This window comes from Nocardia sp. NPDC051463, assembly GCF_040681975.1.
GTDB lineage: Bacteria > Actinomycetota > Actinomycetes > Mycobacteriales > Mycobacteriaceae > Nocardia.
Map to the genome: position 1 here is coordinate 110804 of NZ_JBFBAB010000007.1, position 56064 is coordinate 166867.

Here is a 56064-nt window from a genome sequence, read left to right on the forward strand (position 1 = left end):
CCAGTTCCCGTTCGTAGGCGTGGAAGGTGTCGACGAACAGCCTGCGTTGCTCGGGGGTCAGCGGCCCGAGGACTGCTCGCCATGCCCGAGCGCTGCCGCCGAGCCAGTCATTGACCGACTTCTCGTGCGCCGCCGCGATACCCACGATGGTGCGGCGGCGGTCGGCGGCGTCGGTGCGTCGTTCCAGCACACCCTGACGGCTGAGGTCGCCGACCATCAGGCTGACCGTCGTCGGTGCCACCTCCAGGCGCGCCGCGAGATCGTTGACGGTCATCGGCCCCTCGAAGACCAGGTTCGCCAGCAAGGACAGATGCCGCGGCGCGAGTGAGAACGATTGCAGCTCTTCGGGAATGTGCATCTTCTTCGCGCGGCCCACGACCCGCGGCATGAGCAGCAGCAGGCTGCGGATGCCCTCTTCCACCGCGATACCCGTGGCGTCGTGCGCGCGCTCGCCCGCGGCGCTGCGCCCATCGGTTGACATCCCGGATACCTCCAAATAATCTTTGACTGCAAAATTACTTTGCTCGCAAAGCAAAATCTATTGTCTCCGGCAAAGGCTATTACCGGCGGCCGCCGATCCGTGGCGGCAGCCCGGAAGGACCAGGACATGACCGACTCACAGCCGAACTCCGCCGCCGACTTCAACGCGGCGATCATCAACGAGTTCCGGGCCAGCGCGGGCAAGGTCGGCGGTATGTTCGCGGGCGCGCCGCTCGTGCTGCTGACGACGATCGGTGCGAAAAGCGGGCGCAGCCACACCACTCCTCTCGTGTATCACCGACACGACGATCACCTCCTGGTGTTCGGCTCGAACGGCGGGTCCGACAGCCATCCTGCGTGGTTGTTCAACGTGCGGAACAACCCCGAGGTGACAGTGGAGATCGGCGCATCCGGCAGCGTCGAGACCTTTCAGGCGACCGCGGTCGTGCTGAGCGGTCCCGAGCGGGATCGTCGCTATGCCGAACAGGCCTCCCGCGACCCGGCCTTCGCGGCGTATCAAGCGGGAACCCAGCGGGTCATTCCGGTGGTCGCCCTGCGCAAGGCTCGGCGGCCATCGGTCGGTCGACGCACCGTTGTCCTCGGTGCGGCGATCCTTGCCGGGGGTGTCGGAGTCCTCGCGACGCGTGGCTTCGCCGAGAAAACGACGCACGCCACGGCTGCGGCGACCGCCACGGCGCGGACAACGGCGATCGGCGATCATCTCCGGCAGGTGCATGCGCAGCTGAGGCGTGACCTCGGTGCGGTGCGCGCCGAGTTGGCGGCGCAGGTGGGCGATTCGGTGACGCTGCCGAGTCTGCCGCGCGATTTGCGCGCCCATTGTGTCGGTTTCTGTAGCGCGCTACATGAACACCACACCTCCGAAGATGGTGTCTTCCCGGTCCTCGCGAAGCAGTTTCCGCAATTGTCGCCCGTCTTGGCCCAGCTACAGCGTGAGCACGGTGAGGTCGCTCGGGTGATCGCCGAGTTGCAGCAGGTGCTCGACCGTGGCGACACGGCCGATCCGGCTCATATACGAACCGAATTCGACAGGCTCGCAAGCGAATTGGAGGCGCACTTCGTCTACGAGGAGAGCACGATCGTCGATGCGCTGAATGCCATGGACACCTCCGCGCTGCCGCCGCGTCCTGGCACCGACCGGCCCGGCGGCCGCTGAACACACGAACACATCGCGAATATCGTCCTGCCCACAGCGTGGCAGAAAAGAGAAACCCCCGTCGATCGTGATCGACGGGGGTTTTTCGGTGGCAGATGTAGGATTCGAACCTACGTAGGCTTTCACCGACAGATTTACAGTCTGCTCCCATTGGCCGCTCGGGCAATCTGCCTTTGCGCTTCTCGGCGCGCAGAGCAGCTTACAACGAACCCCGACCCCTTATGCAAACCGGCTGGCCAACGGCCGTGCGACGCGACTACGGTCGTGCTTCCGGGTAAAACTGACGATGACCGGGAGCACCCGGCGTGCGTCAGCACCGTAGGACCGTCACCGAACAGGAGCGCAGTGTGGCCGATTCGTCTTTCGATGTCGTCAGCAAGGTCGACCGTCAGGAGGTCGACAACGCTTTGCATCAGGCGGAGAAGGAGCTGACCACCCGTTACGACTTCCGGGGCACGGGCGCGACGATCGAGTGGTCCGGCGAGGACAAGATCGTGCTGACGGCCGAGGCGGAGGAGCGGGTCAAGGCTGCGCTCGATGTATTCAAGGAAAAGCTGATCCGTCGCGACATCTCCCTCAAGGCGTTCGACGCGGGCGACCCCATCGCCTCCGGCAAGATCCACAAGATCACCGGAACGCTGGTGCAGGGCATCGACTCCGAGCATGCGAAGAAGATCACCAAAAAGATCCGCGACGAGGGCCCGAAGGGCGTGAAGGCGCAGATCCAGGGCGACGAGCTCCGGGTGAGCAGCAAGAAGCGCGACGACCTGCAGGCGGTCATCGCACTGCTGAAGGGCGATGACTTCGGTATCGCGCTGCAGTTCGTCAACTACCGGTAGCGCGGTCGGCGGCCTCTTCAGGTCGCCGCAAAACCGCTCTGACCACTCGGTTTGGAAGTGCGACCGGTGAGTGTGTAATCTCGTTCAAGACTTCGCCGCGCCGGGGTTGCGATATAAAATCTTGGTGCGGAAGTAGTCATGCCCCCTTAGCTCAGTCGGCAGAGCGTTTCCATGGTAAGGAAAAGGTCAACGGTTCGATTCCGTTAGGGGGCTCGCCGGATTGCCGGTGGTGACCGACTCGGCATCTCCTAGGTTGGGCGCGGCACCAGGCAATGCGACCCCGTGGCGGTGTAGCTCAGTCGGTAGAGCAAACGACTCATAATCGTTGTGTCGCCGGTTCAAGTCCGGCCATCGCTACCAAAACCGATCAGACCATCTGGTTGACCCGAAAGAAGGAATGTCGTGGCCGCGAAGTCCACCGATGTCCGGCCAAAGATCACCTTGGCCTGCGAGCAGTGCAAGCACCGCAACTACATCACCAAGAAGAACCGGCGCAATGACCCCGATCGGCTGGAACTGAAGAAGTTCTGCCCGAACTGTGGCACGCACCGGGGACACAAAGAATCCCGTTAGTCCGCCACGCGTGCCGCTGCCGCGTGGATTGATTCCGGGAGATCGAATCCCGGTTGCTCGGGCTGTGACAAATGCGAGGGCCGGACAAATGTCCGGCCCTGACGCATTTTCACGGTGCGGGTGCGGCGGTCGAACGCTCCGCCGACTCCGGCACCGGGGTCAGATAGGTACAGTCCTCCCGTGACAATCAACACCGGTACAGACGAAGCGATCGCCATGGACGAGACTTTCGATCCTGCGGCACACGCGGCCTCCATGGTGGGTCACCACTACCGCGTCGACGACTACTACGAGGTCGGCCGCGAGAAGGTCCGTGAGTACGCTCGCGCCGTGCAGGATTATCACCCGCTGCACTGGGAAGAGGACATCGCGCAGGAGTACGGCTACGACGGCCTGCTCGCCCCGCTGACCTTCATCTCTCTTGTCGGCATTCTGGCGCAGCGCAAGCTCTTCGAGCAGATCGTCACAGGCTATGACCTGAGCCAGATCATGCAGACCGATCAGATTCTGGAATTCCACCGGCCGATCAAGGTCGGCGACCAGCTGACCTGCGATGTTTTCCTGCATTCGTTCCGGCAGGCATTCGGTGGCGACATCATCGTGACGAAGAACATCGTCACCGATCAGAATGACCAGCTGGTCCTCACCACCTACACCACCCTGATCGGGCGCAGTGGCGGTGACATCGATCCGAATCTGCAGGGCGCGGTGCGCAACGTGCTGATGCACGGCATCGGTGAGGATGCTCCGGAGCACCACTCGCGTACGCCGGCCGAGGATGCACCGACGCTCGCGCCGGTGGCCACGATTCCCGATAATGCGCCGAGTAAGCACGCGCTCGTTTTCGACGAGGTGTCCGCGGGCGACGAGTTGCCGCCACGTACCGTCCGGCTGACCCGCGGCGACCTGGTGAACTACGCGGGCGTCTCCGGTGACGCGAACCCGATCCATTGGAGCGACGAGGTCGTCAAGCTCGTCGGCCTGGACAACGTGGTCGCGCACGGCATGCTGACCATGGGCCTCGGTGGCGGTTTCGTCACCTCGTGGCTCGGTGATCCCGGTGCGGTCAAGGAGTACAACGTCCGCTTCACCAGTCCGGTCTACGTCGGCTCCGACGATCCTGCCGAGATCGAGTACACCGGGAAGGTGAAGTCGGTGGATCCGGAGACGCGGACCGCGGTCATCGCCATCGTGGCGAAGTCGGTCGGTCGCAAGATCTTCGGCCGCGCTACCGCAACGGTGCAGTTGGCGTGAGCGGTCATGGTCCGGAGCTGGACCCAGCCTGACCTGGTCGGCTGACCCTGATTGGCAAATGGCGCGGACGGTAACGTACACTCAGGTTTCTGGGGTCACCAGCCGTTGCGCGCTGCTCTGTAGGGCTGGTTCCAGGCGGTCCGGAGGATCGCCGACGGGGCCGGCAACTGCTGGAGCGGCGCGCGTGTTGTGTGACACCAGAACTGCACAACTGAATACCGAACAGTGGTTGGACAGCCAACACGGTCCAACCAAAGGGGCGTAGCTCAACTGGCAGAGCAGCGGTCTCCAAAACCGCAGGTTGCAGGTTCAAGTCCTGTCGCCCCTGCCCTGGATGCCAGCGACGAAAGGATCGACGTGAGCGACGAGCGGGATACTCGCCACGGCGCGCATGCGGCCGACGATGGCGATGACACCGCCGCAGTGAGTCGGCCGAGCGGCAAGCGGTCCGCCCGGCGGACCCGCAACGCGTCCGATTCGGGCACGGTCGCCACTATCGAGCGGCCGTCGCTGAGCAAGGCAGCCAAGAAGACCGATCGGGCCGAGCGTAAGACGGGTAATCCGTTCAAGCGCTTGATCAAGTTCCTCCGCGAAGTTGTCGCGGAACTGCGCAAGGTGATCTGGCCCAATCGGAAGCAGATGGTCACCTATACGAGCGTTGTTCTGGTGTTCGTGATTTTCATGGTCGCGTTCATCAGCGGGTTGGATCTGGCGTTCATCAAGGGTGTCAACTGGCTGTTCGGCTAGCCGAACGTCGCAGGCGACCGCTCGCAGGTCGCTGGAAACGATCGGTCGAAGCCGGTAGCCGATCCCGGGGCGGACACGGGCGGAGCGATTCCGTCGGGCGCCCGGCCCCGGCACGCAGAGGATGTACGTGACGACACAGGAAGCGAGTGCCCCAGTGAGCACCCCGGAGAACGACACAACCGACGAGTTCCCGGTCGACGATGTGGTGGTCGAGACCACCGACTCCGTCGAGGAATCCGCCGCCGACGAAGCGTCCGTGGTCGAGGAATCCGAGTCCGCTGACGAGCCCGCCGCCGAAGCCACCCCCATCGATGCCGAGCCCGCGGACCCCGTCGCCGAGATGAAGGCCGCGTTGCGGCGCGCCCCTGGCGACTGGTACGTCATCCACTCCTACGCGGGCTACGAGAACAAGGTCAAGGCCAACCTCGAGACCCGTGTGCAGAACCTGGACCTGGAGGAGTACATCTTCCAGGTCGAGGTGCCGACCGAAGAGGTCACCGAGATCAAGAACGGCCAGCGCAAGCACGTCAACCGCAAGGTGCTGCCCGGCTACATCCTGGTCCGGATGGAACTCAACGACGAGTCGTGGGGCGCGGTGCGCAACACTCCCGGTGTCACCGGATTCGTCGGCGCGACCTCGCGCCCGTCGCCGCTTTCGATCAACGACGTGGTCAAGTTCCTGGTCCCGGCCGCGCAGCAGCAGAAGAAGCCCGCTGCCGCCGCTGCCGCGAGCGCCGAGGGTGGCGCCGCCGATATCGTCGCCAAGCCGACCATCGAGGTCGACTTCGAGGTCGGCGAGTCGGTGACCGTGATGGACGGCCCGTTCGCGACGCTGCCCGCCAGCATCTCCGAGGTCAACGCCGAGCAGCAGAAGCTCAAGGTGCTCGTGTCGATCTTCGGCCGCGAGACTCCGGTCGAGCTGGCGTTCACTCAGGTCGCGAAGATCTAAGACCCGTTGAGACAGCGGCCGAGTCGAACGACCCGAGCCGAGGATCACAACACCAGGACTTGCAAAGAGCAAGGAAAACAGACCCGAGGAAAGAAAGATGCCCCCCAAGAAGAAGAAGCTCGCCGGGATCATCAAGCTTCAGATCCAGGCCGGCCAGGCGAACCCCGCCCCCCCGGTGGGCCCCGCGCTCGGTCAGCACGGCGTCAACATCATGGAGTTCTGCAAGGCGTACAACGCCGCGACCGAGTCGCAGCGTGGCAACGTCATTCCGGTCGAGATCTCGGTGTACGAGGACCGGTCGTTCGACTTCAAGCTGAAGACTCCGCCCGCTGCCCGGCTGCTGCTCAAGGCCGCCGGTATCCAGAAGGGTTCGGCCGAGCCGCACAAGACCAAGGTCGCGAAGATCACCATGGACCAGGTCCGGGAGATCGCCAAGACCAAGGCGGAAGATCTGAACGCGACTGATATCGATCAGGCGGCGAAGATCATCGCGGGTACTGCGCGCTCGATGGGTATCACCGTCGAGGGCTGAGCGCAGCGAAGCCCGCAGTTCAACACAGCGGGCTGATCTTCAGCTCCTCCACCCAGGTGGGAGGGCCGGCCAGGCCCGATAACCACTTCTGAACCAGACCAAGGACAGAGAATCATGGCAAAACGAAGCAAGGCGTATCTCGCCGCGGCCGAGAAGGTCGATCGCGATCAGCTGTACTCCCCGCTCGCCGCTGCGCGGCTGGCCAAGGAGACCGCCACCACCAAGACCGACGCGACCGTCGAGGTTGCGGTTCGTCTCGGTGTGGATCCCCGTAAGGCCGACCAAATGGTCCGCGGCACGGTCAACCTGCCGCACGGCACCGGTAAGACCGCCCGCGTCATCGTGTTCGCGGCCGGCGAGAAGGCCGCCGAGGCCGAGGCCGCCGGTGCGGACGCCGTTGGCGCCGAGGATCTGATCGAGCGGATCCAGGGCGGCTGGCTCGATTTCGACGCCGCGATCGCCACCCCGGACCAGATGGCGAAGGTCGGCCGGATCGCGCGTGTCCTCGGACCGCGTGGCCTGATGCCGAACCCGAAGACGGGCACGGTCACCAACGATGTGACCAAGGCCGTCAACGACATCAAGGGCGGCAAGATCAACTTCCGGGTCGACAAGCAGGCCAACCTGCACTTCGTCATCGGTAAGGCGTCCTTCGACGACGCCAAGCTGGTGGAGAACTACGGCGCCGCGCTGGACGAGATCCTGCGTGCCAAGCCGTCGACCGCCAAGGGCCGCTACGTCAAGAAGGTGACGGTGTCGACGAACACCGGACCGGGCATCCCGGTGGACCCGAACCGCACCCGCAACCTCCTCGACGAGGATGCGTAAGTAGCACCAGGCAGCAACCGCAACGGCGGGAACGCGAATCGCGTTCCCGCCGTTGCGCGTTTCCTGCGGAGTGCGCGGCCGGACTAATCCACACACGACGGTCGTTGCTTCTCTGGTGACCGTTGTTCTGTTGATTTCCGGAAGCACGCGTCGTGCTTCGACCAATTCCGCCGCGCTGCGCACTGTGCAAGCGATCGCTCCGAAGAGCGTGGAGACCACCTGGTACGACGGTCTGACCGACCTGCCCGCGTTCAGCCCCGATGATGACGGCACGGGTTACCCCGCCGTTGTCGCCCTCCGCGAACAGCTTTCGCGCGCCGATGCGGTGCTGCTGTGTACCCCCGAATACGCGGGCACGCTGCCGGGCAGCTTCAAGAACCTGCTGGACTGGACTGTTGGCACCGGCGATCTCTACGAGAAGCCGACGGCCTTTTTGAATGTGGCCGCACCGGGTCGCGGCGAAGGAGCCGCGGCAACCCTGGTGACTGTGCTGGGCTATATCGGCGCGGTCGTCGACCCGGGTACTTGCGCCAGGCTTCCGGTAGCGCGTGATGCTGTCGGCCAGGACGGCCTCGTCGGTACCGCCGAATTCCGGGCGGGCGCACGCGAAGCGCTCGATCGGCTGATCGAGCAGGCGGTGCGCGCGTCGGTCTGACGCCGATGGTCGGGCACGCCCCGCCGTCCCGGCGCGGGCCGGAACAGCGGGGCCGTCCGCTGCGGTGAATGAGTTGCCTAGTCGGACGTATCTTCTTGATTTCCTGCCGTTTTCCGCCACCCCAGCAGCACCGAATCACCCTCTTGCACGCCCCACGGCAGGAAGATCGCGACGATCACCGCGCACACGATCACCGCGCCGGCCGCCACCAGGGATGCCGCGTGCGAACCTTGCAGCGCCGCGGTCTTCATCGCCGTGATCAGGTTCTCGCGCTGTGCTTCGAAGAATGGGGCCAACTCCCGTTTGCGCATCTCGAGTACGCTGAGTGGGCTCGCCTGCACCAGACTCCGCTCGTTGGCGTCCATCATTCCGGCGGGCACCCGGTCGATGAGCGGCGCGACGCGAGTGGTGTAGTACGAGGCCACGATCGAACCGAGCACCGCGACGCCGAGGGTGCCGCCGATCTCGCGGGTGGTGTCATTGACCGCCGAGCCTGCGCCTGCCTCGTCGAGCGGTAGCGACGACATGATGGATTCGGTCGCCGGCCCCTGCACGATGGCGAGGCCGAGCGCCATCGACACCATGGACGGCAGTACATCGGTGAGATAGGGGCTCTCGACACCCACCTGGCCACCGAGGTAGAGGCCGAGGCCGGTGAGCAGCAGGCCGAACACGATGACGGGCGTGGGGCCGAGCCGTTGTGCGAGCAAGGTCGCGATCGGTGCTCCGATCGCGACCGAGAATGCGAACGGCAGTGAGGCGATACCGAATTCGAGCGGTGTGTATTCGCGCACGCCTTGGAAGTATTGCGTGATGAGGAACAGGAATCCGAACATCGAGAAGTAGCCGATCGCAATCGACAAGGCGGGCAGCGAGAATCGCCGATTGCGCAGCAGTGTCATATCGAGAATCGGTGCGCCGGCGCGCAGTTCCCAGATAACGAACGCGGCAAGCAGCGCGACGCCGAGTGTGCCGGTGCCGAGCGTGGTCACCGATGTCCAGCCGAAGCGCGGTGCCTCGATGATGGACCAGACCAGCAGCGTGATGCCCGCGATGGACAAACCGATTCCTGCTGGATCCAGCCGCCCTCCCTGCGAGGAGCGCGATTCGGGCACCCAGATCAGCGTCGCGGCCATGGCCAGCAGCGCCACGGGAACGTTGATCCAGAACACCGAATGCCACGAAAAGTGTTCCAGCAGCCAGCCTCCCGAGATGGGGCCGATGGCGATGGCGAATCCGGCCATGGCGGTCCACGCGGCGATGGCGAGGGCTCGCTCGTGACGATCGGTGAAGATATTGATAATGAGCGCGAGCGTCGCGGGGAAGACTGCCGCCGCGAACACGCCCATCGCGGCACGGGCGGTGATGACGCTGCCCATGGAATCCGATAGCGCGCCGCCGATCGACATGACGGCCACGCCGGCCAAGCCGATCATCATCACGCGGCGGCGGCCGTAGCGGTCGCCGAGGTTTCCGAAGGCGAGCAGTAGTCCGGCAAAGGTCAGTGTGTAGGCGTCGACGACCCATTGCAGTCCGCTGACGCCGGTCGCCAGCTCGACGCCGAGAGAGGGCAGGGCCACGTTGACGATGGTGTTGTCGAGTACGACCAGCAGTTCTGCCAGGCAGATCACGGCGAGTGCGGCGAAGCGGTGCGTGCGTCGTTCCAGCAGCACCGGTGGATCGACTATGGAGGTTGCCATAGCCCAGCAGTCAAGCAGTATCTGTCACCGTAAGTAACATCTTTTGGCGGCGATATCGACCACAACGCACTATGAATTGTGAGATGGCGCACAACAATTCGACGTCGAGAAGTGCTCGATTCCGCCCGGTGGGAGCCCGTTTTGGCAGATGGTGACCCTTGCAGGTACTCTGGTCGACAGTTATCGACGAGTTCGATCACTACCCAATCCGTTCTACCGAAGACCGTTGGTCGCCGTTCCCGTCTGGGATCGGTCGAAGGTCCGGCAATAGCCGGCGGCCCACGCAGGGAGATCTGAGGCTGGGAATTGGTCCGAGTATTACTCGGATCGGATCCTGTATTGCGCCCCGGAACGCTCTGCGTTCGGGGCGTTTGCTTTACCGCTGGCCCCTGGTGCTTGGTAGTTCGTATATACGAACCGACATCCAGAGAGGAGGCGAAGTATGGCAAAACCCGAGAAGGTCACTGCGGTCGAAGAGATCGCGGAGCAGTTCAGGAGCTCGACCGCCACCGTTGTCACGGAATACCGTGGTCTTTCGGTCGGCAAGCTCACCGATCTGCGTCGCGCGCTCGGCGCGGGCGCCACGTACTCCGTCGCCAAGAACACCCTGGTCAAGCGTGCGGCCGCGGAAGCGGGCGTCGAAGGCCTGGACGACTTGTTCGTCGGACCGACCGCCATCGCCTTCATTCAGGGCGAGCCGGTCGACGCAGCGAAGGCCATCAAGACCTTCGCCAAGGACAACAAGGCGCTCATCATCAAGGGCGGCTACATGGACGGCAATGCGCTGTCGGTAGCCGAGGTCGAGAAGATCGCCGACCTCGAGTCCCGTGAGGTGCTGCTGGCCAAGCTGGCAGGCGCCATGAAGGGCAACCTGGCGAAGGCCGCAGGTCTGTTCAACGCTCCCGCATCGCAGGTGGCTCGCCTTGCCGCCGCGCTCGTGGAGAAGAAGCAGGCCGAAGCCGGCGGCGAAACCGCTGCTGCTGAATAACCCCGCGGCGTGAGCGACGGGCCCGGAGGCGGAAGCGCCAGCGTAACCACGCAGGGCCCCGCGAACGCCGCACATTGAACACAGCGGGTGATTCGCGTGCGGCTCGCCCTCGTAGACACAACTACCGAAAGGAACAACATCATGGCCAACGTTGACGAACTGCTCGAGACCTTCGGCAACATGACCCTGCTCGAGCTGTCGGACTTCGTGAAGAAGTTCGAAGAGAAGTTCGAGGTCACCGCGGCTGCCCCCGTCGCCGTCGCCGCCGTTGGCGCTGCGCCGGTCGAGGCCGCTGAGGAGCAGGACGAGTTCGACGTCATCCTCGAGGGTGCGGGCGACAAGAAGATCCAGGTCATCAAGGTGGTCCGTGAGATCGTCTCCGGCCTGGGCCTGAAGGAAGCCAAGGACCTGGTCGAGGGCGCCCCGAAGCCGATCCTGGAGAAGGTCGCCAAGGACGCCGCCGAGGCTGCCAAGGCGAAGCTGGAAGAGGCCGGCGCCAAGGTCTCCGTCAAGTAATTCGCTCGTTTTCGAGCAATCCGCGAGCAGTCGCCTGCGACTACTTCGCCGAGCGGGCGGTCCCCATTGGGGGCCGCCCGTTTGCTTTGTCCGACGGCATGCGACCGCGGTGCGATTATCGAGAGCGTTTCGGGGTTACTCTTCAGTCAGGTTGGGGTGTGCCGCGTCTCGCCCATGGGTTACAGTGACCGAACCCACTGTGATGCGACACACCGCGACAGCCGAATTGCGTGGTACGCCGGTGGGCTGCTCGCTGAGAATTGTGGAGGTTGGCGTGGGCGTCGAGGTCAGGACCGAGGGTGTTACCAAGTCTTTCGGTTCCCAGCGAATTTGGCAGGACGTCTCACTGACGCTGCCTTCGGGCGAGGTCAGTGCGCTACTCGGTCCCTCGGGTACCGGTAAGTCCGTCTTTCTCAAGTCGCTGATCGGTTTGCTGCGCCCGGAGCGAGGCTCTATCTATATCGGCGGCACCGACATCACCACGTGCTCCAATAAGGAGCTCTACGAGATTCGCAAGCTCTTCGGTGTGCTGTTCCAGGACGGCGCGCTGTTCGGCTCGATGAATCTCTATGACAATGTCGCCTTCCCGTTGCGCGAGCACACCAAGAAGTCCGAGTCGGATATCCGCAAGGTCGTCATGGAGAAGCTGGAGCTGACCGGTCTGCTCGGGGCCGAGAACAAATTGCCCGGCGAGATCTCCGGCGGTATGCGCAAGCGCGCGGGCCTGGCTCGCGCCCTGGTGCTGGACCCGCAGATCATCCTCGTCGACGAGCCCGACTCCGGTCTCGACCCGGTCCGCACCTCGTACCTGAGCCAGCTGCTGCTCAACATCAACGCGCAGATCGACGCGACGATCCTGATCGTCACGCACAACATCAACCTGGCGCGCACGGTGCCGGACAACATCGGCATGTTGTTCCGCCGTCAGCTGGTGATGTTCGGCCCGCGCGAGGTGCTGCTCACCAGCGACGAGCCGGTGGTCAAGCAGTTTCTCAACGGCCGCATGATCGGCCCGATCGGTATGAGCGAGGAAAAGGACGAGGCGCAGATGGCGCGCGAGCAGGCGCTCGTCGACGCGGGCCATCACCACGGCGGCGCGGAAGAGGTCGAGGGCATCATTCCGCAGATGAAGGCCGAGCCCGGCATGCCGGTGCGACAGGCTGCGCTCCGTCGCAAGGAGCGGGTCCGCGAGATCATGCACACCCTGCCGCACCAGGCGCAGGTTGCGATTCGTGAGTCACTTGCGGAGAACGACGACACGCAGGTGCTCACCTATAACAACGGCGACCCAGCAGGTTATCAAGGCGGGACTTACGACACAACCGTGCGCCACAACACAACTAACGGGTAACATCTGCGATCGTGAACTCCACCCTGGCGCGATTGCGGACTCCGTTGGAGTCAGGGTTTGCCCAGGCCGGCAACATCTTTGCACTCTTTATCGACGTGCTGCGCAAGACGTTCAAGCGGCCTTTCCAGTTACGCGAATTCATCGAGCAGTCGTGGTTTATCGCGAGTGTTTCGATTTTGCCGAGCGCACTGGTGGCAATCCCGTTCGGCGCAGTTGTTGCGCTACAGACCGGCTCGCTGATCAAGCAGCTGGGAGCTGAATCTTTTACCGGCGCAACCAGCGTGCTCGCTACCGTGCAGCAGGCCGCCCCGGTCGTCACCGCGTTGATCATTGCGGGCGCGGCCGGGTCGGCGGTCGCCGCCGACCTCGGTTCGCGCACCATCCGTGAGGAGATCGACGCGCTCGAGGTGCTCGGCGTCGATCCGGTCCAGAAGCTGGTGGTGCCACGCGTCCTCGGCATGACCTTGGTGGCCGTGCTGCTCAACGGTCTGGTGTCGGTGGTAGGCATCGCGGGCGGCTACTTCTTCAATGTGCTGCTGCAGGGCGGTACGCCGGGTGCCTACCTGGCCTCGTTCTCCGCGCTGGCTCAGTTGCCGGACCTGTGGATCGGTGAGATCAAGGCGCTCGTGTTCGGAGTGCTCGCCGGCGTGATCGCCGCGTACAAGGGGTTGCATCCCAAAGGGGGCCCGAAAGGAGTCGGTGACGCGGTGAACCAATCGGTGGTGATCACGTTCCTGGTGTTGTTCTTCGTGAACCTGGTGCTGACCCTGGTGTACCTCCAGGTCGTCCCCGCCAAGGGCGCCTGACCCGTGGCCACTTCCTACCGCAGCCCGGCCCTGGCCAAGACTGCCCGTCGGGCGGGCGAAATCGTGCGTATGCCACTGAACATGGTCGATCGCGCCGGCGAGCAGATGTCGTTCTACTCCCGCGCCATCGCCTGGATTCCGCGGACCGCGGTGCATTACCGCAAGGAAGTCATGCGGCTGCTCGCCGAGGTGACTTTCGGTAGCGGCGCGCTCGCGGTGATCGGCGGCACCATCGGTGTCATCGTGTTCATGTCCGGTTCGGTCGGCGTCGTGGTCGGCTTGCAGGGCTTCAAGGCGCTCGACTCACTCGGCAGCTCCGTGCTGACCGGCTTTCTCACCGCCTATATCAACACCCGCGAGATCGCGCCGTTGGTGGCGGCGCTGGCGCTATCGGCAACGGTGGGTTGTGGTTTCACCGCCCAGCTCGGCGCGATGCGCATTTCCGAGGAAATCGACGCGCTCGAGGTGATGGCGGTGCCGGGTGTGCCGTTTTTGGTCTCCACGCGGGTGATTGCGGGATTCCTCGCGGTCATACCGCTGTACATTGTCGGCCTGCTCGGCACATTCCTGGCATCGCGAATGATCAGCATTTGGTTCAACGGGCAATCCAGCGGTTCCTACGACCACTATTTCGGCCTTTTCCTACCACCAGAGGACGTGTTGTATTCGTTCCTCAAGGTGCTGGTATTCGCGTTCGTGATCATCATGGTGCATTGCTATTACGGCTTCCATGCCACCGGCGGTCCCGCCGGCGTCGGTGTTGCGGTCGGCCGGGCGGTGCGTGCGGCGATCGTGCTCGTGAATGTGCTCGACTTCTTCTTGAGCCTGGCGATCTGGGGAACAACCACGACAGTGCGGGTCGCGGGATGAGCCGCATCCGTGGCGAGCGAAGCGAGGCTCGGTCATGAGTTCCGTTCAGGCCTGGCGGTCTACCGAAAAGGTACGGGTCCGGGTTCTCGGTATCGCGTTCTTCGTGATCTGCGCGCTGTTCCTGTGGACCACCGTCGCGATCTACAACAAGCAGTTCGTGAAGACTGTCGAGGTCAACCTGATCACCGACAGTGTCGGCAATGCGCTTACCCGCAATGCGGACGTCAAGGTTCGCGGCGTCAATGTCGGTGAAGTCCGTTCCAGCGAGTCCGAGGGCGGCAAGGTGACGCTGTTGCTGGCGCTGGATCCGGGCAAGGCCGGACAGATTCCGGTGAACGCGACGGCCAGGCTCCTACCCAAGACGTTGTTCGGAGAGCGGTATGTGGATCTGGTCATCCCGGACGATGCCAGCGCCCAGCATCTGACCAATGGCGTCACCCTGCACCAGGACACCAGCGGCAACGCGATCGAGATCAGCAAGTTGCTCGACGATCTGCTGCCGCTGCTGCAGGCGATCCCGCCGCAGGATCTGGCCGCCACCCTTGGCTCGCTGTCACAGGCGCTGTCGGGTCAAGGGCTTGCGCTCGGCGAGACGATCGAGAAGCTGGACAACATCTTCCGCGAGGTCAATGTGGTGATGCCGGATCTGCAGCAGGATCTTGCTAGCTTCGCCGACGTGGCCGCGACCTACTCCGATGCCGCGCCGCAGCTGATCGACGCGCTGAACAATCTGCGCACCACCAACGCGACCATTGTGCAGAGGCGTTCGCAGATCGACACGTTGATCGCCTCGCTGACCCCCACCGCGGCCACCACCGCCGACTTCTTCCTCGCCAACCATGACAACATCATCGATCTGGCTGCTGACTCCCGACCCGCACTCGAACTGTTGGCGACCTACTCGCCCACCTACGCGTGCGCACTGGCGAACTTCGCCAAGATGAAGCCGCGCATCGACCGGCTCTTCGGCAAAGGCACCGATCGGCCCGGCTCGCGAGTGACCATCGAACTGGTCAACACCCGCGGCAAGTACCTGCCCAACCAGGACGAGCCGCGCTGGCTGGACACCAGGGGGCCGTGGTGCGTTCCGGAGTATCCGCTCGGCGTCGACCCGGGGCAGTACACCGGCGGTTCCGCCAACGAGGGTTCTTATCAGGTGCCAAGCCGCAACCCCGGCGATCAGACCACCGGATACCTGGAGGCGCCGCAGTTCGGTGTCTACCCGGCAGGCAATGCGCCGACCGCGGCGAATTCGCCGCTGGAGCAGCAGACTCTCGGCGCGATCTACGGTGCGGCCAACGGTGTCTCGCCGGATCAGGTGCCCAGCTGGGTGACTCGGATCGGAGCGCCCGCATTCCGTGGAAGTGAGGTGAGCGTGCGATGAAACAGAAGCTGCGTGGCGTGGGATCGCCGCTGACCAAACTGATCATCTTCGTCATCGTCACCCTTTTCGCGACCGTGGTGCTCGGTCTGTCCATCGCGAACTACAGCGGTGGCGGTACCGAATTCAAGGCCAGGTTCGTCGATGTCACCTCGCTGAACCCGGGCGACGAGGTGCGCATCGCGGGTGTGCGAGTCGGCAAGGTCACCGACGTCTCGATCGTGGACAAGCGGCTGGCCGAGGTGAAATTCGAACTGGCCGACCGCAATTGGCTGCCCGCCTCCACCACGGCGACCATCCGCTACCGGAACCTGGTTGGCCAGCGCTATATCGCGCTCGAGCAGGGCGCGGGCGAGCAGGGCCGCAAGCTCAACAAGGGCGCGACGATTCCGCTGGAGCACACCCGTCCGGCATTGAATCTGACCACCCTGTTCAATGGCTTCCGCCCGCTGTTCCACACGCTCACCGCCGACGACGTGAACAAGCTGTCCTTCGAGATCATCCAGGTGTTCCAGGGCGAGCAGGGCACCATCAAAGATCTGGTGACCAGCACCGCGAGCCTGACGAACAAGATCGCGGACAAGGATGCCGTCATCGGGGAACTCGTGAAGAACCTGACTCTCGTGCTGGAAACGGTCAACCAGCGCGAGGACAACTTCGACCAGCTGATCGTCAATACCGAGGCGCTGGTGAGCGGGCTTGCCGCCGAGCGCGACACGATCGGTCGGTCGGTGACCTCGCTGGGCAATCTGGCCTCGGCAACCTCGGATCTGCTTGTCCCGACCCGGCCGTCGCTGCAGGGTTCGATCGCCGGGCTCAACCAGCTCACCGGCACCCTCAACGAACGCAAGGACGACGTGAACGAGGTGCTGCACAACCTCCCGATCAAGATGGAGAAGCTCGGTCGCGTGGGCAGCTACGGCTCGTGGTTCCAGTTCTATCTGTGCGGTATCGACATCGCCGTCGGGCCGGGTGTGTCGGATGCGCCGCAGCTCAACCTCCCGGCCGAGATGCCGACGATCAACCAGCCGCTCTACACCAACGCCGCGCCGCGCTGCCATGGGAAGGGCCGCTAGATGGACGACCGGATCCTGCTCGGTAAGCGCAGCCCCGCATTCATGGGTGTGCTCGGCCTCGTGATGGTGCTGCTGGTGACGATCTCCGCGTTCTTCCTGGACCGGCTGCCGATCATCGGCGCAGGCACCAAGTACACCGCCGAGTTCACCGAGGCGGCGGGCGTCAAGAAGGGCAATGAAGTCCGCATCGCCGGCGTCAAGGTCGGTGCGGTGTCGGATGTCCGACTGGCCGGTGACCGGGTGCTCATCGACTTCCGCACCAAGGACGCCTGGGTCGGCAACGAGACGACCGCCTCCATCCAGATCAAGACCGTGCTCGGGCAGAAGTACCTGGCGCTGGACCCGAAGGGCTCCAAGCCCGCCGATCCGAGCAAGCGAATCCCATTGTCGCGCACGCTTTCTCCGTACGACGTGGTGGATGCGTTCAGTGATGCGGCAAAGAACATCGACGACATCGACACCGCGCAGCTGGCCACCAGCATGCGGGTGCTGTCGGAGGCCTTCGCGACCACGCCGCCGGAGATCCGCGCCTCCATCGATGGTGTCGCGAGACTCTCGGAGACCCTCGGCAAGCGCGACCAGGAACTGAAGCGGATGTTCGCCGCGACCAAGCAGACCACCCAGGTACTCGCGGATCGCAACGCCGAATTCGAGCGGCTGCTCGCCTCGGGCGGGCAGTTGCTGACCGAGCTGAATGTTCGTCAGCAGTCGATCTCGCAGTTGCTCACCGGAGCAAAGACGGTGGCGGCCGAGCTCAGCGCGCTGGTGCACGACAACCAGAAGCAGATCGGCCCGGCGCTGACGAATCTGAAGGCGTCCATCGACCTGCTCAACGCCAACCAGCAGAACATCTCCAAGACATTGGAACTCGCGGGTCCGTTCTACGGCCTCTACGCCAATGTGCTCGGTACCGGTCGTTGGTTCGACGCGGTGATCGTCAACCTGGTTCCGCCGGGCCTGCCGGAGATTCCCGGTGATCGGCCGCCGGTGCGTTCTTTCGGCCCCCTGGAAGGTAACTGACATGGCGACGAGCTGGCGCGGTGAGCCGTTGACCGCACTGCGGTCCTCCAGTCGCGGCACCAAGGCGGCCATTGCCGTGGTGGTGGTCGCTGCCCTGTTGGCGGCGGGTGTGCTGTGGTGGTTGTTCGATCGGATGACCACCACCAAGATCACCGCCTACTTCGACCGATCGGTCGGCATCTACGAGGGTTCCGACGTGCGGGTGCTCGGGGTGCCGGTAGGACGGGTCGCCTCCGTCGAGCCGTTGGGTGATCAGGTCAGGGTCGTCATGGACGTCGACCGGAAATATGACGTGCCCGCCGACGCGAAGGCCGCGCAGATCACCCCCTCGGTGGTCTCCGACCGATTCATCCAGCTGACGCCGGTGTACACCGGCGGGCCGAAGATGGGCCGCACCGCGACCATTCCACGGGAGCGCACCGTCACCCCGGTGGAGGTCGACCAGCTGTACAAGAGCATCACCGAGCTGTCGGATGCGTTGGGCCCCAACGGCGCCAACGCCGAGGGCGCGGTGAACGAGTTGGTGCGCACGTCGGCGGCGAACCTGGCAGGCAACGGTGAGGCGCTCGCCAACAGCATCACGCAGCTCTCGCGGGCGGCGCGCTACCTGTCCGACGCGCGCGGGGACATCTTCGACACCGTCAAGAACCTGCAGAGCTTCGTGACCATGCTGGCCCAGAACGACTCGCAGGTGCGCCAATTCAACGCGCAGCTCGCGGACCTGTCCGGGTTCCTCGCCGGCGAACGGCAGAACCTCGGTGAAGCGTTGAATCTGCTGTCGATCGGCCTCGGTGATGTCGCCCGATTCATCGACGACAACCGCGACCTGATCGCCGACAACGCGCAGGCGCTCACCCAGCTCACCAAGACCCTCGCCGACAAGCGCGACGATCTCGCCGCCGCGCTTCCGGTGCTGCCGCTGGCGCTGAGCAATCTGATCAATGTGCACAACGGCGAGTCGGGCACGCTCGATATGCGCGCCAACTTCACCGATCTGCAGGATCCGTTCGGCGTGGTGTGCAAGATGCTCGACCTGGGCAAACTGATGCCGGGCGATCCGAAGTTCGAAGCCATCGGCAAGCAGATGCGTCCGCTGCTCGACCACTGCAAGGAGATCACCGATCAGATCACCGCCGGCGTGAAGACGCCGACGCTGATCCTGCCGTTCGGCATCCTCAGCGGCGAGAACGAGCAGCGCGCTCCGGTGCCGGGGACCGTGCCGGGCACCCCATCCGATCGGCTTCCGCCGTCGCAGGGAGGTGGCCGGTGATGAGCCGCAACATGATTCGCAAGGGCGCGGCGGCCGTGGCGGTGAGCGCGGTCGGCCTGTTGGTGGCCTCGTGCGCCTCCAACGGCATCTACAGCGTCCCGCTGCCGGGTGGCGCCGATGTCGGCGCGCACCCGATGCGCATCGACATCCAGTTCGACGATGTGCTCGACCTGGTGCCGCAGTCCGCGGTCAAGCTCGAAGGCGTGCCGGTGGGCCGGGTGGAGGAGATCGGCATCGGCAAGGACCAGTGGACCGCGAGCGTGCGGACCCTGGTGAACTCCTCGGTCGACCTGCCAGCCAACGCAAAGGCCGAGGTGAAGCAGACCAATCTGCTCGGTGAGAAATTCATCGAGCTGACCAGACCTACCGCGGATCCGGACCCGAAGAAGCTCACCGACGGTTCGGTGATCCCGGTTGCCAATACCCGGCACGCCACCGAAATCGAGCAGGTGCTCGGCGCGATGTCGTTGCTGCTCAACGGTGGTGGCGTCGCGCAGCTGCAGCCGATCGTCACCGAGCTGAACCGGACGCTGGGTGGCCGCGAGGACAAGGTGCGTTCGCTGCTCGACCAGGCGAACATGCTCATCACCGGACTGGACGTGCAGGTCGAGAACATCACCAGGGCCATCGACGGTCTCGCGACATTGAGCAGCCGGGTGGCCACTCAGACCGATCAGATCGGCAAGATCCTCGACGAGCTGCCCGAGGGCATCAAGATACTCGACGAGCAACGCCCGCAGCTGATTTCGATGCTGGCCCAGCTCGATCGGGTCGGCCAGGCCGGTTTCGAGGTGCTGGACCGCTCGAAGAACGATCTGATCACCGATCTGCGTGCACTGCGTCCGACACTGCAGGAGCTCGGCCGCGCGGCGCCGGATCTGGTGACGGCGCTGCCGCTGGTGCCGACCTACCCGTTCCCCGACTCCTCGCTGGAGGGCACCTTCGGTGGTCAGGTGAACACCTGGCTGTCGGTGGACCAGCAGATCGGCGTGACGCTGAGCAATCTCGGCGTCGGCAAGGGTGATCCGGTGTACATCCCACCGAAGACGGGTCCGACACCGGTGATCAACCCGACCAACCCGTACTACAACGGGAACGGTCCGCGGCCGGGCTGGCCCACGGTGTCGATCCTGCCGTTGCCGCCGAATATGGCGTTCGCGCCCGCGAACGGCGTTGCGCCGTCGACGAATCCGCTCGGTGCGATTCTCGACCAACTCGGTATGGGAGGTGGTCGGAGATGACCCGCCTTGTCCGTAATCAGCTGATTGTCTTCGTCGTGCTCGCGGTGGTGGGTGTGGTGCTCGTCAGCGCCAAGTACATCCGCCTCGACAACATGCTCGGCTTCGGTCTGTACACCGTGAAGGTGGAGACGGCGCACACCGGCGGCCTCTACAAGGGCGCCGAGGTGACCTACCGCGGCGTTCCTGTCGGCAGGGTCGGCGAGCTGGAGCTCTCCGACAAGGGCGTGGTGATGAATCTCGTCATCGACTCGAGCTCGCCGCACATCCCGGCCTCGGCCAAGGCCGTCGTCGCCAACCGTTCCGCCATCGGCGAGCAGTACCTGGATCTGCAGCCCGATTCCGATCGCGGTCCCTATCTGCGCGAGGGCTCGGTGATCACCTCGGCGACGACACCGGTATCGATCGAGGAACTGATCGGCAGTGTGGACTCGTTCACCAGCTCGGTCGACCTGGCCGCGCTGAACACCACCGTCACCGAGCTCGGCAAGGCGTTCAACGGCAAGGGTGACGACCTCCAGGTCTTCGTCGACTCGCTGAACAAATTCACCATGACGTTCAACGAGACATTGCCGCAGACGATTCAGCTGATCAAGGACGGCCGGATCGCGCTGGGCACCCAGGCCGAGCAGGACAGCGCCATCCGCCGATTCAGCGATGGCCTCGATCTGCTGACCGCTCAGCTGCGTGCCAGTGACCCCGATCTGCGCAGGCTGATCGGGACGGGAACCGACGCCAGTGACCAGATCGGCGCGCTGGTGAGCGAGAGTGGCTCCGCACTGACCGAGGACTTGGCGAACCTGCGCCAGGTGTTGCAATCCATCTCGCCGAAGTTCTACGCGCTGCGGCCGCTGCTGATCATGCTGCCGTCGCTGTCCATCGGCGCCTCCTCCACCGCTCCCGGCGACGGCACCAGCCACTTCGGTCTCGTCCTCGAAGCCAACAACCCACCGGCGTGCACGGTGGGCTACGAGGGGACGCAGCGGATCCTCGAGCAGATGAAGCGCGAGAACCCGGATTTCGATGACACGCGTGACGAGTTCCCGTTCAACCGGGATGCGAAATGCACTGTGCCGTTTGGTAATCCGACTGCGGTGCGCGGTGGCGCGCGGGCCGATCTCGCCGACCCGAGCATCGTGCAGCCATGGGATTCCAACCCGAAGACCGACCCGGAAAAACTGAACCTCAACCCGATCGCTGTTCAGATGGCCACCCTGTTGGGGGTCACGCCGAAGCGGTGACCAGGACCGACGCGGCGTCGCCGCAATAATTACTGACGTTAGGGTGTGCAGTCGTGAGTGAGCGCAGCGAGCGAACCATAGGCACAGCGCCACGGGGCACGACGCAACCGTGCGTCAGCGAGGTGCGGTCGTGAGCCCCGATCTTTCCAAGGAACAGCCGGAACCCACCGAGCCCGATTCCACGGAATCCGACGCCACGGCCGTCCCTACCGAGGCTGCCGTCGAGTCGCCGATCACTGACCCGTCCACCGAGGAGCGGGCGGTCGATTCCGGGTCCGCCGATAGCACGGCGGGCCGGCCGCCGTTCGTCGTCACCGTGGTGGCCGCGGGCGCTCTGGTGATCGCGCTGGTCGCCGCGGTCTGGTTCGGCGGGGGCTGGGTGCGTGCCGCGTTCTTCACCGACGGTCCGCGCACCGAGGCGCGTGATGCCGCGCTCACCGATGCCAGGCAGGCCGCGATCAACCTGATGTCGATCGACCCGGCCGATGTGGACGGCTCGATCGCGATGATCCAGTCCTCGATGACCGGCCAATTGCTCGACGAGGCGACCAAGGGGCAGCAACAGCTGCGGACGACGGCCTCGGAGTCCAAGACCAAGCTGGAGTCGAAGGTGCTCGGCGCCGCGCTGACCTCGTTGAACTCCGAGCGGGACCGGGCGTCGGCGCTGGTGGTGCTGCAGGTGACGCGCAGCGCGCCCGATACCGCGCCGGTCAGCTTCCGGCAGTCCTGGACGCTGAACATGATCAAGGAGGGCGAGGTCTGGAAGGCGGAGAAGGCGGAATCGCTCGGGCAGCCGGTGCCGCTGGACGCACCGAAACCGGGCAGCGCGCCCGGTGCGCCGCAAGTGCCCGGTGCCCCCGCACCCGCGCCCCCGACCAAGCCCGGCTCGTAGGAGGACCGATTCATGGCATCCAAACGACCCGTCAACCGCGTAACGCCCAGGAATCGGGCTGCCACCGACCGTGCGGTCGCAGGCGCGGGAGCGCGCGATCGGCGAGCCGCTGAGCCTGTCGCGCCGAAGCGCAGGCCGACCGGCAAGACCCGGGTCGCCGAGGAGCCGCGCACCGCGGGCACCCGCCGTCCGAGGGTCGCTGGCAACACCGAGACGGTCGAATCCGGCACGCCACCGCAGCGCGGCGTCGAGCAGCGGCCTGCTCGACGGCCACTGCGGCGCTCGAACACCGGCTGGGGCGTCGTCATCGCGGGTGTCCTCGCCACGGTGCTGCTCGCCGGTTTCGCGGTGTTGGCGGCCTTCCGTCCCGGCATCGACGATTCGAACCAGGCGTTCGTGCGGACCAAGGCCACCGAAGAAGTGACCGCGGCGGCGGAGCACGCGCTGCGCACCGTGTTCGCCTACGACGTGAAGCAGCTCGACGGCTACAAGGACGCGGTCCACCAGGTGGTCACCGGGCAGATGCTGACCGACTTCGACAAGTACGCCGACACCAATATCGCCGCCATCAAACAAGCCCAGACCAGCGCGGATGTCGATGCCAAGCCGATCGGAGTGACCTTGCTCACCGACGACAAGGCCGAGCTGCTCGTCAATATGGTCGTCAGCGCGAACAAGGACGGCGTCGCGCAGGAAAGCGCCTCCGGTCCGATCGTTTTGCGCATGCAGAAAAACGACGGACGTTGGCGCGCCAGCGACATCGTCGATCGCAATTGAGCAGCGCGACCTGGTGATCTTGTAGCGCGGCAGGCGATCTCGGTGCGCCCCTGGTCGGCGCTGCCACTTGACGAGTTTCGCCCGACCCGTCACGCTATTCACAACAGCGGCAGCTGTCACAGTGGCTCCAAGCGCCCCGTGGCTCCCGACGCAGCCAGCGATTCGGACACGGCGCGCCAGCCATATAGGTCACGGCGCGCCGCCACGCGGAGGCTCGGTCGAGTGGTACTTTGACACCTCGGCGTACATAGGTGTAGGTTTGGACGTTGCGCTGGCTGCCTCCTGTCCATACCTCGATTCGCACACGTGAGTTCCACCCTTCCGGTGTTACTTCTGTTGTCGCTTGTTCGGGTTTCGTTCGGGTTGTAACCAGCGGAATTCGTAGCAGACAAGCGACGGTCGCGGACCACCACGCGACGCGCGTGAGGTGCTGGAAGGACGCATCTTGGCAGTCTCCACCCAGACCAAGGCAGTTGCCGGAATCCCCGGAGCCCCATTGAGGGTGTCTTTCGCGAAGATCCGTGAACCCTTGGAGGTGCCCGGACTTCTCGATCTACAGACGGACTCATTTGCATGGTTGATCGGCTCGCCTGCATGGCGTGAAAAGGCCGCGCTCCGCGGCGACGGCGGACTAACGGGGGGTCTCGAGGAGGTGCTCGAGGAGCTCTCGCCGATCGAGGACTTCTCGGGCTCGATGTCCCTGTCTTTCTCGGATCCTCGTTTCGAAGAGGTCAAGGCCTCCATCGACGAGTGCAAAGACAAGGACATGACCTACGCGGCGCCGCTGTTCGTCACCGCTGAGTTCATCAACAACAACACCGGTGAGATCAAGAGCCAGACGGTCTTCATGGGTGACTTCCCGATGATGACCGACAAGGGCACGTTCATCATCAACGGCACCGAACGCGTTGTCGTTTCGCAGCTGGTGCGTTCGCCGGGTGTCTACTTCGACAACAGCGTCGACAAGAGCACGGAAAAGGACCTGCACAGCGTGCGCGTCATTCCGAGCCGCGGCGCGTGGCTGGAGTTCGACGTCGACAAGCGCGACACCGTCGGTGTCCGCATCGACCGCAAGCGTCGCCAGCCGGTCACCGTGCTGCTGAAGGCGCTGGGTTGGACGACCGAGGAGATCGTCGAGCGTTTCGGCTTCTCCGAGATCATGATGTCGACCCTGGAGAAGGACAACACCGCCGGTCAGGACGAGGCGCTGTTGGACATCTACCGCAAGCTGCGTCCGGGCGAGCCGCCGACCAAGGAGTCCGCGCAGACCCTGCTGGAGAACCTGTTCTTCAAGGAGAAGCGCTACGACCTGGCGCGCGTCGGTCGCTACAAGATCAACAAGAAGCTCGGCATCCACCTCGGCGAGCCGATCACCGCGTCGGTGCTCACCAAGGAAGACATCGTCACCACGATCGAGTACCTGGTGCGTCTGCACTCGGGCGATCGGAACATGACGGCTCCCGGCGGTGAAGAGGTTCCGGTCGAGGTCGACGACATCGACCATTTCGGTAACCGTCGCCTGCGTACCGTCGGTGAGCTGATCCAGAACCAGATTCGGGTCGGTCTCTCCCGTATGGAGCGCGTGGTGCGCGAGCGGATGACGACTCAGGACGTCGAGGCGATCACGCCGCAGACCCTGATCAACATCCGCCCGGTCGTCGCCGCGATCAAGGAGTTCTTCGGAACCTCCCAGCTGTCGCAGTTCATGGACCAGAACAACCCGCTCTCGGGTCTGACCCACAAGCGCCGTCTTTCGGCGCTCGGCCCGGGTGGTCTGTCCCGTGAGCGCGCCGGCCTGGAAGTCCGTGACGTCCACTCCTCGCACTACGGACGTATGTGCCCGATCGAGACCCCGGAAGGCCCGAACATCGGCCTGATCGGTTCGCTGTCGGTGTACGCGCGGGTCAACCCGTTCGGTTTCATCGAGACCCCGTACCGCAAGGTCGTCGATGGTCGCGTCACCGATGAGGTCAAGTACCTCACCGCCGACGAAGAGGACCGCCACATCCGTGCGCAGGCCAACTCGCCGGTCGACGCCGAGGGTCGCTTCCTCGAGGACAAGGTCCTCGTCCGTCGTCTCGGTGAAGAGGTCGAGTTCGTCTCGGCCGCCGAGGTCGACTACATGGACGTCTCACCGCGTCAGATGGTGTCGGTCGCGACCGCGATGATTCCGTTCCTCGAGCACGACGACGCCAACCGCGCCCTGATGGGTGCGAACATGCAGCGTCAGGCTGTGCCGCTGATCCGTTCGGAGTCCCCGATCGTGGGCACCGGCATGGAGCTGCGCGCCGCCGTCGACGCAGGCGACGTCGTCGTCAACGAGAAGTCCGGTGTCGTCGAGGAAGTCTCCGCCGACTACATCACGGTGATGGCCGACGATGGCACTCGCAAGTCCTACCGGATGCGGAAGTTCGCGCGTTCGAACCAGGGCACCTGCGCCAACCAACGTCCGATCGTGGACGAGGGTCAGCGGGTCGAGCAGGGCCATGTGCTCGCCGATGGTCCGTGCACCGAGAACGGTGAGATGGCGCTGGGCAAGAACTTGCTCGTCGCGATCATGCCGTGGGAAGGCCACAACTACGAGGACGCGATCATCCTGTCGCAGCGCCTCGTGGAAGAGGACGTCCTCACCTCGATCCACATCGAAGAGCACGAGATCGACGCTCGCGACACCAAGCTCGGTGCCGAGGAGATCACTCGGGATATCCCGAACGTCTCCGACGAGGTCCTCGCTGATCTCGACGATCGCGGCATCATCCGGATCGGCGCCGAGGTTCGTGACGGCGACATCCTGGTCGGCAAGGTCACCCCGAAGGGTGAAACCGAACTGACCCCGGAAGAGCGGCTGCTGCGCGCGATCTTCGGTGAGAAGGCGCGTGAGGTCCGTGACACCTCGCTGAAGGTGCCCCACGGTGAGTCCGGCAAGGTCATCGGTATCCGCGTGTTCTCGCGTGAGGACGACGACGACCTGCCTCCCGGTGTCAACGAGCTGGTGCGCGTGTACGTGGCGCAGAAGCGCAAGATCCAGGACGGCGACAAGCTCGCCGGTCGGCACGGCAACAAGGGTGTTATCGGCAAGATCCTCCCGACCGAGGACATGCCGTTCATGCCCGACGGCACCCCCGTCGACATCATCCTGAACACCCACGGTGTGCCGCGTCGTATGAACATCGGTCAGATCTTGGAGACCCACCTCGGGTGGATCGGCAAGGCGGGCTGGGATGTCGGGGCCGATGCGGACGGCGCGAACCGTCCGGATTGGGCCAAGGCGCTGCCGGAAGAGATGCTGGCGGCTCCTGCCGATTCCAACATCGCGACCCCGGTGTTCGACGGCGCCCGCGAAGAAGAGCTGACCGGTCTGCTCGCGTCGACCCTGCCGAACCGCGATGGTGAGCGCATGGTCGACGAGAACGGCAAGTCGACCCTGTTCGACGGTCGCTCCGGCGAGCCGTTCCCGTACCCGGTCGCGGTCGGCTACATGTACATCCTGAAGCTGCACCACTTGGTCGACGACAAGATCCACGCCCGTTCGACCGGCCCGTACTCGATGATCACCCAGCAGCCGCTGGGTGGTAAGGCGCAGTTCGGTGGTCAGCGTTTCGGCGAAATGGAGTGCTGGGCCATGCAGGCCTACGGCGCTGCCTACACGCTGCAGGAACTGCTCACCATCAAGTCCGATGACGTTGTCGGCCGCGTGAAGGTCTACGAGGCGATCGTCAAGGGCGAGAACATTCCGGAGCCGGGCATCCCGGAGTCGTTCAAGGTGCTCCTCAAGGAACTCCAGTCCCTGTGCCTCAACGTCGAGGTGCTGTCTTCCGACGGCGCCGCGATCGAGATGCGCGACGGCGACGACGAGGACCTGGAGCGCGCGGCGGCGAACCTGGGCATCAACCTGTCCAGGAACGAAGCAGCCACCGTCGACGATCTGGCGAACTAGGCGGTCGGCCGGATGTCGTTCACTTCGAACGGCATTCGGCCCCGCGTTCCACCAACTAGTGAACTTTTTGCTCGAATTCGACCCGAATAGGGGAAAGGAAGTTACGTGCTAGACGTCAACTTCTTCGATGAACTCCGGATCGGCCTGGCCACCGCCGAAGACATTCGGCAGTGGTCCTTCGGCGAAGTGAAAAAGCCGGAGACCATCAACTACCGCACGCTCAAGCCGGAGAAGGACGGGCTCTTCTGCGAGAAGATCTTCGGTCCGACCCGGGACTGGGAGTGCTACTGCGGCAAGTACAAGCGCGTCCGCTTCAAGGGCATCATCTGTGAGCGCTGTGGCGTCGAGGTGACTCGCGCCAAGGTGCGTCGTGAGCGGATGGGCCACATCGAGTTGGCCGCTCCTGTCACCCACATCTGGTACTTCAAGGGCGTGCCTTCGCGCCTGGGCTATCTGCTCGACCTGGCGCCGAAGGATCTGGAAAAGATCATCTACTTCGCCGCCTACGTGATCGTCGGCGTCGATGAAGAGCTGCGCCACAACGAGCTCTCCACTCTCGAAGCCGAGATGGAGGTCGAGAAGAAGGCGGTCGCCGACCAGCGCGACGCCGACCTGGAGGCCCGCGCCCAGAAGCTCGAGGCCGACCTGGCCGAGCTCGAGGCCGAGGGCGCCAAGTCCGACGTCCGCCGCAAGGTCAAGGACGGCGGCGAGCGCGAGATGCGACAGCTGCGCGATCGGTCCCAGCGTGAGCTGGACCGGCTCGAGGAGATCTGGACCACTTTCACCAAGCTGTCGGTCAAGCAGCTCATCGTCGATGAGGTGCTCTACCGCGAGCTGGTCGACCGCTACGGCGAGTACTTCACCGGCGCCATGGGTGCGGAGTCCATCCAGAAGCTGATGGAGAACTTCGACATCGACGCCGAGGCCGAGAGCCTGCGGGAGACCATCCGTAGCGGCAAGGGCCAGAAGAAGCTGCGCGCGCTCAAGCGCCTCAAGGTCGTCGCGGCGTTCCAGACCAACGGCAACTCGCCGATGGGCATGGTGCTCGATGCTGTCCCGGTGATCCCGCCGGAGCTGCGTCCGATGGTTCAGCTCGACGGTGGCCGTTTCGCCACCTCCGACCTGAACGACCTGTACCGCCGCGTGATCAACCGCAACAACCGCCTCAAGCGACTGATCGACCTCGGCGCGCCCGAGATCATCGTCAACAACGAGAAGCGGATGCTGCAGGAGTCCGTCGACGCACTGTTCGACAACGGCCGTCGTGGCCGTCCGGTCACCGGACCGGGTAACCGCCCGCTGAAGTCCCTGAGCGATCTGCTCAAGGGCAAGCAGGGTCGTTTCCGTCAGAACCTGCTCGGCAAGCGCGTGGATTACTCCGGTCGCTCCGTTATCGTGGTCGGTCCGCAGCTGAAGCTGCATCAGTGTGGTCTGCCCAAGCTGATGGCGCTGGAGCTGTTCAAGCCGTTCGTGATGAAGCGTCTGGTCGATCTGAACCACGCGCAGAACATCAAGTCCGCCAAGCGGATGGTCGAGCGTCAGCGTCCCCAGGTGTGGGATGTCCTCGAAGAGGTCATCGCCGAGCACCCGGTGCTGCTGAACCGTGCGCCCACCCTGCACCGCCTGGGCATCCAGGCCTTCGAGCCGCAGCTCGTCGAGGGTAAGGCGATCCAGCTGCACCCGCTCGTCTGTGAAGCGTTCAACGCCGACTTCGACGGTGACCAGATGGCCGTGCACCTTCCGCTGTCCGCGGAGGCGCAGGCCGAGGCCCGCATCCTGATGCTGTCCTCGAACAACATCCTGTCGCCCGCCTCGGGTCGTCCGCTGGCCATGCCGCGTCTGGACATGGTGACCGGCCTGTACTACCTGACTCGCCTCGTCGAGGGCGCGAAGGGTTCCTACCAGCCGGCCTCCAAGGATGCTTCCGAGCAGGGCGTGTACTCCTCGCCTGCCGAGGCGCAGATGGCGGTCGACCGTGATGAGCTGACCGTGCGTTCGCTGATCAAGGTGCGGCTCACCGAGCAGCGTCCGCCGAAGGACGTCGAGGCGGAGCTGTTCCCGGAGGGCTGGAACCGCGGTGACGCGTGGCTCGCCGAGACCACGCTGGGTCGGGTGCTGTTCAACGAGTTGCTGCCCGCGGACTACGCGTTCATCAACGAGCAGATGCCGAAGAAGCGTCAGGCGACGATCATCAACGATCTGGCCGAGCGCTACCCGATGATCGTGGTCGCGCAGACCGTTGACAAGCTCAAGGACGCGGGCTTCCACTGGGCCACGCGTTCTGGTGTGACGGTCTCGATGTCCGACGTGCTGGTGCCGCCGGAGAAGGCCGAGATCATGGAGCGCTACGAGGCGCTTGCCGATCAGATCGAGAAGAAGTACCAGCGTGGCGCGCTCGATCACACCGAGCGCAACAGCGCGCTGGTCAAGATCTGGCAGGAAGCGACCGAAGAGGTCGGTACGGCACTGCGTGCGCACTACCCGCCGGACAACCCGATCATCACGATCGTCGAGTCGGGCGCGACCGGTAACTTCACCCAGACTCGTACCCTCGCCGGTATGAAGGGCCTGGTTACCAACCCGAAGGGTGAGTTCATCCCGCGGCCGATCAAGTCCTCCTTCCGTGAGGGCCTGACGGTTCTGGAGTACTTCATCAACACCCACGGTGCCCGTAAGGGTCTGGCCGACACCGCGCTGCGCACCGCCGACTCGGGTTACCTGACCCGTCGTCTGGTGGACGTCTCGCAGGACGTCATCGTGCGTGAGCACGACTGTGGCACCGAGCGCGGCATCATCGTGACGATCGCCGAGAAGCAGGCGGACGGCTCGCTGATCCGGGACGCGCACGTGGAGACCTCCGCGTACGCGCGCACCCTGGCATCGGATGCGGTGGACGCCAAGGGCAACCTCGTCATCACCAAGGGCGCCGACCTCGGCGACCCGGCGATCGAGGCGCTGTTGGAGGCCGGTATCACCGAGGTGAAGGTCCGCTCCGTGCTGACCTGCACCACCGGCACCGGCGTGTGTGCGACCTGCTACGGCCGCTCGATGGCGACCGGCAAGCTGGTCGACATCGGTGAGGCCGTCGGTATCGTCGCCGCGCAGTCCATCGGTGAGCCCGGTACCCAGCTGACCATGCGTACCTTCCACCAGGGTGGTGTCGCGGGCGAGGACATCACCGGCGGTCTGCCGCGTGTCCAGGAGCTGTTCGAGGCCCGCGTGCCCAAGGGTAAGGCTCCGATCGCCGAGGTCTCCGGCCGCGTGCGGATGGAAGACGACGATCGCTTCTACAAGATCACCATCGTCCCTGATGACGGTGGCGAAGAGGTTGTCTACGACAAGCTCTCGAAGCGTCAGCGTCTGCGTGTCTTCAAGCACGACGACGGCACCGAGCGTCTGCTCTCCGACGGTGACCACGTCGAGGTCGGCCAGCAGCTGCTGGAAGGCGCCGCGGATCCGCACGAGGTGCTGCGCGTGATGGGCCCCCGTCAGGTGCAGATCCACCTGGTCCACGAGGTCCAGGAGGTCTACCGCTCGCAGGGTGTGTCGATCCACGACAAGCACATCGAGGTCATCGTGCGCCAGATGCTGCGTCGCGTGACGATCATCGATTCCGGTGCCACGGAGTTCCTGCCCGGCTCGCTCACCGAGCGTTCCGAGTTCGAGGCCTCCAACCGTCGCGTCGTGGCCGAGGGCAACGAGCCCGCGGCCGGTCGCCCGGTGCTGATGGGTATCACGAAGGCGTCGCTCGCGACCGATTCGTGGCTGTCGGCGGCATCCTTCCAGGAGACCACTCGAGTCCTGACCGATGCGGCGATCAACTGCCGCTCGGACAAGCTCATCGGCCTCAAGGAAAACGTGATCATCGGCAAGCTGATCCCGGCCGGTACCGGTATCAACCGCTACCGCAACATCACGGTGCAGCCGACCGAAGAAGCCCGTGCCGCGGCGTACGCGGTGCCGTCCTACGACGACACCTACTACAGCCCGGACAGCTTCGGCGCCACCACTGGTGCCGCGGTCCCGCTGGACGATTACGGTTTCAGCGACTACCGGTAATTCGGTAGCCCTGCAACAGCATTCGGCCCCCGCTCCTACTGGAGCGGGGGCCGATGTGCGTTTCGGGTCCGCGGAATCAGCCCAGAAACAGTCGGTTTCGTCCTGCGATGTGATGGCGGGCTATCGCCTGTGGGCTGTTCGTGGCGCGGACTATCGGCCGACCCGCCGAGGCTGCCGCCTAGCTAGGCGAGCTCACCAGTCCATGCCCCGAGCGTGACATGCGACATTTCCGGATGTTCGGCCGGACATGCCAACGTGACCAAGCAATCGGTGATCAGTTCAAGGTTGTTCTCCCACAACCGATAACGCCTGGCGAATGACATCTTCGAATACGGCTACCCTCGGGTTTCGGAGCGGCTCGACATATGCACCAGAATGAGCCCGACCGCGGCGAGGAGGAAATTCTGCAGCGCCGCCGAGGAGGCGTTCACTTGTTTGTTCGCCCACATCCGGAACCACTCACCGCCGATGGTCAGGAAGCCACCAGCGAACAGCAGCACTGCCATGGTCCAACCGAGACTCGACAACTTCGCGGCCACCGCCGTTCTGGCGGAGCTCTGGCCGATCAGTGCCCACCAGCCGGTTGCTGCCGCGACGAGCAGCACGAGCGCGATCAGAAACTCCCAGATCACGATCAGGATGTAGGCGATCAGCGCGACGGTGCCGTTGGTGATGGCCCGCCACTCGGTACCGGAGTGGTGGATCGTGGCTTGCATCGATAGCACCGCTGCAACACCGCGTCGGTTGGTGTCGGTATCGATACAGTTGGTGACCGCGACGATCAGGTAATACAACCCGGTGATCGTTGCCAGGACCGCCACAGCCGCTTCCCTGCTCCCGGCCAGATCGAGGAATCGCTTACCACCCAGACCCATATCCGCCACCTGTGTCGACCAGCACGACATACAAGACGGTCGGATAATACTTCGGGCCCAATAGTTTTCGCCGAATATCGGGCGGACTTGCGGTAGGGCGACCGCGCTGCCCGGCCCGTTGTCCAGCCCGTGATCGGCATGGACAATCGTGAAGGGCCCGAGTATGAAAGTGGAACACGTTTCAGTTTGAGGGCAAGTGGGAGATTCGATGGACAGCGCGACCATGGGCGAGCTGGTGATGGCCGGGTTCCAGAAGCTGGGTTTCATTCAATACACCGGCATCGAAGGGGTGGAGTTCGGTCCCGGACGCAATGTTGTGTCGATCGTGCCGCGCACGGAGCACTTCAACCACAACGGTGATGTGCATGCCGCGGTGTTGTTCGGGCTGGCGGAGACGGCGGCGATGGGGGCGTCCATCTCCGGCATCGTCGATCTGATGGGGGAAACATTCATCGTCGCCAGGGACGGGCGGATCGAATATCTGGCGCGGGCGAAGGGCGCGGCGGGGCCGTTCCTGGCGACCTCCGAGGTATCGGCCGAGACGCTCGCGCGGGTCCGTGCGGATATTGCGGCGCGCGTCGCGATCGAATTGGAGGTCCCCGTGCGCATTACCGACAACACCGGCAAGGCCGTCGCCACTGCGGCATTCACCGCTGTCATTCGACCGAAGCGGTCGTAGACGAGCCATCGGGAGGGTGCGATCACCGGTGCGGTGGACGCAGCCTCCCGATTGCGGCTCAGCGCTCGCTGTCGAGCAATGCCATCTGTGCGCTGGCGTAGCGGTCGCCCGCGATTCGATCGGCGGGCACGGCCCCCTCGATGACCGCCAGATCTTCGGCGCTCAGCCGCACGTCCAGTGCGCCGCGGGTTTCGCTCCAGCGCTCGCGACGGCGCGCGCCGATGACCGGGACGATGTCCTCACCTCGGGTCAATGCCCAAGCGATGGCCAGCTGTGCCACCGAAACACCCTGTTGTGCGGCGATTTTCGCGAGCGCATCGACCAACTCCAGGTTCTGGGTGAGGTTCTCGCCCTGGAAGCGCGGGCTGTGGGCGCGGAAGTCGTTGGCGGCGAGAGTTGTTTCCCGGCGCACGCTGTCACTGAGCAGGCCACGCGCCAGCACGCCGTAGGCGGTGATGCCGATGCCGAGCTCGCGAGCGACGGGCAGGATTTCGGCCTCGATACCGCGGGAGATCAGCGAATACTCGATTTGCAGGTCGGCGATCGGATGCACGGCGGCGGCCCGGCGCAGGGTGTCCGCACCGACCTCGGACAGTCCGATGTGGCGGACGTATCCGGCTTCGATGAGTTCGGCGATCGCGCCGATGGTGTCCTCGATCGGGACATTCGGGTCGAGTCGGGCGGGGCGGTAGATGTCGACGTAGTCGACGCCCAGGCGTTGCAGGCTGTAGCTGAGGGAGTTGCGCACCGCCGCCGGGCGGCCGTCGAAGCCGTCCCAGGTGCCGCCGGGGCCGCGCAGTGCGCCGAACTTCACGCTGAGCACCACGTCTTCGCGGGGGCGCTCGGCGATGGCCTTGCCGATCAGCATCTCGTTGTGGCCTGCGCCGTAGAAGTCGCCGGTGTCGATGAGGTTGGCGCCGGAGTCGAGTGCGGCGTGGATGGTCGCGGTCGACTCGACGTCGTCGGTGGCGCCGTACATGCCGGACATGCCCATCGCGCCGAGGCCGATCCGGCCGACGGCCGGTCCGGTGCTGCCGAGCTGGGTGGTGGAGATCTTCGATGTCGTCATGGGACAAGCCTGACGCCGCGGCGGCGGTCGCGGCAGAGAGCGTTTATCGGGGGAGCGGCGATCCCTGGTTCGCGCCGCGGGGTTCGGGGACAGTGGAGGCATGGACCGATCCGAACTGGCCGATTTCCTCCGTCGCCGCCGCGAACAGCTGACGCCGGCCGACGTCGGCCTGCCGCCGGGCGTCCGGCGTCGCACCCCTGGGCTGCGCCGCGACGAGGTGGCGTTGCTGGCGGGCATGTCCACGGACTACTACACCCGACTCGAGCAGTCGCGAGGTCCGCGACCCTCCACCCAGGTGCTGGCGTCGCTGGCGCGGGCATTGCGGTTCAGCAGTGACGAGCGCGATTACCTGTACCACCTCTGCGACCACGCGGCACCTGGCGGTGACCTCGGCGACAAGCACGTCGGCCCCGGCCTGTTACACGTGCTGGCCAAGCTCGACGACACCGCCGCCGCGGTGGTCACCGACCTCGGCGAGGTACTCGTGCAGAACCGAATGCACATGTTGCTCGTGGGCGACCACGGAACTCGCCGCGGCATGGACCGGTACTACGCGTGGCGCTGGTTCACCGAGCCGCGGTCCAGGTCCATATTTCCCGAGGAAGACTGGGATCGCTTGGGTCGCAACCATGTTGCGGATCTACGGGCCACCGCCGCGCGGCGTTCCGGGGATGCCGATGTCGCCGAGTTCGTGGGCAAACTCCGTACCGCGAGTGCGGAGTTCGAGCGGCTCTGGAACGAACACGAAGTGGCGGTGCGGGTCTCCGACATCAAGCGGATCCTGCATCCCCAAGTCGGCCTGATCGACACCGTCTGTGAACCTTTGCTGACGCCGAACTCGGCCCAACGCCTGCTCGTCTATTTGCCGCGCCCGGGCACCGATGCCGCCGACAAGCTGGATCTGTTGCGCGTCATCGGAACCCAGACACTGGTGTCCGACGACATTCACCGATAGTTCGGCAGGAGCTCAGCCTGTCGGAAGTGTCCGGCCGGGCGGCAGTGGCTGCCTTCGGTATGACCGTCTCGATTGCGTGAGTCTGTGCGAGATTTGAGATTGCGCACCCGTCGTGCACCGCCATTCGGAAGAGTGCAAATACTTCGCGGAGTCCTGGTGTCGAGGCGGCAGCCGACGAGGCGCACATGCTGGGCGGATGCGGAGACCGGCGGGATTCGAACCCGCGGACGGATCGGAGCAGGACCGCTCGTCTCCATCACACCGGCAGTCGAGGTTCCTTCGCCTGCCGGTCTGCATTGGGCCGCTCTGCCACGGTCCGCATCCTGCGGGATTTGCGCGATCCCGCTGGCGACATCCTAAGAACCAGCCGCCTCACTTGTAGAGCGGTTTTCCGCACGCGGTCCGACGAAGTATTGACAGGCTGGTTCAGCGCGTCGATACTGAACTAGATGGTTCAGTATGACTTCCTCGATAAATCGTTCGGGGCGCTCGCAGATCCCACCAGACGCGGGATTCTGCAGCACCTCGGGCGGGGGCCCGCATCGGTCAGCGAATTGGCGGAGTGCTTCGAGATGACCCTGACGGGCATCAAAAAGCACATCCACCTGCTGGAGACCGCGGGCATGGTGGTCACGGAGAAGCGCGGACGAGTCAGGTACTGCAGGCTCGGCGCGAATGTCTTCGATCGCGAACTGGCGTGGATGCAGGAACATCGGCGCATGGTGGAAGCCCGGATGGACCGTCTCGGTGAATTCCTCGAGCGAACGGAGCACGACCAATGAGCGCAGACACCACAACCGACGCAACGGTCACCACCCCCGCGGATCGTGAGATCCACATCGAACGGACCTTCGACGCGCCCCTCGAGCGGGTCTGGAATGCCTACAGCCGGATCGAGCAGCTGGTCCAGTGGTGGAGCGGCGGCGATCGCTTCGACGTGGAGCGCTGGGAATTCCACAAGGGCGGCCACTATCGTTTCGTCCAGCATGCCGGCAGCGAAGTTCACGGGTTCGAGGGACGATTCCGTGAGGTGACGCCGATGGAGCGAATCGTGCAGTCCTTCGAATGGGATGGCATGCCCGCCTACATCGCAATCGACAGCACCACTTTCGTCGATCTCGGCGACGGCAGGACAAAGGTGGTGACCGTCAGCCAGTACCACACCTGCGAGGAACGCGACGGAATGCTGCGCTCCGGCATGGAGGCCGGGCTCAACGCAAGCTACCGGGCGCTGGACGTGCTGCTCGCCAAGGGTGCGTGAGCCATCCGAAAGACGTTCCTGCGCTGTGCGATCCGGCCCTGCCTCGTCGACGGAGGCGGGGCCGGAGTGTCGAACGGCGAAATCAGGTGCGAGCAGGGCCGATTCGACGCCTGCGCGGCTTCAGATGCAATCCGGGCAGGGGCGGCGCGGGGATCCGCTGACCAGGCGGGTGGCCCGCGATATCGGTGAACCGCTCGACATTCCGGTTCTCCCAGTCATTGCGGGCCGTGACTATGTCCTCGTGGCTGCGGCCGACGAAGTTCCACCACATCACCAGATCCTCGCCGAAGGGCTCCCCGCCGATCAGCGCGAAGTGCGCGCCGTTCACGCTGCTGAGCGGCAATTCGGTGCGCTCGGTGCCCAGGTACAGCAGCGGGCCCGCACCGACCTCGGCTCCCGCGACGGTGACATCGCCCTCGATCACCATCACCGCGTATTCGAAGCCGGGTTCGAGCGGAAGGGTGGCCTCGGTGCCCGGCTCGATCCGCACATCCGCGCCTACGAGGGGCGTGTAGGCAATCGCTGGCGAGGTGTAACCGCCGAGCGAGCCGATCAGCACAATCGCACGCACGCCGGGCGTTGCGTACACCGGCAGTTCGCGATGCTGCTCGAAGTGCGGTTCGATCCCGGTTCGGTCGCCGGGCAAGGCGATCCACAGTTGCAGCCCGTGTCCCGAGTGCGCGCCCGCGACCTTGTATTCGGAATGCGCGATGCCACGTCCGGAGGTCATCAGGTTCAGCTGACCGGGCTCGATCTCCACATCGGACCCGACCGAGTCGCGATGCCGGATCCTGCCGTCGAACGGCCAGGTCACCGTTTGCAGGCCGATGTGCGGGTGTGGGTCGATATCGGGGGAGGCCCCCGTCTTGGTGACAGTCGGCGACCCGAGTGATCGAGGAAACACCAGGCTCCGACAGTCGGTAGATCACGTTGCGGCAGTACGCGTTCGACGAAAACACCGCGCACACCGCCGAGCGGCACCTCGCGCGCGGGGAAGAACTCGGTCACCGGACCCGGACACGGACCCGCCTCGCACAGCGCTTCCTCGGGATGCGGATCCAGATCGCTCACCGTGTGATGCCCTTGCCGACCACGTGTTCGTCGTACTGCGGGTGCTTGTCGAGGTAGGCCTTGATGAACGGGCACAGCGCCCGGATCACCCGGCCACGCGCGATGACATCCTCGATGGCCTGCCCGGCGAGAATGCTGCCGAGGCCCTTGCCGGAGAAAGCGCCATCGATCTCGGTGTGGATGAACACCGTCTCGTCGTCGCGCTCCTCGTACTCACTGAAGCCGGCGAGTTCGCCGCCGTAGAACACCTCGTAGCGGTTCTGCTCGTCATTGCGGACGACCTTGTTCTCCGGAGCCGATTCGGTCATGTTCGCCTTCTCCTTCCGCGTGCGCACCGGGTGCATGCTCATGATCGACACGCGGTTGAACGCGCCGATCGTCGTCGCGACCCAGATGACGGTGGAAACCTGATCATCCGATAGCTGCTTCCGTGCGAAAGCGTACTCACGCTCCATAGTCGGCTGATCCGGCAACGCGGTGGTGAGCTCCGCGAGGGCGAGAGCGGCGCATTCGAGCGGGGTGAACAGCTCGGTGCGGCGCCAGGCCGGCAGTACGGCGAGTTCGCGCTCGGTGGCACCCGCGGCGATCGCGGCGCGATGGTGCACGTCCAGACAGAAGGCACAGCCGTTGATCTGCGAAACGCGAAGGTTGATCAGTTCGATCAGCCTGCGCTCGAGCCCCGCCGCGGCGCCCGCGGCACGGACCGCGCTCGCGACGGTGTTGAGCGCACGAAACGCGTCGGGTGTTTGCTTGTCGATCCAGACGTTGTCGTCGTGGCCTCGGGACTCCATGAGTCCGGATAGTAGAACAGCAGCACGGCGACCTGGTCGGACTGTGCTCCAGATCGACCGCGCTGCCGGGTAATCGCGCTCAGGAGATCTCGCTGAACCGCCGAATCTGGAACGGCTCGGCCAGGATCTCCTCGAGCGCCGCCGCGCCCTGCTTCAAGTGCGGTGTCGCGAAATGCTCCGCGAGGGCCGCTGCGTCGACCCATTCCTCGAGCAATACCATCCGGCTCGGATCGGTCGGGTGCAGGTAGAGCTCATAGCGCAGGCAGCCTGCCTCGGCGACCGTCGGTGCGACAAGGGCCTCCAGCGTCTCGCGCAGGTCGGCCTCCCGTCCCGGCTTCGCGTGGAATCGGACATTGAGCGTCAGCGTGGACACAGATGATCTCCTGCTCTCTTGGGTGGGTCGATGGTCGCGGAGGTCACGCCTCGAGCTTTCCGCTGTGGTCCGCGGTGAGAATTGCCGGTCGGATCGCCGAGGCTTTGCCCTCGTACACATCGATCTTGTAGTCCAGTACGGCCACGGTCTGGCGCAGTTCATCGATCTTGGCGAGTACCTCGGCGCGAGTGTTGCGGAACATCTCGAGCCGTTGCGGGAACGTGGAATCGCCTGCCCGGACCAGTTCGGCGTAGCGGACCATATCGGCCACCGACATTCCGGTGGTGCGCAGCCTGCCGATGAGCGCGAGCCACTCCAGATCGCGGTCGCTGAACCGCCGCTTCCCGGTGTGATCGCGCCCGATATAGTCCATCAGCCCGATCCGCTCGTACCAGCGCAAAGTGTCCCGGCTGAGGCCCGAGCGGTCGGCGGCATCGCCGATCGAGTACCTCGGGCGCTCCCTGTCGGCATTGACAACACTCTGACGTGCGGTTTCGCTCACTGCACTCGCCCTTCCCACGGAACACCGACGACGTTACCCACCTGGAGCGCACTCCAAGCAAGGCTATTCTCGCGCCGAACCGGAACGTCGTCGAACGGGCGAGGCGCCGAGGCGGCCGGGTCAGTCGCGCTTCGGCAGTTCCTGGACGGCCCACTTGTTGCCGTCGGGATCGGCGAAGAACGTGAACAAGCCCCAGCCCATGTCCTTGACCGGTGAGGCTTCCACACCAGCCGCGACCAGCTGTTGATAGGCCGCTTCGGCGCTGGCGACAACGACCTGCATGCCCTCGACGCTGCCGGGTGCGGCCTCGGTGATGCCCCTGCCGATACAGATCGAACAGCCGGAACCGGGCGGGGTCAGTTGGACGAAACGAATGTCCTCGGTGGGGCTTTCATCGTGATCGGCATGAAAGCCGATCTTGGTGTAGAAATCCTTGGCCCGGTCGACGTCGGTGACCGGAATGGCGACGAGCTCGATTTTCCAATCCATGGTCCGAGCATCCCACCGAGGCCCGACAAAGTCTGGGATTCGCGCCTACGCTGGGGGCATGCCAGGTAAGGACATCGATCGGGTCAGGGCGCGTGCGGCCTGGGCCACGGTCAAGGAAAGCCCGGTGATCACCGCCATCGCGGTGGCGCCGTTCGTCGTCGCGCTCGGTCTCGTCTGGTGGCTGGTCGGCGGGTTCGCTGCCTTCGTGCTGCTTGTTGTGCTCGGCATTGTCGTTGTTGTCGGCGGCAAGCTGCTGCACTGACATCGCGGCCGATGCCGTTGGGCATCGGCGACACGGCCCGGGAGCTGGTCAGCGTGGCATCGAGGAACCCCTCAGCGTGGAATGTGGAAGCGCACGAGTTCTCCGGTGCCCGGGTCGACGTCGGCCCACGGGCGGTCGAACTCGAGCACCGCGAGTGCCGAGGTGGGGAACTTCCTGCTGAGCTCGACCGCCTGCATCGAGTCACGGTTGCCCGCCAGCTCCCATGCCGTCCACGGCATTCCGGGCGCGTGCCCGATCACCAACAAGGTCGAGACATCGTCGTCGCTGAGCTGGACCAGTTCGATGAGAGTCCGCGGCGAGGCCTCGTAGATACCGGATTCATAGACGACCGGCGCGTCGATCCCGGTGGCGGCCAGCGTTTCCCGGGTGCGTGTCGCGGTCGAGCACCGCACGGCATCGATCCGCGGCTGAGTATCGCGCAACCATCGCCCCGCCAGGCCCGCTTCGCGCTGTCCGCGCGGCGCGAGCGGGCGTTCGTGGTCGGCGACACCGTCCGGATAGGCCGATTTTCCGTGCCGCATGAGGATCAGAGTCCGCACCATAGGGATACCGTAGGGCCTCCGGTCGAGAGGCATGAACCACACTCGAGGCAAACTGAAAGCGGCGTCACAACGCGGCGCCCTGCGGGACCCTCCCGCGGGTCCACTGTCGTCACGCTTCTGCCCACCTTCAACCCTTGGGTGGCCTACAGCCCACGCACATTTTCGAGGATCTGCACACTATGGCCTACGTAATCACGCAGCGTTGTTGCAACGACGCCAGCTGCGTCTCCGAGTGCCCGGTCGATTGCATTCGTCCCACACCGGATCAGCCGGAGTTCGCGACGACCGAGATGCTCTACATCGACCCCGACACCTGCATCGATTGCGGTGCCTGTGTCGACGCGTGCCCGGTGGAGGCCATCTTCTCCGAAGATGATCTGACTGCGTCGCTAGCCAGGTATCGCGATATCAATGCCGCGTACTTCCAACGACACCCGCTCGAATCGAACTTCGATCCGATCGTGACACCCGCGCGGCCGCCGAAGGACCTGGGTACCTTGCGGGTTGCGATCGTCGGCGCCGGACCCGCGGCCTGCTACGCGGCCGACGAGCTGCTGCGCCGGGCCGACGTGGAGGTCGAGATGTTCGACCGGCTGCCGACACCGTGGGGTCTGGTGCGTGCGGGTGTCGCCCCCGACCATCCCGGCACCAAGACCGTCTCGGGTCTGTTCGAGTCCGCGTTCCGGCGGGAGACGTTGCAGTATTACCTCAATGTCGAGGTCGGCACACACATCACGCACGAGGAACTGCTGGCCCACCATCACGCCGTCATCTACGCCGTCGGCGCTGCCACCGACCGTCACATGGGCGTGCCCGGTGAGAACCTGCCGGGCAGCCACTCTGCGACCGAGTTCGTCGCCTGGTACAACGGCCACCCTGATTACGCGGACCGTCAGTTCGATCTCTCCGGCGAGCGAGCGGTGATCGTCGGCAACGGCAATGTCGCCCTCGATGTCGCGCGTGTGCTGACCGTCGATCCGGACGAGCTCGCCAAGACCGACATCGCCGACTACGCCCTCGATGCGCTGCGGCGCAGCAATATTCGCGAAGTGGTCGTGCTCGGCAGGCGTGGCCCGCTGCAAGCGGCGTACACCTCGTCGGAATTCCTGGCGCTGGCGCACCTGAAGGGTGTGGACATCGTTGTCGACGAGGCCGATCTTGCCCTCGACGCGGGCAGCCAGGCTCTGCTGGACGACCCGAAGGTCGAGCCGTCGCTGCAGCTCAAGTACACCTTGGCGAAGGAGTACGCCGCAGGTCGGCGCGATCCGGCCAACCGGCGGATCGTCTTCCGCTACCTGGGCTCGCCGACGGCGCTCACCGGCGCCGAGCATGTCGAGACAGTCGAATTCGTGCACAACGAATTGGTCGATGAGGGCGGCCGATTGGTGGCGCGGGCAACCGAGCGTACCGACAGTGTGGATGCCTCGCTGGTGCTGCGGTCCATCGGCTACAAGGGCGAACCGATCAAGGACCTGCCCTTCGACGAGCGTCGCGCGGTGGTGCCCAACGAGCACGGACGAGTGCTCGGTGACGATGGCATCCCGATCCCGGGCGTGTACGTCAGCGGCTGGATCAAACGCGGTCCGCGCGGCGTGATCGGCTCCAATCGGATCGACTCGGAGGAGACCGTCGAGCAGCTGATCTCCGACTTCACCGCCGGCAAACTCGGTGTGCCGCAGGGCGATCGGGCGGCGCTGAAGGCGCTGGTCAGTGAGCGCCAGGCCGACCTGGTCGACCGGCAGGGCTGGAAGGCGATCGATCTGGCGGAGAAGTCGGCGGGCAAGGCCGCCGGTCGCCCTCGGGTCAAGTTCACCAGCCGCGAGGACCTGATCAAGGCCGCACGCGGCTGAGGAAAATGACGCCGGTCGGAAGTCCGACGATCCGACCGGCGTCTCGTCTTCGCGACAGCAGCTACTGCGGTGGGCCGCCTCAGGCGGGCAGCGGCATGATGCGAACCACCGTGGTGGTGGTGCCGCCGACGACGAACCACAGCCGCAGTACCGGGTGACCGGATCGGTCACCCGGTTCATAACGGCTGCGCACCGTCACATGCTGACGCGCGAGTACCGGCGCCACGTACTCGATCACCGCACGGTGCGGTGCGGCGACCAGCTTGGGGTACTCGGCGAGATACTGCTCCACCGCCTGCCAATAACAGGCGTTGTTGACGTGGTTGTACTGGTCGATGTCGGTGGCGCGCACCGGGAACGGCATGTCCGTATCCGACTCCGCCGGCGTGGTGTCGGTGAGATACGGCCGCCAGCGCAGCCGATGCTCGGTGGTGGTCTGTGCCAGGTAGGCCAAGCCGTCATCGCTGATCCGCGCGGGCATGTTGTTCGACTCACTGATATTGATCCAGAAGCCCTCGGTCTCGATCAACCCACCGTTCGAGCTGGTCACCCGCACCCGCATGTTCGTCCACCTGGTCGACATGCTCGAACACCACCGCAGCAGCTGCACCTTGTCCGGCCAGAGAATCGGCCGGATCACGTCGATAACAGTGCGCCGGACAATCCAGTTCGGATCGGTTCGGTTGAGGAAGGTCTGCTCCAGCTCTTCGCCCGCAATGTCCTGCAGATAGCGGGCGACCGCATCGAATCGCAAGCGGTTGTACGGATCTACATCGCCAGCCCGCAGAGGCCACGCCGAAGCAAACCCCATGCCCTCCTGGGGAAGCGGGGCGAGTGGCTGTTCGAGTGACACTGGTGCTCCTCGCGCTGCACGTTGTGCCGCGTTCTCGTGCGGTGCTTGTTCTGAGATGACTTTACGGGTTGTACGTCACACCCTCGCGGCGAGTCGCCTGTACTCCCGCATATGTCATCTCAGCAGGCAAAATAGGCGCTATGACCGACTCAGACCTCCCCGGGAAACTCGGCAGACCCGCCGAACGAGCCCTCGCCGCGGCCGGAATTCAGCGCCTCTGCGACCTCACCTCATGGACCGAACGCGACGTGGCCGCGTTGCACGGTGTCGGGCCCACCGCCATCGTCAAGCTCCGCGCCGCGCTCGCCGCGAACAATCTGACCTTCGGCCCGACCAGATAGCACCGGCGGTCAGTAACCCTGATACGCCCCGCCGCTGTTGACGGCGGCCACACCCGGAACATTGGACAGCGAGCCGTACCGGTCGATCGTATAGCGCGTACCGGCGATGATGTTGTCGACCGGGTCGTAGATATCGTCGTGGCCGGGTGCTTTGTACGCGTTGAACGTGCTGTCGATGGTCTGCATCAACCCCTTCGAGGGGTGACCGGCGGCCGCATTGCTGTCCCAGTTGTTGACGATCTGCGGGTTTCCGCCGGACTCGTGCTCGATGATCATCGCGAGCGCGCGCTCATCGATCTGATCGGGGCTGTAGCCCATCGCGATCAGTTTCTCTTTGGCCTTCTTGATCCATTCGGCGACATCACCGGAGGGCATCGGCCCGGTCGGGGAGCCGGAACTGGTCGGGGAGCCGGAACTCGGGCTGCCGGTAGACGGCGTTCCCGAGGACGAATGGGAGCCACCGCCACCGCTGTTGTTGTGATTGCCGCCGGTCGCATAGTTGGGCTTGCTCGAGGCGACGGGTGTCGCGGTATCGGTCGCGGCCGGTGTGGTCGGCGTCGGTGCGGGTGTGGTGCCGGATTTCGGTTCGCCGAGGGCGTCGTAGGCGGCCTGTAGGTTCCCCACAGCCTGGGCGACCTGCGTTTTCGCCTGTTCCGCAACGCTTTCCGCCTGCTGCAGCGCGTTGGTGATATCGACCTGCCAGGTTGCCGCATCCCGAAGAATGCGCAAAGACTCGTCCACCCGCTGCTGGCCGTTCATCAGTGCGCAGACCTTCGCAATCCGGTCGTCGGCCGTGACGGTTCCATTGGGCTCGACCTTGAAACCGGGTACGGGTTGCGCCCCGTCCTGGGCGGCACTCGGCGCGGTGGCCAGGTCGCGTAGCTGCAGCACCTTGGTCTTGGCGTTCTTCAGGTTGTCCACCTGGGAGGTGAACGCGGTATGGAGGCCTTGCAGTGCCGCGCTGACGCTGCCCGCGCGCGTCTGTTCGATGTCCATCCGCGCATTCGCCGCGGTGGCGGCAGCGCCGGACCAGGTCAGCGCCCGGGTCTTGTCGGAGCCGCCCTTGACCGCGGTGTCCAGCTTGCTCGCCATTCCGTCGGCGTGATCGCCCGCGGTGGTCAGCTGGTCGGGCGCCCACTTTTCTACATCAGGAATGGTCAGCGTCATGACACCTGTAGTCCGATCGTGCGGAGTTTCGCAGCGAAGTCGTCTTCGGTCAGCTCGTATGCGCCCGCCGCATTGTGCATATTGCCCGCGACGGTCGTGAGACGCTCACCGATTCGCTGCAGGCAACGGTTGACCACATCGGTTGCCTGCTGCACAGTGCCGCCGAATTCGGTGCCCGGCAGTGCATTGCTCGCGACGCCGAAGCCCGCCCCCTCGTTGAACTTCTGAATGGCGCCCGCTTCGGCATCGAGGTTCGTCGCGAACGATTTCAACGTTTCCGGATTGACCTGCATAGGAAATCCCCCTTCCCGCCCGACCATAAGTCGCGGCCAGCATAACAAAATGCGCTCGTCCGGACAGGTGCGCCGAAGTGGGTATCGGGCGCTGCGCATTATGTTGGTCACAGCGTCGCCGGCGAGTTCCGCGTCGGCGAGTGGACAGAGAGGTCGGCACATGCGCGCAGCCCAGCTCAGCAAGTTGGAGGGGCCCGAAGCGATCGAGATCGTGGAGATCCCGGAGCCCGCGAAGTATCCGGGGGGCGTGGTCATCGACGTGCATGCGGCGGGGGTGGCTTTTCCCGATGTCCTGATGACGCGTGGTCTGTACCAGATGAAGCCGGAGCTGCCGTTCGTCGTCGGTGGCGAGGTGGCGGGCATCGTTCGGGAGGCGCCGGAGGACGCGCACGTCAAGGCGGGTGATCGGGTGGTGGCGCTGACATTGCTCGGCAACGCCATGGCCGAAGTCGCTGTCGCGCCCACTCAGATGGTGTTCCGCCTGCCCGACAACGTGTCGCTGGAGGCTGGGGCAGGAATCCTGTTCAATGACCTGACCGTGCATTTCTGCCTGCGCAACCGCGGCAGGCTCGCGGCGGGCGAGACCGTGCTCGTGCACGGTGCCGCGGGCGGCATCGGCACCTCGACGCTGCGGATGGCGGTCGCGCTCGGCGCGGGCCGGGTGATCGCGGTGGTCAGCACCGAGGAGAAGGCGGCGGTGGCCCGCGCCAACGGTGCCACCGATGTGGTCTTGACCGAGGGCTGGCTCGCCGCGGTCAAGGAACTGACCGGCGGCCGCGGTGTGGACATCGTGCTGGACCCGGTGGGCGGTGACCGTTTCACCGACAGCATCCGATCGCTGGCCTCGGCGGGCCGCCTGCTGGTTGTCGGCTTCACGGCCGGCGAAATCCCGACGGTCAAGGTGAATCGGCTGCTGCTCAAGAACGTCGAGGTGACCGGCGCGGCCTGGGGCGAATGGGTGATGACGCATCCCGGCTACCTGACCGAGCAGTGGGCCGAGGTCGAACCGCTGCTCGCCTCCGGCAAGATCGCGCCGCCGGACCCGGTGCGGTACCCGCTCGAGCAGGCCGCCGCGGCGGTCGCGTCACTCGACAATCGCACCGCCACCGGCAAAGTCGTGGTTACGGTGCGCTGAGAATGTCGGTGCGGCGCCGTACCCTGAGCGAGTCATGAGGCAGGCCCACCTGTCGCCCCACCACCCTCAGAGGAATCGCGGCACGATGCTGTCCAATCGGGTATTGAACCGGACCCTGCTGGCCCGCCAGCATCTGCTGGAGCGCTCGTCGCTGACCACGCCCGAGATGTGTGATCATCTCGTCGGGTTGCAGGCCCAGGACTCGACACCGCCGTTCGTCGGATTATGGAGCCGCATAGCGGATTTCGATCCGGCGACGGTGTCGGCAGGACTCGAGGATCGCGCGCTGGTTCGCATCACGTTGATGCGCGGCACAATTCACCTGGTCACGCCGCCGGATGCCTTGCGCATCGCACCGCACGTGCAGCCCGAGCTCGAAAAGGTCCCGTTCCGTAAGGGGTTCAACTATGGCGCGATGGTCGGACTCGATCCCGAGGAGGTCCGCGCGCGTGGCGAGCGGGTGCTCGGGGACGAGCCGATGTCGGCGGCGGACCTGCGCGCACAGGCGGCCGAGCTGTGGCCGGATCGGGACGCGGGCGCGGTCGTGCAGACCTGGCTCTATCAGCTGCCGGTGCTCCAGACTCCGCCACGCGGGAAGTGGAAGGACAACAGCAGACCGGTCTGGTCCCGGGTCGAGCCGTGGCTCGGTGCGCCACTGGATCCGACCTATCCGTTGGCGGAGTTGGTTTTCCGGTACCTGCGTGCCTTCGGTCCGGCCAGCACCATGGACATGCAGACGTGGTCGAAGCTGACCGGCATGAAGAAAGCGGTCGAGCTGCTGGGCGACAGGTTGCGCACCTACACAGACGAGCGTGGTCGCACCCTCTACGACGTCGCCGACGGGGTACTGGCCGACGCCGATCTGCCCGCCCCGGTGCGCCTGCTCGGCTGGTACGACAACGCGCTTCTCTCGCACCAGGATCGGAGCAGGATCGCGCCCGACGGCCGGCCGGTGCCGCTGCGCGCGTTTGCCGCCGCGGTGTCGCCGGTGCTGCTCGACGGCTACCTTTCCGGGTTCTACAAGATCTTCCCGGAGAAGGGCGTCGCCCGCCTGCGCATCACTCCGACCAGGAAGTGGTCGTCGGCCGAGCGTCGGGCTGTCGAGGCCGAATCGCATGCGCTGCTGGGGTTTTTGGAGGCCGACAAGCAGCCGCGCGTCGAGATTCTCGAGGTGGACGCCGACCTGCGCCCCTGATCGCGTTGTCCCGCGAGCAGGCAGGCACAACTCGCTGACGAACCGACCCGCTCGGAAGCCCTGGCCCACCGCTACCGCGGCGACATGAGGTTCGATGCCGGTGCCCCGATCGTGAAGCAGATACGCCTTGATCCCCGAAATCTCATGCGACAGTGTGTAACTGGTCCGAATGCGGTCCTGATAGCAATCGCGGTGGCGCAGGAAGTGAGGGAGATCCATCGCAGGCCCGTCGCCACGTCTGATCCTGGTGTGAATCATGGAGTGCTTTGTGTCGGACATCATGCCTGCACTGATGACGCAGGCCACCAGACGAATCGGCAATGCGACCGATAGTGCGACGAGAGAGGTCAGCAGCTTCGTCCGCGGTTTCGGTTGGGAGAGTGGCGAATCTGCTCGTCGGCTGGTGCGCGGTGATACGGACGGTGGAGTCGCGGTCCGCCGTGCCTGGGACACTCCCCCGAGCGGCACAGTCGATCAACCGTCTATCGCTGACACCCTCGTCGACGATGAAGGGTTCGACCGCCCACCGATCCCACTCTACGGCCTCGATCGAAACAATCATTACATCGAGTTCGCCTTCGAGCAGGTGCGGAGCGTTCCGGTGAGGTCGCACGACGGGAGAATGATCGGTGTGTCGTTCCCCAGCAAACGGGGTGACATCACATTGATTCAGCAATGGGCACGCTCGCGGCACACCTCGAGCAACAAGGAGTATTACCCGAGGTGGGCAGTCTCGGAAGTGGCGACTCGCAGGCGGCGCGGTACGCCCTTGCGCGACTCTTCGCCGGAGACAGCTCCGTGGTACGACGCCGAAAACGGGTTGGAGCCGACTGTCCTGAATGCGCATGCCAGTGGGACTGGATATTCGATCAAGGTCAAGAATCTGCAGATCCAGAAATACGATGTTGTCCACGTCGATGGGATCGTTTTCGGTCGTCTGGCCGAGCAGAGCAACTACTTCCAGCGGGCCTGCCAGCTGCATCCGGGTAGCTCATTGCTGCAGGTGTCGTGCAGCCCTGCCGCGGCTGGCGGGGATGCACACGCGCTACTCGCCAGATATTTGCATGGCAACGGTTTCGCCGGAGACGTCTGGGCCGCCCGAGACCTCATGTCTACCAGTCGTGACGGTAAGATAGGCGCGCTGGCCTCGATCGATCCGGATGGCTCCATGATCCCGCCCTTCGTGGTTAGTCGTGCGCCGCGCTCATCGCCGACCACTTGACCGCCGAGGGCAATAATTGAGCACACGCTCGGCAGCGTGCATGGGCGTTCTGTCCTCGCCCGGCCCGAGGTGATCGTCACGGATCCCTCGGTATTGCGTATCCGCTGGCTTGCTGCTGTCGGTATTCGGCATCGAACCCGTTGAGACAGCTCAGGCCACGAATTGGTCGACTATCGCTCGTGGGCGTCGCGGTAGGCGGGGGCCTTGGTGGTGCCGGTGGGGGTCAGGGTGCGCAGCAGCGGCAGCGTGCGGCGTTGGATCACCGTCGACAGCACGATGACACTGTGTGAGCGCACTACCGAGCTCGTCCGATCGATGCTCAGCAACACCGATTGCAGGCCGGCGTGCGAGTCGGCGCCGATCCGGCACAGCACGTCGCCGGATCCGGTGGTCGCGTAGGCCTCCAGCACGCCGGGAATCGCGTCGAGCTCGGCGGCGACGGTGTCGAGCGCACCCTGCGCGATCTCCAGCGTGACGAACGCCTGCACATCGAAACCCGCGGCGGTGACGTCGATTTGCGGGTCGTAAGAGGCGATGACCCCGGATTCCTCCATCCGGCCGATCCTGGATTGGACGGTGGCCCGTGCGACCTTGGTGCGGCGCGACAGCTCGAGAATTCCCGCCTTCTGGTACTCGTGCATCGCGGCCAGGATGGCGAGATCGAGTTCGTCGAGTTTCGCCGGCGTGTGCGACATGTCGGCCTCCGTTCGTGGCGCGGGTTGTGCTCGGTGATGCTATTCAAATTGTCCAGCATCTTGTGGGTCTTGCTAGCCGAATTCGCCAGAGTGTCTATCGGAATCCACCGCTATTGCCTACCGCCATAGGGGACGATTTCCTTGGATCATGACCATCGAGAACCTGCCGAATTCCCGGCCGACGGCCCGACCCACCGACGGTGAGCTGCGCAGGCTCGTCGGACTGGTCGAGCACGACGACAGCGTCGATCCGTTCCCCGTCATCGGGTGGGACGCCCTGGTCTGGGTGGTCGGCAACGCAACGCAGACCGCGCACTTCCTGGAGTCCGCCTTCGGTATGCGGCTGGAGGCCTACGCGGGACCGGAGACCGGCAACCGTGACCACAAGGCGTTCGTGCTGCGCAGTGGTGGCGCGCGGTTCGTGATCACCGGTGCGGTCGATCCGGACAGCCCGCTGGTCGGCCATCACGACCGTCACGGCGACGGCATCACCGATATCGCACTCGAGGTCCCGGACGTGGACCGCTGTATCGCTTGGGCGCGCACCCACGGCGCGACGATTCTGGTCGAACCACACGATGAGACAGACGAATTCGGCACAGTCCGCTCGGCGGCCATCGCCACCTACGGCGAGACGCGGCACACGCTGGTCGACCGTTCCAAGTACTACGGACCCTATCTGCCCGGCTATGTCGCCCGCCGCTCCATCTATCAACCGCGCGCGGGTGCGCCGGTGCGGCTGTTCCAGGCGATCGACCATGTCGTCGGCAACGTCGAGCTCGGCATGATGGACCAGTGGGTCGAGTTCTATCGGCGCGTCATGGGTTTTACGAATATGGCCGAATTCGTCGGTGACGACATCGCGACCGAATACTCCGCGCTGATGAGCAAGGTGGTCGCCAATGGCAATCACCGGGTGAAGTTCCCGTTGAACGAGCCCGCGCTGGGCAAGAAGCGTTCGCAGATCGACGAATACCTCGAGTTCTACCGCGGGCCCGGCGTGCAGCACATCGCCCTGGCCACCAGTGACATCCTCACCTGCGTCGACACCCTGCGCCGTGAGGGCGTCGAATTCCTGGAAACGCCGGATACCTACTACTCCGACCCCGAATTGCGCGCCCGTATCGGCCATGTCCGCGTGCCGGTCGACCAGTTGCGGCGTCGCGGCATCCTGGTGGACCGGGACGAAGACGGCTACCTGCTGCAGATCTTCTGCAAGCCGCTCACCGATCGCCCGACCGTCTTCTTCGAACTGATCGAGCGACACGGTTCGCTCGGCTTCGGCAAGGGCAACTTCAAGGCTTTGTTCCAGGCGATCGAACGCGAACAGGAAGCCAGAGGCAACCTGTGAGGTAGCGCCGAGTCAGGACGCCGAGAGGTTGTAGACCTCTTTGCCATTGATCACGATCGGCTGGCAACGAGCATGGGGATTCCCATGGTTGTGATACCAATTCGCGTGATCGAGGCAGTCGCTCGGCCAGTAGTAGCGGCCGAGGAAATTGCCTCCAGCGGAGGTTGTTCCCGCGAGGCCGCCCCACAGCCCCGCAATGATCAAGACAGCAACGGCCGATTTCATCAGCATGGGTTCCCCCCAATTGCTCACGCGGTGAAGCACTTTGATGATAGCGAGCGCAGCCGCGCTGCGGAACCCGCCGCGGCTGCACCGTCATGTCCGGCCGGGTGGGGTGTCGATGGGTAGAGTTCACGGCATGCGGATTCCGTCGGCAATCGTCATCGGTGCGGCCTTGGCCTTGGCACTGTCGGCATGCGGTTCGGGCGGCGACTCCGATTCGTCGAACACACCACTGCGTCCGCCGCCGAAGGTCGCCACCCTGGGTCCGTTCGCCGGCGAGTGCGGCCATGTCACCGACGACGAGGTGCGCGAAATCGCGGGTTTGGCGCAGCTGTCCCGGGTGTTCAAGAACTCGGTCGGCTGCAATTGGCAGTCCGCGGGACAAGGTTCGACCAGCGTCACCTTCGCCGGGTATCGAGGCAGCCCCATCGATCGGGAACGGGCGTGGGTGACCACTCAGGGGCGTGGCGTGGAGAAGATCGAGGTCGGTGGCCGCGTCGGATTCCAGGCGCTGGAGCCCGGCAGCACGGTCTGTGATCTCGCCGTGCAGCTCGACGACGACTTCTTCGAATGGTCGATGTCGTTCGGTCTCTTCGCGGCGACCGGCAATCCATGCGACCGGATGCACAAGCTCGCCGAGCTGACCGTGCAGCGGCTGCAGTGAGGGAGTTCGCGATGAGTCTTCGTGCCCGTTCGACAACTCGCGGCCTGATCGCCGCGCTGGCCGTGTTCGGGGTCGCCGTTTCGGTCGCAGGCTGCGGGCACACGGTGCCCGGGTCCGCGCATCCCGCCGGATCGGGGACCGGATCGTCGGTCAATACGAACTTCGACAAGCTGTTGCGCGAGTGCGATGCCGTCTCGATGGACCAGATCGGCAAGGCGGTGGGCGAGGGCGCAGACGCCGGGGCGTCGTTCTACGGCGCGGTGTGCATGTGGGACGTCGACAATGCGCCCGGCGGTACCGCCATGGTGACCCTGAACTGGTACGAGGTCGGCTCGCTGAACAACGAGAAGACCAACAACGACAAACTCGGCTACCTCACCAACAACATCACCGTGCAGGGCCAGCGGGCGCTGCAGACGCACCGTCCCAACGATCCCGACTCCTGCGGTGTCAGCGCCAGCGCGGCCGACACCGGAGTGGTCGGCTGGTGGATCAATTACCGTCCCGGCTCCGGCCATCCCGACCCGTGCGTCGGTGCGCAGAAACTCGTCGAATTGACCCTGAATATCGCGAGGTAGGTACCCTGGAATCGAACTGCTGGTCGTGGTGGTTACCCACCCCACTTTGACCCTGTGTCGCGACCACGAGTATCGTGGATCGCTGTGCCCGGAAGCATGCGGGCAAGTTCGTGTGTGGACGTAAGCCAGCGAAAGCGGCTGACCTTCCTGGCGTGCCCGGAAAATCGGTCCTGCTCCGCGCGCGACACGCCCGACCTCGGGACGCGAGAAACGCGGCTGGGCGTGCGGGTGAAAGCTCGATGACAGCGGCGTGAACGACGGGCCCGGAGGCGGTAGCTTGCGTGACCACGGAGGGCGCCGAGAACGCCGCCAACTGAACACCGACATGAAGTTCCAGACACCGCGTTAACTAATTAAGGAAAGCCGGTCTATGCCAACCATCAACCAGCTGGTCCGCAAGGGTCGTCGCGACAAGGTCTCCAAGACCAAGACCGCGGCCCTCAAGGGGAGCCCGCAGCGCCGTGGCGTGTGCACTCGCGTGTACACCACGACCCCGAAGAAGCCGAACTCCGCGCTGCGTAAGGTCGCGCGTGTTCGCCTGACCAGCGCGGTCGAGGTCACGGCCTACATCCCGGGCGAGGGCCACAACCTGCAGGAGCACTCGATGGTGCTCGTGCGTGGCGGTCGTGTGAAGGACCTCCCCGGTGTCCGCTACAAGATCATCCGTGGCTCGCTCGACACCCAGGGTGTGAAGAACCGCAAGCAGGCCCGCAGCCGTTACGGCGCCAAGAAGGAGAAGAGCTGATATGCCACGCAAGGGCCCCGCACCCAAGCGTCCGCTGATCAACGACCCGGTCTACGGGTCGCCGCTGGTCACTCAGCTGGTCAACAAGATCCTGCTGGACGGCAAGAAGTCCACCGCCGAGCGCATCGTCTACGGCGCGCTGGAGCAGGCACGCGAGAAGACCGGCACCGATCCGGTCGTCACCCTCAAGCGTGCGCTGGACAACGTCAAGCCCGCGCTCGAGGTGAAGCCTCGTCGTGTCGGTGGCGCCACCTACCAGGTGCCGGTCGAGGTTCGTCCCGGCCGCTCCAACACCCTGGCGCTGCGCTGGCTGGTCAACTACTCGCGGGCTCGCCGTGAGAAGACCATGGTCGAGCGTCTTGCCAACGAGCTGCTCGATGCCAGCAACGGCCTCGGCGCTTCGGTGAAGCGTCGCGAGGACACCCACAAGATGGCCGAGTCCAACCGGGCCTTCGCGCACTACCGCTGGTGACGTCTGCCCGGCCCGTCGTTATTGGGTCGGGAGGCACAGCCGGACGCGGCACTTACCGCCGCTTCCGGCGTTGACATAGTGACGACCACAGGGTCGTCCCCGAAAATCCCAACTAGCTAATCAGAACCAAGCAGAGCGGGGAAGATTTCCGTGGCACAGGACGTGCTCACCGACCTGAACAAGGTCCGCAACATCGGCATCATGGCCCACATTGATGCGGGCAAGACGACCACAACTGAACGCATCCTCTTCTACACCGGCATCACCTACAAGATCGGTGAAGTCCACGATGGCGCAGCCACCATGGACTGGATGGAGCAGGAGCAGGAGCGTGGTATCACCATCACCTCCGCGGCAACCACGTGCTTCTGGAACAACAACCAGATCAACATCATCGACACCCCCGGGCACGTCGACTTCACTGTCGAGGTGGAGCGGTCGCTGCGCGTGCTCGACGGCGCCGTCGCGGTGTTCGACGGCAAGGAAGGCGTCGAGCCGCAGTCCGAGCAGGTGTGGCGTCAGGCCGATAAGTACGACGTGCCGCGTATCTGCTTCGTCAACAAGATGGACAAGCTCGGCGCGGACTTCTACTTCACCGTGCAGACCATCAAGGACCGTCTCGGTGCCAAGCCGCTGGTGATCCAGCTGCCGATCGGCGCCGAGGACACCTTCGAGGGCATCGTCGACCTGGTCGAGATGAACGCCAAGGTCTGGAAGGGCGAGACCAAGCTCGGCGAAGAGTACGAGGTTGTCGAGATCCCGGCCGACCTCGCGGACCAAGCGGAGATCTACCGCCAGGAGCTGCTGGAGACCATCGCCGAGTCCGACGAGGCGCTGCTCGAGAAGTTCTTCGGCGGCGAGGAGCTCTCGATCGACGAGATCAAGGGCGCCATCCGCAAGCTCACGGTCAACTCCGAGCTGTACCCGGTGCTCTGTGGTTCCGCGTTCAAGAACAAGGGCGTCCAGCCCATGCTCGACGCGGTCATCGACTACCTGCCCTCGCCGCTGGACGTGGAGGCCACCACCGGCCACGTGCCCGGCAAGGAAGAAGAGGTGCTGACCCGGAAGCCGAGCGCCGACGAGCCGTTCGCCGCCCTGGCGTTCAAGATCGCCGTGCACCCGTTCTTCGGCAAGCTGACCTACGTCCGGGTGTACTCGGGCAAGGTCGACTCCGGCGCCCAGGTCATCAACTCGACCAAAGGCAAGAAGGAGCGTCTGGGCAAGCTGTTCCAGATGCACTCGAACAAGGAGAACCCGGTACCGGTGGCCTCCGCGGGCCACATCTACGCGGTGATCGGCCTCAAGGACACCACCACCGGTGACACCCTGGCCGATCCGCAGAACCAGATCGTGCTCGAGTCCATGACCTTCCCGGACCCGGTCATCGAGGTCTCTATCGAGCCGAAGACCAAGTCCGACCAGGAGAAGCTGGGCACCGCGATCCAGCGCCTGTCGGAAGAGGACCCGACCTTCTCGGTCAAGCTCGACCAGGAGACCGGCCAGACCGTCATCGGCGGCATGGGCGAACTCCACCTCGACATCCTCGTCGACCGTATGCGTCGCGAGTTCAAGGTCGAGGCGAACGTCGGCAAGCCGCAGGTGGCCTACCGCGAGACCATCACCAAGAAGGTCGAGAAGCTCGAGTTCACCCACAAGAAGCAGACGGGTGGCTCCGGCCAGTTCGCGAAGGTCATCATCGCCCTCGAGCCGTTCGTCGGCGAGGACGGTGCGACCTACGAGTTCGAGAACAAGGTCACCGGTGGTCGCGTTCCGCGCGAGTACATCCCTTCGGTGGACGCGGGCGCGCAGGATGCTATGCAGTACGGTGTGCTCGCGGGCTACCCGCTGGTGAACCTGAAGGTCATCCTGCTCGACGGCGCGTACCACGACGTCGACTCCTCGGAAATGGCGTTCAAGATCGCCGGCTCCCAGGCACTGAAGGAAGCGGCCCGTAAGGCCGGTCCGGTGATCCTCGAGCCGCTCATGGCGGTCGAGGTCATCACGCCCGAGGACTACATGGGTGATGTGATCGGCGACCTGAACTCCCGCCGTGGCCAGATTCAGGCCATGGAGGAACGCAGTGGTGCCCGTGTCGTCAAGGCGCTGGTTCCGCTCTCGGAGATGTTCGGTTACATCGGTGATCTGCGGTCGAAGACCCAGGGCCGGGCGAACTACTCCATGGTGTTCGATTCGTACGCGGAGGTTCCGGCCAACGTGTCGAAGGAGATCATCGCCAAGGCGACCGGCGAATAATCCGACGGGGCAGGCCGCACGGCTTGCCCCATCAGCCGGGAGTCAGTACGACCCCCAGTAATAACCGCACTGCTGCAACTGCACGCACCAACAAGTCCAGGAGGACACCACAGTGGCGAAGGCGAAGTTCGAGCGGACGAAGCCGCACGTCAACATCGGCACCATCGGTCACGTCGACCACGGCAAGACCACGCTGACTGCAGCGATCACCAAGGTGCTGGCTGACAAGTACCCGGATCTGAACGCGGCGTTCGCGTTCGACCAGATCGACAAGGCGCCGGAGGAGAAGGCTCGTGGTATCACGATCAACATCTCCCACGTCGAGTACCAGACGGACAAGCGCCACTACGCGCACGTCGACGCGCCGGGTCACGCGGACTACATCAAGAACATGATCACCGGTGCGGCGCAGATGGACGGTGCCATCCTGGTGGTCGCCGCCACCGACGGCCCGATGCCCCAGACTCGCGAGCACGTGCTGCTCGCCCGTCAGGTCGGCGTGCCCTACATCCTGGTCGCGCTGAACAAGTCGGACATGGTCGACGACGAGGAAATCCTCGAGCTCGTCGAGATGGAGGTCCGCGAACTGCTGGCCGCCCAGGAGTTCGACGAGGAAGCGCCGGTCGTGCGTGTCTCCGGTCTGAAGGCGCTCGAGGGCGACCCGAAGTGGACCGAGTCGATCGTCGAATTGATGAACGCGGTCGACGAGTCGATCCCGACTCCGGTTCGTGAGACCGACAAGCCGTTCCTGATGCCGGTCGAGGATGTCTTCACGATCACCGGTCGTGGCACCGTCGTCACCGGTCGTATCGAGCGTGGCATCATCAACGTGAACGAGGAAGTCGAGATCGTCGGCATCCGCGAGAAGGTCACCAAGACCACCATCACGGGCATCGAGATGTTCCGCAAGCTGCTCGACAACGGTCAGGCGGGCGACAACGTCGGTCTGCTGGTTCGTGGTATCAAGCGTGAAGATGTCGAGCGT

56 protein-coding genes, 5 tRNA genes and 1 pseudogene (2 of these 62 only partly in view) are annotated in these 56064 nt (G+C 64.8%); 44 read left to right on the top strand and 18 right to left on the bottom strand.

The window, feature by feature from the left end:
* Positions 1-481: the 5' portion of a MarR family transcriptional regulator gene (locus AB0M74_RS12820; protein ID WP_364905666.1), read on the bottom strand. It extends 5 nt beyond the left edge of the window; the window shows 481 of its 486 coding nt (coding positions 1-481); it begins with the start codon at positions 479-481; the stop codon falls past the left edge of the window.
* A gap of 126 nt (positions 482-607) precedes the next feature.
* On the opposite strand from AB0M74_RS12820, the gene AB0M74_RS12825 reads away from it, so the two are divergent.
* Entirely contained in the window at positions 608-1654 is a 1047-nt protein-coding gene (locus AB0M74_RS12825) for a nitroreductase/quinone reductase family protein (RefSeq protein ID WP_364905669.1), read from the top strand.
* 89 nt (positions 1655-1743) lie between these two features.
* On the opposite strand, the gene AB0M74_RS12830 is transcribed toward AB0M74_RS12825, so the two are convergent.
* Positions 1744-1826: transfer RNA gene (locus tag AB0M74_RS12830), tRNA-Tyr, on the bottom strand.
* Between the two features lie 175 nt (positions 1827-2001).
* Here AB0M74_RS12830 and AB0M74_RS12835 point away from each other — a divergent pair.
* From AB0M74_RS12835 to AB0M74_RS12885, 11 genes are all read left to right on the top strand, one after another.
* Positions 2002-2493, top strand: coding sequence for a YajQ family cyclic di-GMP-binding protein (locus tag AB0M74_RS12835; protein WP_364905672.1), 492 nt, complete (start codon positions 2002-2004; stop codon positions 2491-2493).
* Positions 2494-2633: 140 nt separating this feature from the next.
* Positions 2634-2706 (top strand) — tRNA-Thr (locus AB0M74_RS12840).
* A 71-nt stretch (positions 2707-2777) separates the two neighbouring features.
* Positions 2778-2853: transfer RNA gene (locus AB0M74_RS12845), tRNA-Met, on the top strand.
* Positions 2854-2895: 42 nt separating this feature from the next.
* Entirely contained in the window at positions 2896-3066 is a 171-nt protein-coding gene (gene rpmG / locus AB0M74_RS12850; protein ID WP_014988500.1) for a 50S ribosomal protein L33, read from the top strand.
* Positions 3067-3252: 186 nt separating this feature from the next.
* Positions 3253-4320 carry a fused (3R)-hydroxyacyl-ACP dehydratase subunits HadA/HadB gene (locus tag AB0M74_RS12855; RefSeq protein WP_364905927.1) on the top strand — a complete coding sequence of 356 codons (1068 nt, stop codon included), beginning with the start codon at positions 3253-3255 and terminating at the stop codon, positions 4318-4320.
* Positions 4321-4575: 255 nt separating this feature from the next.
* Positions 4576-4648: transfer RNA gene (locus AB0M74_RS12860), tRNA-Trp, on the top strand.
* Between the two features lie 29 nt (positions 4649-4677).
* Complete coding sequence (gene secE, locus AB0M74_RS12865; protein ID WP_364905676.1) at positions 4678-5067, top strand: preprotein translocase subunit SecE; 390 nt, start codon at positions 4678-4680, stop codon at positions 5065-5067.
* A gap of 202 nt (positions 5068-5269) precedes the next feature.
* Complete coding sequence (gene nusG / locus AB0M74_RS12870) at positions 5270-6016, top strand: transcription termination/antitermination protein NusG (protein WP_364905930.1); 747 nt, start codon at positions 5270-5272, stop codon at positions 6014-6016.
* A gap of 97 nt (positions 6017-6113) precedes the next feature.
* Positions 6114-6548: a 50S ribosomal protein L11 gene (gene rplK / locus AB0M74_RS12875; protein WP_328406571.1), complete on the top strand. Its 435-nt coding sequence runs from the start codon at positions 6114-6116 to the stop codon at positions 6546-6548.
* Positions 6549-6662: 114 nt separating this feature from the next.
* Complete coding sequence (gene rplA, locus AB0M74_RS12880) at positions 6663-7376, top strand: 50S ribosomal protein L1 (RefSeq protein WP_364905680.1); 714 nt, start codon at positions 6663-6665, stop codon at positions 7374-7376.
* A gap of 115 nt (positions 7377-7491) precedes the next feature.
* Positions 7492-8031 (top strand): NADPH-dependent FMN reductase, encoded by a 540-nt coding sequence (locus AB0M74_RS12885; RefSeq protein ID WP_364905682.1) that lies wholly within the window; start codon positions 7492-7494, stop codon positions 8029-8031.
* Between the two features lie 77 nt (positions 8032-8108).
* Here AB0M74_RS12885 and AB0M74_RS12890 read toward each other — a convergent pair whose 3' ends face one another.
* Positions 8109-9731 carry an MFS transporter gene (locus tag AB0M74_RS12890; RefSeq protein ID WP_364905684.1) on the bottom strand — a complete coding sequence of 541 codons (1623 nt, stop codon included), beginning with the start codon at positions 9729-9731 and terminating at the stop codon, positions 8109-8111.
* A 442-nt stretch (positions 9732-10173) separates the two neighbouring features.
* Here AB0M74_RS12890 and rplJ point away from each other — a divergent pair, with 442 nt between their 5' ends.
* From rplJ to AB0M74_RS12965, 15 genes are all read left to right on the top strand, one after another.
* Entirely contained in the window at positions 10174-10719 is a 546-nt protein-coding gene (gene rplJ / locus AB0M74_RS12895) for a 50S ribosomal protein L10 (RefSeq protein WP_364905686.1), read from the top strand.
* Positions 10720-10860: 141 nt separating this feature from the next.
* Positions 10861-11235 (top strand): 50S ribosomal protein L7/L12, encoded by a 375-nt coding sequence (gene rplL, locus AB0M74_RS12900; RefSeq protein WP_328406566.1) that lies wholly within the window; start codon positions 10861-10863, stop codon positions 11233-11235.
* A gap of 274 nt (positions 11236-11509) precedes the next feature.
* Positions 11510-12586 carry an ABC transporter ATP-binding protein gene (locus tag AB0M74_RS12905; protein ID WP_364905689.1) on the top strand — a complete coding sequence of 359 codons (1077 nt, stop codon included), beginning with the start codon at positions 11510-11512 and terminating at the stop codon, positions 12584-12586.
* 11 nt (positions 12587-12597) lie between these two features.
* A complete protein-coding gene (locus AB0M74_RS12910) occupies positions 12598-13392 on the top strand; it encodes an ABC transporter permease (RefSeq protein ID WP_364905692.1) in 795 nt (264 codons plus the stop codon).
* A 69-nt stretch (positions 13393-13461) separates the two neighbouring features.
* Entirely contained in the window at positions 13462-14262 is an 801-nt protein-coding gene (locus tag AB0M74_RS12915; RefSeq protein ID WP_364905933.1) for an ABC transporter permease, read from the top strand.
* Positions 14263-14296: 34 nt separating this feature from the next.
* A complete protein-coding gene (locus AB0M74_RS12920; RefSeq protein WP_364905695.1) occupies positions 14297-15646 on the top strand; it encodes an MCE family protein in 1350 nt (449 codons plus the stop codon).
* Positions 15643-16719 carry an MCE family protein gene (locus AB0M74_RS12925; RefSeq protein WP_364905696.1) on the top strand — a complete coding sequence of 359 codons (1077 nt, stop codon included), beginning with the start codon at positions 15643-15645 and terminating at the stop codon, positions 16717-16719. Before AB0M74_RS12920 ends, AB0M74_RS12925 begins: the two co-directional genes overlap by 4 nt.
* Positions 16720-17739, top strand: a complete 1020-nt coding sequence (locus tag AB0M74_RS12930; RefSeq protein WP_364905698.1) for an MCE family protein — start codon at positions 16720-16722, stop codon at positions 17737-17739. It begins immediately after the preceding gene.
* A gap of 1 nt (position 17740) precedes the next feature.
* Positions 17741-19009, top strand: a complete 1269-nt coding sequence (locus AB0M74_RS12935) for an MCE family protein (RefSeq protein WP_364905701.1) — start codon at positions 17741-17743, stop codon at positions 19007-19009.
* On the top strand, positions 19009-20250 hold the full coding sequence (locus AB0M74_RS12940) for an MCE family protein (protein ID WP_364905703.1): 1242 nt from the start codon (positions 19009-19011) through the stop codon (positions 20248-20250). Before AB0M74_RS12935 ends, AB0M74_RS12940 begins: the two co-directional genes overlap by 1 nt.
* Positions 20247-21488, top strand: a complete 1242-nt coding sequence (locus AB0M74_RS12945) for an MlaD family protein (RefSeq protein ID WP_364905705.1) — start codon at positions 20247-20249, stop codon at positions 21486-21488. The genes AB0M74_RS12940 and AB0M74_RS12945 overlap by 4 nt, the downstream gene beginning before the upstream one ends.
* Before the next feature lie 130 nt (positions 21489-21618).
* A complete protein-coding gene (locus AB0M74_RS12950) occupies positions 21619-22380 on the top strand; it encodes a hypothetical protein (RefSeq protein WP_364905708.1) in 762 nt (253 codons plus the stop codon).
* A gap of 12 nt (positions 22381-22392) precedes the next feature.
* Positions 22393-23157: a hypothetical protein gene (locus AB0M74_RS12955; RefSeq protein ID WP_364905711.1), complete on the top strand. Its 765-nt coding sequence runs from the start codon at positions 22393-22395 to the stop codon at positions 23155-23157.
* A 427-nt stretch (positions 23158-23584) separates the two neighbouring features.
* On the top strand, positions 23585-27094 hold the full coding sequence (locus AB0M74_RS12960; protein ID WP_364905713.1) for a DNA-directed RNA polymerase subunit beta: 3510 nt from the start codon (positions 23585-23587) through the stop codon (positions 27092-27094).
* Between the two features lie 105 nt (positions 27095-27199).
* Positions 27200-31153, top strand: coding sequence for a DNA-directed RNA polymerase subunit beta' (locus AB0M74_RS12965; RefSeq protein ID WP_364905716.1), 3954 nt, complete (start codon positions 27200-27202; stop codon positions 31151-31153).
* Between the two features lie 335 nt (positions 31154-31488).
* Here the strand turns inward: AB0M74_RS12965 and AB0M74_RS12970 are convergent, their stop codons facing one another.
* Positions 31489-32028 carry a DUF2165 domain-containing protein gene (locus AB0M74_RS12970; RefSeq protein WP_364905718.1) on the bottom strand — a complete coding sequence of 180 codons (540 nt, stop codon included), beginning with the start codon at positions 32026-32028 and terminating at the stop codon, positions 31489-31491.
* Between the two features lie 208 nt (positions 32029-32236).
* Between AB0M74_RS12970 and AB0M74_RS12975 the strand changes: the two genes are divergently transcribed.
* Complete coding sequence (locus AB0M74_RS12975; protein WP_364905721.1) at positions 32237-32707, top strand: PaaI family thioesterase; 471 nt, start codon at positions 32237-32239, stop codon at positions 32705-32707.
* Positions 32708-32765: 58 nt separating this feature from the next.
* Here the strand turns inward: AB0M74_RS12975 and AB0M74_RS12980 are convergent, their stop codons facing one another.
* The gene (locus AB0M74_RS12980) at positions 32766-33776 is read right to left on the bottom strand and encodes an aldo/keto reductase (protein ID WP_364905722.1); all 1011 of its coding nucleotides are present in this window, start codon (positions 33774-33776) and stop codon (positions 32766-32768) included.
* A gap of 100 nt (positions 33777-33876) precedes the next feature.
* Between AB0M74_RS12980 and AB0M74_RS12985 the strand changes: the two genes are divergently transcribed.
* Complete coding sequence (locus AB0M74_RS12985; RefSeq protein WP_364905725.1) at positions 33877-34731, top strand: helix-turn-helix transcriptional regulator; 855 nt, start codon at positions 33877-33879, stop codon at positions 34729-34731.
* Between the two features lie 197 nt (positions 34732-34928).
* Here the strand turns inward: AB0M74_RS12985 and AB0M74_RS12990 are convergent.
* Positions 34929-35051: transfer RNA gene (locus tag AB0M74_RS12990), tRNA-OTHER, on the bottom strand.
* A gap of 129 nt (positions 35052-35180) precedes the next feature.
* On the opposite strand from AB0M74_RS12990, the gene AB0M74_RS12995 reads away from it, so the two are divergent.
* Together AB0M74_RS12995 and AB0M74_RS13000 are read left to right on the top strand one after the other, a co-directional pair.
* Positions 35181-35513: a metalloregulator ArsR/SmtB family transcription factor gene (locus tag AB0M74_RS12995; RefSeq protein ID WP_364905728.1), complete on the top strand. Its 333-nt coding sequence runs from the start codon at positions 35181-35183 to the stop codon at positions 35511-35513.
* The gene (locus AB0M74_RS13000; RefSeq protein WP_364905731.1) at positions 35510-35992 is read left to right on the top strand and encodes an SRPBCC family protein; all 483 of its coding nucleotides are present in this window, start codon (positions 35510-35512) and stop codon (positions 35990-35992) included. Before AB0M74_RS12995 ends, AB0M74_RS13000 begins: the two co-directional genes overlap by 4 nt.
* 82 nt (positions 35993-36074) lie before the next feature.
* Here the strand turns inward: AB0M74_RS13000 and AB0M74_RS13005 are convergent, their stop codons facing one another.
* From AB0M74_RS13005 to AB0M74_RS13030, 6 genes and pseudogenes are all read right to left on the bottom strand, one after another.
* Entirely contained in the window at positions 36075-36896 is an 822-nt protein-coding gene (locus AB0M74_RS13005; RefSeq protein ID WP_364905733.1) for a pirin family protein, read from the bottom strand.
* A gap of 163 nt (positions 36897-37059) precedes the next feature.
* On the bottom strand, positions 37060-37407 hold the full coding sequence (locus tag AB0M74_RS13010; protein WP_364905936.1) for a GNAT family N-acetyltransferase: 348 nt from the start codon (positions 37405-37407) through the stop codon (positions 37060-37062).
* A pseudogene (locus AB0M74_RS13015) lies at positions 37384-37854 on the bottom strand (carboxymuconolactone decarboxylase family protein); the annotation flags it as partial. The gene AB0M74_RS13010 and the pseudogene AB0M74_RS13015, both read right to left, overlap by 24 nt.
* A 79-nt stretch (positions 37855-37933) precedes the next feature.
* Positions 37934-38227, bottom strand: coding sequence for a putative quinol monooxygenase (locus AB0M74_RS13020; RefSeq protein ID WP_364905735.1), 294 nt, complete (start codon positions 38225-38227; stop codon positions 37934-37936).
* A gap of 43 nt (positions 38228-38270) precedes the next feature.
* Positions 38271-38729: a MerR family transcriptional regulator gene (locus AB0M74_RS13025; protein ID WP_364905738.1), complete on the bottom strand. Its 459-nt coding sequence runs from the start codon at positions 38727-38729 to the stop codon at positions 38271-38273.
* A gap of 120 nt (positions 38730-38849) precedes the next feature.
* Complete coding sequence (locus tag AB0M74_RS13030; RefSeq protein ID WP_364905741.1) at positions 38850-39218, bottom strand: VOC family protein; 369 nt, start codon at positions 39216-39218, stop codon at positions 38850-38852.
* A 58-nt stretch (positions 39219-39276) separates the two neighbouring features.
* Between AB0M74_RS13030 and AB0M74_RS13035 the strand changes: the two genes are divergently transcribed.
* Complete coding sequence (locus tag AB0M74_RS13035; RefSeq protein WP_364905744.1) at positions 39277-39480, top strand: hypothetical protein; 204 nt, start codon at positions 39277-39279, stop codon at positions 39478-39480.
* Between the two features lie 71 nt (positions 39481-39551).
* On the opposite strand, the gene AB0M74_RS13040 is transcribed toward AB0M74_RS13035, so the two are convergent.
* The gene (locus AB0M74_RS13040; RefSeq protein ID WP_364905747.1) at positions 39552-40043 is read right to left on the bottom strand and encodes a histidine phosphatase family protein; all 492 of its coding nucleotides are present in this window, start codon (positions 40041-40043) and stop codon (positions 39552-39554) included.
* Positions 40044-40222: 179 nt separating this feature from the next.
* Between AB0M74_RS13040 and AB0M74_RS13045 the strand changes: the two genes are divergently transcribed.
* Positions 40223-41893 carry an FAD-dependent oxidoreductase gene (locus AB0M74_RS13045; protein WP_364905750.1) on the top strand — a complete coding sequence of 557 codons (1671 nt, stop codon included), beginning with the start codon at positions 40223-40225 and terminating at the stop codon, positions 41891-41893.
* 79 nt (positions 41894-41972) lie between these two features.
* Here the strand turns inward: AB0M74_RS13045 and AB0M74_RS13050 are convergent, their stop codons facing one another.
* Positions 41973-42746 (bottom strand): acyl-ACP thioesterase domain-containing protein, encoded by a 774-nt coding sequence (locus AB0M74_RS13050; RefSeq protein WP_364905753.1) that lies wholly within the window; start codon positions 42744-42746, stop codon positions 41973-41975.
* A gap of 140 nt (positions 42747-42886) precedes the next feature.
* Between AB0M74_RS13050 and AB0M74_RS13055 the strand changes: the two genes are divergently transcribed.
* Entirely contained in the window at positions 42887-43087 is a 201-nt protein-coding gene (locus tag AB0M74_RS13055; RefSeq protein ID WP_364905756.1) for a hypothetical protein, read from the top strand.
* A gap of 9 nt (positions 43088-43096) precedes the next feature.
* On the opposite strand, the gene AB0M74_RS13060 is transcribed toward AB0M74_RS13055, so the two are convergent.
* Both AB0M74_RS13060 and AB0M74_RS13065 read right to left on the bottom strand, forming a co-directional pair.
* The gene (locus tag AB0M74_RS13060) at positions 43097-44254 is read right to left on the bottom strand and encodes a transglycosylase SLT domain-containing protein (protein ID WP_364905759.1); all 1158 of its coding nucleotides are present in this window, start codon (positions 44252-44254) and stop codon (positions 43097-43099) included.
* Positions 44251-44547, bottom strand: a complete 297-nt coding sequence (locus tag AB0M74_RS13065) for a type VII secretion target (RefSeq protein ID WP_364905762.1) — start codon at positions 44545-44547, stop codon at positions 44251-44253. Before AB0M74_RS13065 ends, AB0M74_RS13060 begins: the two co-directional genes overlap by 4 nt.
* Before the next feature lie 160 nt (positions 44548-44707).
* On the opposite strand from AB0M74_RS13065, the gene AB0M74_RS13070 reads away from it, so the two are divergent.
* The 3 genes from AB0M74_RS13070 (at position 44708) to AB0M74_RS13080 (ending at position 48099) form a co-directional block, all read left to right on the top strand.
* Positions 44708-45682 (top strand): NADPH:quinone oxidoreductase family protein, encoded by a 975-nt coding sequence (locus AB0M74_RS13070; protein ID WP_364905765.1) that lies wholly within the window; start codon positions 44708-44710, stop codon positions 45680-45682.
* 85 nt (positions 45683-45767) lie between these two features.
* Positions 45768-46877, top strand: a complete 1110-nt coding sequence (locus AB0M74_RS13075; protein ID WP_364905768.1) for a winged helix DNA-binding domain-containing protein — start codon at positions 45768-45770, stop codon at positions 46875-46877.
* Between the two features lie 622 nt (positions 46878-47499).
* Positions 47500-48099 (top strand): hypothetical protein, encoded by a 600-nt coding sequence (locus tag AB0M74_RS13080; protein WP_364905771.1) that lies wholly within the window; start codon positions 47500-47502, stop codon positions 48097-48099.
* 170 nt (positions 48100-48269) lie between these two features.
* Here AB0M74_RS13080 and AB0M74_RS13085 read toward each other — a convergent pair whose 3' ends face one another.
* Entirely contained in the window at positions 48270-48794 is a 525-nt protein-coding gene (locus AB0M74_RS13085; protein WP_364905773.1) for an Lrp/AsnC ligand binding domain-containing protein, read from the bottom strand.
* A 148-nt stretch (positions 48795-48942) separates the two neighbouring features.
* On the opposite strand from AB0M74_RS13085, the gene hppD reads away from it, so the two are divergent.
* Positions 48943-50145: a 4-hydroxyphenylpyruvate dioxygenase gene (hppD, locus tag AB0M74_RS13090; protein WP_364905776.1), complete on the top strand. Its 1203-nt coding sequence runs from the start codon at positions 48943-48945 to the stop codon at positions 50143-50145.
* A gap of 12 nt (positions 50146-50157) precedes the next feature.
* On the opposite strand, the gene AB0M74_RS13095 is transcribed toward hppD, so the two are convergent.
* Positions 50158-50376 (bottom strand): hypothetical protein, encoded by a 219-nt coding sequence (locus AB0M74_RS13095; protein ID WP_364905778.1) that lies wholly within the window; start codon positions 50374-50376, stop codon positions 50158-50160.
* A gap of 127 nt (positions 50377-50503) precedes the next feature.
* On the opposite strand from AB0M74_RS13095, the gene AB0M74_RS13100 reads away from it, so the two are divergent.
* The 6 genes from AB0M74_RS13100 to tuf all read left to right on the top strand — a co-directional run.
* The gene (locus tag AB0M74_RS13100) at positions 50504-51031 is read left to right on the top strand and encodes a DUF3558 domain-containing protein (protein WP_364905779.1); all 528 of its coding nucleotides are present in this window, start codon (positions 50504-50506) and stop codon (positions 51029-51031) included.
* Positions 51032-51042: 11 nt separating this feature from the next.
* Positions 51043-51609, top strand: coding sequence for a DUF3558 domain-containing protein (locus AB0M74_RS13105; RefSeq protein WP_364905781.1), 567 nt, complete (start codon positions 51043-51045; stop codon positions 51607-51609).
* A gap of 370 nt (positions 51610-51979) precedes the next feature.
* Positions 51980-52354 carry a 30S ribosomal protein S12 gene (rpsL, locus tag AB0M74_RS13110; protein ID WP_019049359.1) on the top strand — a complete coding sequence of 125 codons (375 nt, stop codon included), beginning with the start codon at positions 51980-51982 and terminating at the stop codon, positions 52352-52354.
* A 1-nt stretch (position 52355) separates the two neighbouring features.
* Positions 52356-52826 (top strand): 30S ribosomal protein S7, encoded by a 471-nt coding sequence (gene rpsG, locus AB0M74_RS13115; RefSeq protein WP_040739280.1) that lies wholly within the window; start codon positions 52356-52358, stop codon positions 52824-52826.
* Between the two features lie 150 nt (positions 52827-52976).
* Complete coding sequence (gene fusA / locus AB0M74_RS13120) at positions 52977-55079, top strand: elongation factor G (protein ID WP_364905782.1); 2103 nt, start codon at positions 52977-52979, stop codon at positions 55077-55079.
* A 112-nt stretch (positions 55080-55191) separates the two neighbouring features.
* Positions 55192-56064 carry the 5' portion of an elongation factor Tu gene (gene tuf / locus AB0M74_RS13125; protein WP_364905783.1) on the top strand. The gene runs 318 nt beyond the window's last position, so only the first 873 of its 1191 coding nucleotides appear in the window; the start codon lies at positions 55192-55194; its stop codon lies off the right edge, out of view.

What these genes read in the sequence shown, in the direction of transcription:
- AB0M74_RS13080 (WP_364905771.1), top strand. Translation starts at nt 47,500, where the DNA reads ATGATCGGTGTGTCGTTCCCCAGCAAACGGGGTGACATCACATTGATT.
- AB0M74_RS12955 (WP_364905711.1), top strand. Translation starts at nt 22,393, where the DNA reads ATGGCATCCAAACGACCCGTCAACCGCGTAACGCCCAGGAATCGGGCT.
- rpsL (WP_019049359.1), top strand. Translation starts at nt 51,980, where the DNA reads ATGCCAACCATCAACCAGCTGGTCCGCAAGGGTCGTCGCGACAAGGTC.
- AB0M74_RS13010 (WP_364905936.1), bottom strand. Translation starts at nt 37,407, where the DNA reads ATGCACCCGGTGCGCACGCGGAAGGAGAAGGCGAACATGACCGAATCG.
- AB0M74_RS13100 (WP_364905779.1), top strand. Translation starts at nt 50,504, where the DNA reads ATGCGGATTCCGTCGGCAATCGTCATCGGTGCGGCCTTGGCCTTGGCA.
- AB0M74_RS13095 (WP_364905778.1), bottom strand. Translation starts at nt 50,376, where the DNA reads ATGCTGATGAAATCGGCCGTTGCTGTCTTGATCATTGCGGGGCTGTGG.
- AB0M74_RS13045 (WP_364905750.1), top strand. Translation starts at nt 40,223, where the DNA reads ATGGCCTACGTAATCACGCAGCGTTGTTGCAACGACGCCAGCTGCGTC.
- AB0M74_RS13035 (WP_364905744.1), top strand. Translation starts at nt 39,277, where the DNA reads ATGCCAGGTAAGGACATCGATCGGGTCAGGGCGCGTGCGGCCTGGGCC.
- AB0M74_RS12935 (WP_364905701.1), top strand. Translation starts at nt 17,741, where the DNA reads ATGGCGACGAGCTGGCGCGGTGAGCCGTTGACCGCACTGCGGTCCTCC.
- rplJ (WP_364905686.1), top strand. Translation starts at nt 10,174, where the DNA reads ATGGCAAAACCCGAGAAGGTCACTGCGGTCGAAGAGATCGCGGAGCAG.
- AB0M74_RS12890 (WP_364905684.1), bottom strand. Translation starts at nt 9,731, where the DNA reads ATGGCAACCTCCATAGTCGATCCACCGGTGCTGCTGGAACGACGCACG.
- AB0M74_RS13075 (WP_364905768.1), top strand. Translation starts at nt 45,768, where the DNA reads ATGCTGTCCAATCGGGTATTGAACCGGACCCTGCTGGCCCGCCAGCAT.
- AB0M74_RS12985 (WP_364905725.1), top strand. Translation starts at nt 33,877, where the DNA reads ATGGACCGATCCGAACTGGCCGATTTCCTCCGTCGCCGCCGCGAACAG.
- AB0M74_RS13060 (WP_364905759.1), bottom strand. Translation starts at nt 44,254, where the DNA reads ATGACGCTGACCATTCCTGATGTAGAAAAGTGGGCGCCCGACCAGCTG.
- AB0M74_RS13055 (WP_364905756.1), top strand. Translation starts at nt 42,887, where the DNA reads ATGACCGACTCAGACCTCCCCGGGAAACTCGGCAGACCCGCCGAACGA.
- AB0M74_RS12970 (WP_364905718.1), bottom strand. Translation starts at nt 32,028, where the DNA reads ATGGGTCTGGGTGGTAAGCGATTCCTCGATCTGGCCGGGAGCAGGGAA.
- rpsG (WP_040739280.1), top strand. Translation starts at nt 52,356, where the DNA reads ATGCCACGCAAGGGCCCCGCACCCAAGCGTCCGCTGATCAACGACCCG.
- AB0M74_RS13085 (WP_364905773.1), bottom strand. Translation starts at nt 48,794, where the DNA reads ATGTCGCACACGCCGGCGAAACTCGACGAACTCGATCTCGCCATCCTG.
- AB0M74_RS12975 (WP_364905721.1), top strand. Translation starts at nt 32,237, where the DNA reads ATGGACAGCGCGACCATGGGCGAGCTGGTGATGGCCGGGTTCCAGAAG.
- rplL (WP_328406566.1), top strand. Translation starts at nt 10,861, where the DNA reads ATGGCCAACGTTGACGAACTGCTCGAGACCTTCGGCAACATGACCCTG.
- AB0M74_RS13040 (WP_364905747.1), bottom strand. Translation starts at nt 40,043, where the DNA reads ATGGTGCGGACTCTGATCCTCATGCGGCACGGAAAATCGGCCTATCCG.
- AB0M74_RS12915 (WP_364905933.1), top strand. Translation starts at nt 13,462, where the DNA reads ATGCCACTGAACATGGTCGATCGCGCCGGCGAGCAGATGTCGTTCTAC.
- AB0M74_RS12930 (WP_364905698.1), top strand. Translation starts at nt 16,720, where the DNA reads ATGGACGACCGGATCCTGCTCGGTAAGCGCAGCCCCGCATTCATGGGT.
- AB0M74_RS13030 (WP_364905741.1), bottom strand. Translation starts at nt 39,218, where the DNA reads ATGGATTGGAAAATCGAGCTCGTCGCCATTCCGGTCACCGACGTCGAC.
- AB0M74_RS12995 (WP_364905728.1), top strand. Translation starts at nt 35,181, where the DNA reads ATGGTTCAGTATGACTTCCTCGATAAATCGTTCGGGGCGCTCGCAGAT.
- AB0M74_RS12945 (WP_364905705.1), top strand. Translation starts at nt 20,247, where the DNA reads ATGACCCGCCTTGTCCGTAATCAGCTGATTGTCTTCGTCGTGCTCGCG.
- AB0M74_RS12925 (WP_364905696.1), top strand. Translation starts at nt 15,643, where the DNA reads ATGAAACAGAAGCTGCGTGGCGTGGGATCGCCGCTGACCAAACTGATC.
- AB0M74_RS13105 (WP_364905781.1), top strand. Translation starts at nt 51,043, where the DNA reads ATGAGTCTTCGTGCCCGTTCGACAACTCGCGGCCTGATCGCCGCGCTG.
- AB0M74_RS13000 (WP_364905731.1), top strand. Translation starts at nt 35,510, where the DNA reads ATGAGCGCAGACACCACAACCGACGCAACGGTCACCACCCCCGCGGAT.
- AB0M74_RS13070 (WP_364905765.1), top strand. Translation starts at nt 44,708, where the DNA reads ATGCGCGCAGCCCAGCTCAGCAAGTTGGAGGGGCCCGAAGCGATCGAG.
- hppD (WP_364905776.1), top strand. Translation starts at nt 48,943, where the DNA reads ATGACCATCGAGAACCTGCCGAATTCCCGGCCGACGGCCCGACCCACC.
- AB0M74_RS12980 (WP_364905722.1), bottom strand. Translation starts at nt 33,776, where the DNA reads ATGACGACATCGAAGATCTCCACCACCCAGCTCGGCAGCACCGGACCG.
- rplA (WP_364905680.1), top strand. Translation starts at nt 6,663, where the DNA reads ATGGCAAAACGAAGCAAGGCGTATCTCGCCGCGGCCGAGAAGGTCGAT.
- AB0M74_RS12940 (WP_364905703.1), top strand. Translation starts at nt 19,009, where the DNA reads ATGAGCCGCAACATGATTCGCAAGGGCGCGGCGGCCGTGGCGGTGAGC.
- rplK (WP_328406571.1), top strand. Translation starts at nt 6,114, where the DNA reads ATGCCCCCCAAGAAGAAGAAGCTCGCCGGGATCATCAAGCTTCAGATC.
- AB0M74_RS12920 (WP_364905695.1), top strand. Translation starts at nt 14,297, where the DNA reads ATGAGTTCCGTTCAGGCCTGGCGGTCTACCGAAAAGGTACGGGTCCGG.
- AB0M74_RS12825 (WP_364905669.1), top strand. Translation starts at nt 608, where the DNA reads ATGACCGACTCACAGCCGAACTCCGCCGCCGACTTCAACGCGGCGATC.
- AB0M74_RS13065 (WP_364905762.1), bottom strand. Translation starts at nt 44,547, where the DNA reads ATGCAGGTCAATCCGGAAACGTTGAAATCGTTCGCGACGAACCTCGAT.